Annotated in this window: 43 protein-coding genes and 5 tRNA genes; 11 read left to right on the forward strand and 37 right to left on the reverse strand. The window is 38.2% G+C overall.

From position 1 onward, the window contains the following. Nucleotides 1-812: 812 nt before the first annotated feature. Together H4J56_RS09670 and H4J56_RS09675 are read right to left on the reverse strand one after the other, a co-directional pair. On the reverse strand, nucleotides 813-2,030 hold the full coding sequence (locus tag H4J56_RS09670) for an IS110 family transposase (protein WP_182214256.1): 1,218 nt from the start codon (nucleotides 2,028-2,030) through the stop codon (nucleotides 813-815). Nucleotides 2,031-2,516: 486 nt separating this feature from the next. Continuing rightward, a complete protein-coding gene (locus H4J56_RS09675) occupies nucleotides 2,517-3,704 on the reverse strand; it encodes a YbfB/YjiJ family MFS transporter (RefSeq protein ID WP_182214254.1) in 1,188 nt (395 codons plus the stop codon). A 385-nt stretch (nucleotides 3,705-4,089) separates the two neighbouring features. On the opposite strand from H4J56_RS09675, the gene H4J56_RS09680 reads away from it, so the two are divergent. Further along, nucleotides 4,090-4,863: a sulfite exporter TauE/SafE family protein gene (locus tag H4J56_RS09680; protein ID WP_182259251.1), complete on the forward strand. Its 774-nt coding sequence runs from the start codon at nucleotides 4,090-4,092 to the stop codon at nucleotides 4,861-4,863. 202 nt (nucleotides 4,864-5,065) lie between these two features. Here H4J56_RS09680 and H4J56_RS09685 read toward each other — a convergent pair whose 3' ends face one another. From H4J56_RS09685 to H4J56_RS09695, 3 genes are all read right to left on the reverse strand, one after another. Beyond that, nucleotides 5,066-5,713 carry a DsbA family oxidoreductase gene (locus H4J56_RS09685; protein WP_182214251.1) on the reverse strand — a complete coding sequence of 216 codons (648 nt, stop codon included), beginning with the start codon at nucleotides 5,711-5,713 and terminating at the stop codon, nucleotides 5,066-5,068. A 133-nt stretch (nucleotides 5,714-5,846) separates the two neighbouring features. Beyond that, nucleotides 5,847-6,353: a DUF6436 domain-containing protein gene (locus H4J56_RS09690; RefSeq protein WP_182214249.1), complete on the reverse strand. Its 507-nt coding sequence runs from the start codon at nucleotides 6,351-6,353 to the stop codon at nucleotides 5,847-5,849. A 4-nt stretch (nucleotides 6,354-6,357) separates the two neighbouring features. Next, nucleotides 6,358-7,824 carry a methyl-accepting chemotaxis protein gene (locus H4J56_RS09695; protein WP_182214247.1) on the reverse strand — a complete coding sequence of 489 codons (1,467 nt, stop codon included), beginning with the start codon at nucleotides 7,822-7,824 and terminating at the stop codon, nucleotides 6,358-6,360. Nucleotides 7,825-8,213: 389 nt separating this feature from the next. On the opposite strand from H4J56_RS09695, the gene H4J56_RS09700 reads away from it, so the two are divergent. Continuing rightward, nucleotides 8,214-8,687, forward strand: a complete 474-nt coding sequence (locus tag H4J56_RS09700; protein ID WP_182259252.1) for a DUF2947 domain-containing protein — start codon at nucleotides 8,214-8,216, stop codon at nucleotides 8,685-8,687. Nucleotides 8,688-8,715: 28 nt separating this feature from the next. Here H4J56_RS09700 and H4J56_RS09705 read toward each other — a convergent pair whose 3' ends face one another. The 3 genes from H4J56_RS09705 to H4J56_RS09715 form a co-directional block, all read right to left on the reverse strand. Then, a complete protein-coding gene (locus H4J56_RS09705) occupies nucleotides 8,716-9,765 on the reverse strand; it encodes an AI-2E family transporter (RefSeq protein ID WP_070377248.1) in 1,050 nt (349 codons plus the stop codon). A gap of 105 nt (nucleotides 9,766-9,870) precedes the next feature. Further along, a complete protein-coding gene (locus H4J56_RS09710; protein WP_182221723.1) occupies nucleotides 9,871-12,444 on the reverse strand; it encodes an ABC transporter permease in 2,574 nt (857 codons plus the stop codon). Between the two features lie 2 nt (nucleotides 12,445-12,446). Then, nucleotides 12,447-13,181 (reverse strand): ABC transporter ATP-binding protein, encoded by a 735-nt coding sequence (locus H4J56_RS09715; RefSeq protein WP_182214243.1) that lies wholly within the window; start codon nucleotides 13,179-13,181, stop codon nucleotides 12,447-12,449. On the opposite strand from H4J56_RS09715, the gene H4J56_RS09720 reads away from it, so the two are divergent. Together H4J56_RS09720 and H4J56_RS09725 are read left to right on the forward strand one after the other, a co-directional pair. After that, nucleotides 13,180-13,818, forward strand: coding sequence for an arylesterase (locus tag H4J56_RS09720; RefSeq protein WP_182259253.1), 639 nt, complete (start codon nucleotides 13,180-13,182; stop codon nucleotides 13,816-13,818). The two genes, H4J56_RS09715 and H4J56_RS09720, sit on opposite strands and share 2 nt — an antisense overlap. Nucleotide 13,819: 1 nt before the next feature. Beyond that, nucleotides 13,820-15,394 carry a cation:proton antiporter family protein gene (locus H4J56_RS09725; protein ID WP_182214239.1) on the forward strand — a complete coding sequence of 525 codons (1,575 nt, stop codon included), beginning with the start codon at nucleotides 13,820-13,822 and terminating at the stop codon, nucleotides 15,392-15,394. A gap of 423 nt (nucleotides 15,395-15,817) precedes the next feature. Here H4J56_RS09725 and H4J56_RS09730 read toward each other — a convergent pair. The 5 genes from H4J56_RS09730 to H4J56_RS09750 form a co-directional block, all read right to left on the reverse strand. Continuing rightward, nucleotides 15,818-15,893 (reverse strand) — tRNA-Glu (locus H4J56_RS09730). A gap of 185 nt (nucleotides 15,894-16,078) precedes the next feature. Next, nucleotides 16,079-16,154: transfer RNA gene (locus H4J56_RS09735), tRNA-Glu, on the reverse strand. 185 nt (nucleotides 16,155-16,339) lie between these two features. Continuing rightward, nucleotides 16,340-16,415 (reverse strand) — tRNA-Glu (locus H4J56_RS09740). A 186-nt stretch (nucleotides 16,416-16,601) separates the two neighbouring features. After that, nucleotides 16,602-16,677: transfer RNA gene (locus H4J56_RS09745), tRNA-Glu, on the reverse strand. A gap of 105 nt (nucleotides 16,678-16,782) precedes the next feature. Further along, nucleotides 16,783-16,858, reverse strand: a tRNA-Ala gene (locus H4J56_RS09750). Nucleotides 16,859-17,270: 412 nt separating this feature from the next. Between H4J56_RS09750 and yvcK the strand changes: the two genes are divergently transcribed. Continuing rightward, nucleotides 17,271-18,179 carry a uridine diphosphate-N-acetylglucosamine-binding protein YvcK gene (gene yvcK, locus H4J56_RS09755; protein WP_182214237.1) on the forward strand — a complete coding sequence of 303 codons (909 nt, stop codon included), beginning with the start codon at nucleotides 17,271-17,273 and terminating at the stop codon, nucleotides 18,177-18,179. Between the two features lie 73 nt (nucleotides 18,180-18,252). Here yvcK and dcd read toward each other — a convergent pair whose 3' ends face one another. Both dcd and apbC read right to left on the reverse strand, forming a co-directional pair. Then, complete coding sequence (dcd, locus tag H4J56_RS09760; protein WP_070376602.1) at nucleotides 18,253-18,849, reverse strand: dCTP deaminase; 597 nt, start codon at nucleotides 18,847-18,849, stop codon at nucleotides 18,253-18,255. Nucleotides 18,850-18,900: 51 nt separating this feature from the next. Continuing rightward, nucleotides 18,901-19,998, reverse strand: a complete 1,098-nt coding sequence (gene apbC, locus H4J56_RS09765; RefSeq protein WP_182214235.1) for an iron-sulfur cluster carrier protein ApbC — start codon at nucleotides 19,996-19,998, stop codon at nucleotides 18,901-18,903. A 105-nt stretch (nucleotides 19,999-20,103) separates the two neighbouring features. Between apbC and metG the strand changes: the two genes are divergently transcribed. The 4 genes from metG to tsaA all read left to right on the forward strand — a co-directional run bounded on the left by metG (nucleotide 20,104) and on the right by tsaA (nucleotide 25,633). Next, nucleotides 20,104-22,221, forward strand: a complete 2,118-nt coding sequence (gene metG / locus H4J56_RS09770) for a methionine--tRNA ligase (RefSeq protein ID WP_182214233.1) — start codon at nucleotides 20,104-20,106, stop codon at nucleotides 22,219-22,221. A gap of 127 nt (nucleotides 22,222-22,348) precedes the next feature. Next, nucleotides 22,349-24,475, forward strand: coding sequence for a cation:dicarboxylate symporter family transporter (locus H4J56_RS09775; protein ID WP_182259254.1), 2,127 nt, complete (start codon nucleotides 22,349-22,351; stop codon nucleotides 24,473-24,475). A gap of 13 nt (nucleotides 24,476-24,488) precedes the next feature. Continuing rightward, a complete protein-coding gene (gene rcsF, locus H4J56_RS09780) occupies nucleotides 24,489-24,905 on the forward strand; it encodes an Rcs stress response system protein RcsF (protein WP_182259255.1) in 417 nt (138 codons plus the stop codon). Continuing rightward, complete coding sequence (tsaA, locus tag H4J56_RS09785; RefSeq protein ID WP_182214228.1) at nucleotides 24,905-25,633, forward strand: tRNA (N6-threonylcarbamoyladenosine(37)-N6)-methyltransferase TrmO; 729 nt, start codon at nucleotides 24,905-24,907, stop codon at nucleotides 25,631-25,633. Before rcsF ends, tsaA begins: the two co-directional genes overlap by 1 nt. A gap of 91 nt (nucleotides 25,634-25,724) precedes the next feature. Here tsaA and H4J56_RS09790 read toward each other — a convergent pair whose 3' ends face one another. Next, entirely contained in the window at nucleotides 25,725-26,216 is a 492-nt protein-coding gene (locus H4J56_RS09790) for a peptidylprolyl isomerase (RefSeq protein WP_182170177.1), read from the reverse strand. A 66-nt stretch (nucleotides 26,217-26,282) separates the two neighbouring features. Beyond that, entirely contained in the window at nucleotides 26,283-27,191 is a 909-nt protein-coding gene (locus H4J56_RS09795; protein ID WP_259364617.1) for a DMT family transporter, read from the reverse strand. 130 nt (nucleotides 27,192-27,321) lie between these two features. On the opposite strand from H4J56_RS09795, the gene H4J56_RS09800 reads away from it, so the two are divergent. Then, nucleotides 27,322-27,735: a hypothetical protein gene (locus H4J56_RS09800; protein ID WP_182221721.1), complete on the forward strand. Its 414-nt coding sequence runs from the start codon at nucleotides 27,322-27,324 to the stop codon at nucleotides 27,733-27,735. A gap of 40 nt (nucleotides 27,736-27,775) precedes the next feature. On the opposite strand, the gene pyrD is transcribed toward H4J56_RS09800, so the two are convergent. The 20 genes from pyrD to H4J56_RS09900 form a co-directional block, all read right to left on the reverse strand. Next, nucleotides 27,776-28,786, reverse strand: a complete 1,011-nt coding sequence (pyrD, locus tag H4J56_RS09805; protein ID WP_182230380.1) for a quinone-dependent dihydroorotate dehydrogenase — start codon at nucleotides 28,784-28,786, stop codon at nucleotides 27,776-27,778. 135 nt (nucleotides 28,787-28,921) lie between these two features. Then, nucleotides 28,922-33,772: an NAD-glutamate dehydrogenase gene (locus H4J56_RS09810; RefSeq protein ID WP_182221719.1), complete on the reverse strand. Its 4,851-nt coding sequence runs from the start codon at nucleotides 33,770-33,772 to the stop codon at nucleotides 28,922-28,924. Nucleotides 33,773-34,082: 310 nt separating this feature from the next. Further along, complete coding sequence (locus H4J56_RS09815) at nucleotides 34,083-36,392, reverse strand: RND family transporter (protein ID WP_182214221.1); 2,310 nt, start codon at nucleotides 36,390-36,392, stop codon at nucleotides 34,083-34,085. Between the two features lie 58 nt (nucleotides 36,393-36,450). Further along, a complete protein-coding gene (locus H4J56_RS09820) occupies nucleotides 36,451-37,461 on the reverse strand; it encodes a YCF48-related protein (protein ID WP_182214219.1) in 1,011 nt (336 codons plus the stop codon). A gap of 134 nt (nucleotides 37,462-37,595) precedes the next feature. Next, nucleotides 37,596-38,972: a DUF1329 domain-containing protein gene (locus tag H4J56_RS09825; protein WP_182214217.1), complete on the reverse strand. Its 1,377-nt coding sequence runs from the start codon at nucleotides 38,970-38,972 to the stop codon at nucleotides 37,596-37,598. 23 nt (nucleotides 38,973-38,995) lie between these two features. Then, complete coding sequence (locus H4J56_RS09830) at nucleotides 38,996-41,044, reverse strand: DUF1302 domain-containing protein (RefSeq protein ID WP_182214216.1); 2,049 nt, start codon at nucleotides 41,042-41,044, stop codon at nucleotides 38,996-38,998. 323 nt (nucleotides 41,045-41,367) lie between these two features. Then, a complete protein-coding gene (locus tag H4J56_RS09835; protein ID WP_182170154.1) occupies nucleotides 41,368-41,583 on the reverse strand; it encodes a DUF2835 family protein in 216 nt (71 codons plus the stop codon). A gap of 7 nt (nucleotides 41,584-41,590) precedes the next feature. Beyond that, a complete protein-coding gene (gene pepN / locus H4J56_RS09840; RefSeq protein WP_182214214.1) occupies nucleotides 41,591-44,155 on the reverse strand; it encodes an aminopeptidase N in 2,565 nt (854 codons plus the stop codon). 112 nt (nucleotides 44,156-44,267) lie between these two features. Beyond that, nucleotides 44,268-45,770, reverse strand: a complete 1,503-nt coding sequence (gene nhaC / locus H4J56_RS09845) for a Na+/H+ antiporter NhaC (protein ID WP_182214212.1) — start codon at nucleotides 45,768-45,770, stop codon at nucleotides 44,268-44,270. 237 nt (nucleotides 45,771-46,007) lie between these two features. Then, on the reverse strand, nucleotides 46,008-48,044 hold the full coding sequence (gene prc / locus H4J56_RS09850) for a carboxy terminal-processing peptidase (protein WP_182214210.1): 2,037 nt from the start codon (nucleotides 48,042-48,044) through the stop codon (nucleotides 46,008-46,010). A gap of 17 nt (nucleotides 48,045-48,061) precedes the next feature. Continuing rightward, entirely contained in the window at nucleotides 48,062-48,865 is an 804-nt protein-coding gene (proQ, locus tag H4J56_RS09855) for an RNA chaperone ProQ (protein ID WP_259366774.1), read from the reverse strand. A 28-nt stretch (nucleotides 48,866-48,893) separates the two neighbouring features. After that, nucleotides 48,894-49,184, reverse strand: a complete 291-nt coding sequence (locus H4J56_RS09860; RefSeq protein ID WP_070376584.1) for a hypothetical protein — start codon at nucleotides 49,182-49,184, stop codon at nucleotides 48,894-48,896. Next, complete coding sequence (locus tag H4J56_RS09865; protein ID WP_070376583.1) at nucleotides 49,184-49,660, reverse strand: GAF domain-containing protein; 477 nt, start codon at nucleotides 49,658-49,660, stop codon at nucleotides 49,184-49,186. Before H4J56_RS09865 ends, H4J56_RS09860 begins: the two co-directional genes overlap by 1 nt. Before the next feature lie 145 nt (nucleotides 49,661-49,805). Beyond that, a complete protein-coding gene (locus H4J56_RS09870; RefSeq protein WP_182230375.1) occupies nucleotides 49,806-50,594 on the reverse strand; it encodes an SIMPL domain-containing protein in 789 nt (262 codons plus the stop codon). 46 nt (nucleotides 50,595-50,640) lie between these two features. Continuing rightward, complete coding sequence (locus H4J56_RS09875; protein WP_182259256.1) at nucleotides 50,641-51,270, reverse strand: DUF2057 family protein; 630 nt, start codon at nucleotides 51,268-51,270, stop codon at nucleotides 50,641-50,643. Nucleotides 51,271-51,381: 111 nt separating this feature from the next. Beyond that, on the reverse strand, nucleotides 51,382-52,278 hold the full coding sequence (locus tag H4J56_RS09880) for an FAD:protein FMN transferase (RefSeq protein WP_259366382.1): 897 nt from the start codon (nucleotides 52,276-52,278) through the stop codon (nucleotides 51,382-51,384). A 79-nt stretch (nucleotides 52,279-52,357) separates the two neighbouring features. Next, nucleotides 52,358-53,683: a DUF3570 domain-containing protein gene (locus tag H4J56_RS09885; RefSeq protein ID WP_182221713.1), complete on the reverse strand. Its 1,326-nt coding sequence runs from the start codon at nucleotides 53,681-53,683 to the stop codon at nucleotides 52,358-52,360. After that, nucleotides 53,674-53,898: a DUF4266 domain-containing protein gene (locus H4J56_RS09890; protein ID WP_070376578.1), complete on the reverse strand. Its 225-nt coding sequence runs from the start codon at nucleotides 53,896-53,898 to the stop codon at nucleotides 53,674-53,676. Before H4J56_RS09890 ends, H4J56_RS09885 begins: the two co-directional genes overlap by 10 nt. Nucleotides 53,899-53,930: 32 nt before the next feature. Next, the gene (locus tag H4J56_RS09895) at nucleotides 53,931-54,458 is read right to left on the reverse strand and encodes a TlpA disulfide reductase family protein (RefSeq protein ID WP_310733836.1); all 528 of its coding nucleotides are present in this window, start codon (nucleotides 54,456-54,458) and stop codon (nucleotides 53,931-53,933) included. Between the two features lie 93 nt (nucleotides 54,459-54,551). Further along, entirely contained in the window at nucleotides 54,552-55,232 is a 681-nt protein-coding gene (locus H4J56_RS09900; RefSeq protein ID WP_182221712.1) for a glutathione S-transferase, read from the reverse strand. A gap of 111 nt (nucleotides 55,233-55,343) precedes the next feature. On the opposite strand from H4J56_RS09900, the gene H4J56_RS09905 reads away from it, so the two are divergent. Beyond that, nucleotides 55,344-57,656: a peptidase U32 family protein gene (locus H4J56_RS09905; RefSeq protein ID WP_182259257.1), complete on the forward strand. Its 2,313-nt coding sequence runs from the start codon at nucleotides 55,344-55,346 to the stop codon at nucleotides 57,654-57,656. Nucleotides 57,657-57,671 lie beyond the last annotated feature (15 nt).

Genomic DNA, 57,671 nt, shown 5'->3' on the forward strand with positions numbered 1-57,671 from the left:
TCGATAAAATAGTACCCTATGAGAATGTATAAGGTGACTTGTACGTTCTCATAGCAGTTTGTTAATTGTGATCTTGTGATAGTTATCCCTCTTTGAAATATAAATTCACCATCGGATCTATAATCCCCTCATCCCCCCCAGCAAATTAAATTTTCCATTTCATTTAAATATAACTTTGTCCTTATCTTTTTAACCTGCACTAAAACTCAATTACCCATGCGCTTGGTTGTTACAGTTTAGTAATTATGTTTTGCAAATAATGCTATTTATCCCCTTTGGGTAATTGTGTATTATGCTACCAACAAATAAACTTCTGAGTAAAAACAACATATATATGCTAGTGACTACCCAGCAGTATGACCTTTTATGGTAATCGACATTAAAAATATTGAGGTATAAAACATGATGGAAGCTACTTTACTTAGCATGGGAGTAATAGGAAAAGATGATCTTATGACAATAGAGACAACACAGAAACTCCTCAAAAGAATGTTAGTTTGGTCAGCTTCACTTATGAATAAGAAATGCAGAACAAGTAGCTGTCAATTTGATTAAAAATGAAGGAACAAGAAAGGCCGTTGTCTCAGTTATTGTAATAGCTAATAGTTTGGCCACTCTTTTGTGTTTTTCTATGACGTAATAGAGGCCAAAGCGTCATAGAATCAATATTATATTTCATCTGAATCTTCAAAATATCAGTGACCGCTTAGGTTGCTTAGTTATCTGTCAAGATAAGATAGTTCTACGCTTTTAACACTACAAATAGCTCAAAAATCTATCGATGCTAATGTCAGCTCTACGCCCTGAGACCTTTAACAAGCTTTTTCTTTAAAAAGTAATGGCGAATTTCTGTCGCTCAACGCTTTTAAATACTTGGCTTCATTGTATGGCTCTTTAGTTTTCCAGCATCGAAATACGATCCGTATCCACTTAAATGCTAATGAACGCACAGCTGCCTGGTGGGTATTACCTTTTTCCCTTTGTTGCTGATAATAAATTTCCGCCCAATAAGATTGCCTTATGCTTTTAGTAGCCCATTCTATAAATGATTGGCGAGTAAATTTAGAACACTGATATCGCCAATGAATCCAGCTCTTTTGACCACTACGCACTGTTACGGGTGCTATCCCTGCATACATTTGAATTTCCGATGCGCTATTGAATCGACTACGGTTTTCCCCAATAGCCACTAGTAACCTAGGAGCTAAACACGGGCCAGTACCCGGTAATGAGTTGTAAAGCTCTGCATCGGGCAAGGCATTAAACAACTCACTAATTTCTCTATCAAAGACCTTAATAACCTTCACAGCAACAAGCAGTTGGTGTGACTCGATAACTGCGTTATCGAGAGTGAGCGGCTCTGCTTCACTAATAGATTGAATTCGCTTAACGCTATATGCCGCAGTACGTCCAGGGTATGAGCAAAAAAACTTTTTCAACGTATCCGGTCTGGCTCTTTTAAGTTTTTGTAGGTTGGGCCAACGTGTAATGAAATCACAAAATATCCCCGATCCTCGGTGTGAAAACCAATCGAGTAAGTGAGGGTAATATTCTTTAAGAGTAATGATTAGTCGGTTGCTAAACCGCCTTTTATCATCGACTAACTTACGACGCTTTTCGACTAGATACGTCAATTTCCTAACCGATTCACTTTCCATTTTTAATGCTTTAATTTTATTCGGATATCTCAGCATTAAATCTAAAGCAAGCTCTGCGTCCGTTGGGTCGTCTTTTGCACCGCTGGGTGAAAAAGCTTTACGGTATTGAGCTAACATTGAAGTGTTAACTGGGTGAATAGTGACAAAATCAAACTTTTGAAGTGCGTAAACTATAGGCCCTTTGGATAGTTCAATAGCAACAGCTATTTGTCCTTTGTATTGCTTATGAAGACTGCTTATCCATTCGTTGATCGACTTAGGTGAGTGCTTAATTACTTCAAACTTTCGTGTACTTGAATTAGCCACTTGAACGCAGACATCGTGTTTATCATTTGCCCAATCAATACCAATATAAACTGAAAACTTAGTCATAATTACCTCCAATTGTCATTGTCAGCATGTATGCCAAAGCTTTTCGAAAGCGATATAGATAGCGTTTATGCGCAAGCCCTGAGTATTCGTTTTTAAGCTAAGGCGTACCTATGACATCGAAAGTAAAGCGGTAACCATCGAAATGATATCGTATCAATATTCGTATGAAATAGGCACATGGTCTGAACACCCTAATTATAGGTTTATTCAGACTGAAAGGACTATATCGTATCTAAGAAGACCTTAAGTTTTTCAACTCGTTATGTAAAGCGCACAAAGTGATCCTAAATATTCCGGTTGAATCTCAAGTATTATGATTGAAAAGTCGTTTTTCAAAAAAGCCACCTTAACTGCATCCCTTTAAAAAACCACCAACCGTAAATGAGACTAATATCAATCGTTATGCGCAGTAACACTTGATAATAAACTTACCGTTAACCTACAGTGCGCTTTATCTGTGCCTGCAGATAAAGCATAAACTAAAATCTACAGCATGGTTTGATTGGCTTCTTTGAAGTTTAGCTTGGCATAAGTCAATAACAAAATACCACCCGCAACGATAATAGCCGTTAAATATAAGGCATAGTTATAAGTAGTAAATTGTTCAATAAGTGCCACACAATACAAGGGGGCAATAATTTGGCCAAGGCCGTAAGCTGATGTGATTGCGCCCATGATAAAAACTGGGTTTTTATTGGACAGTTGGCCAGCAAAATTCATAAACAAAGCAACTAAACCTATAAATGTTGCGCCAAAAAACAAACCACTAATAAGGTTCATAATAATATTATTCGAAAAAGTAGGAATTAAAATACCAACAATCTGCAACAACATAGCGGCCATCATAATATTAATACTGCCAAAGCGATGTGCTAAACGCATCCATATAATGCAAGAAGGGATGCCAGCAACACCAACGGCTAACCATACATAGCCGCCATATCCTGCTAATCCGTCTAATGAATTGACGATATCAGGCAGAAATGTTGCTTGTACCACCATACCGATACCTTCGGTAAAGTAAGCCAAAATTAAGACAATAACCATAGGTGAAAAAAGCGTTTTATCAAACTTGTGTTTCACCACTTCACTGCTTGGTTGCCTATCAAACCTTAAGATATAAGCCGAATAGCAAGATAAAAAAGCGCCAAGGATAGCGAGTACTAGCCATGCATCTTTCCAATCGCCACCAAAATAAAATACCGCTCTCATAACTAAATCAGTAATGACAATTGAAAAACCTAAACCGCTAAAGTGGATACCCATCGCCTTAGTCTTATTGGTGTCTTTTAGCTTTAACATAACAACAGCAGAGCCAACAACGAGCGCCATTGCCGCACCAAATCCCGCCAATAATCGCGCAATAATCCATAGAGTATTATTTTCGGTAATGCCTAAAACAAAAGAAGAAAGCACACAAAGGCACAAACCAAATCTAAAATACCTAACCTTGGCATGTATATCTTTAATAAAAATAGAAAAAACAGAGCCCATCAAATAGCCAAGATAATTGATTGAGGCAAGTACACCAGCGAAGGCGATGCTGATTGACTCCTCTAGCATAGTCGGTAACAGCGACGTAAAAACAAAACGAGCGACACCTACCCCAACCACAAGGGCTAAGATACCTGCTAATAAAATTGAGTAGTTACTGTCTCGGTGAAATTGTGGCATATTTGTCCAAAAAACATTTCTTCGCTATATCTTACACTGTATAACTAAAGGGGTAGATAGGTAAATCACCAATAATGATAAATGCTATACAAGATAGTCATATAAATAATAATGACCAGAGACTTTATCTTTATAGATTATTTGGCACAAAAAAAATGAGTGCCAAGGCAATGATAATATTTAGTGCAATGAACAATTTTTCACGTAGGTAAATATTATCTCAATGTGCAACGTAATAGCCCCTTTTTATATAGCTTTACAGCGCTCCCGCCCCTTTATAACCCCCTTTAACTTTTAGATTATCAGTAAACTATATGTTGCTATTGGACTCAATTTAAATATGTTATCGTCTAGCTAATTTAATCGCTCAGGTTTATTATTTTTAATGTCATTTGAATTGATTTTTCTGTTCTTTGCCGGTTTTTTTGGTGGTGTGCTTAACTCAGTTGCTGGTGGCGGGAGCTTTATTACCTTCCCCGCACTTATTTTTGTTGGCCTTCCTCCCATTATCGCAAATGCGACCAACACTTTTGCCTCATGTGCCGGCTATATGAGCGGTACTTATGCTTTTCGAAAAGAGATTGCTGCTAATAAAGCTCAACTGCCACTTATTATAACAATCAGCGTGATCGGCGGTATTATCGGTGCATGGTTATTACTAAAAACACCTGAAGTGTTGTTTCGTGAGGCTATCCCTTGGTTACTGTTATTTGCGAGTGTATTGTTTGTTTTTGGCGGCAAGATTAATGCTGGACTTAAAAAATTGGCAGTCAATCACCAACATGCCTCATCAATAGGTAGTTTATTACTGGTCATTGTTCTGTTAGGTATCGCTATTTATGGTGGTTTTTTTAATGCCGGTTTAGGCATAATTACCCTTATCTATCTGGCATTAGCTGGTCACACTAATATCAATACAATGAATGGCTTAAAGCTATTGATATCCTCAGCAGTATCAATAATTGCTATCACAGTGTTTATTTACAATGATGTGATTGCCTGGTATCAAGGAACTATTGTGCTATGTGGCACATTAGCTGGAGGTTATATTGCTGCAAATGTTTCACGCAAATTGCCACAAGCTAAGGTCAGGTATTTTGTTATTTTCGCGAGTATTATAACCACTCTGTATTTCTTTTATGATAGTTATGCGAGCTAACGTTTAGATAAGCTTTCGCCCCGCAACAGCCGGTGATATCAATGAGATGGTAAGTTAAGTGGCAGCGTTTATTGGTTAAAAATGTAACCAAAGCGCATTCGAATAAGAACCTTGTAAAACTAATAGCAGTTTATGTAAGGCCGATTAAATCCACTTAAATACCATTTGAACGTTTATTTATAAAGGGTTGTTAGGCCGTTTCTTAACTTTCTTTAGCTATTTCACGTAATGCTTGTTCAAAAACATCCGCTGGCTGACCACCACTAATCAAATGCTTATCATTGACTATCACGGCAGGCACTGAGCTTATGCCCATTGATTGATAATGGCGTTGCAAAGTACGCACCTCTTCTTCGTATTCATCAGACGCTAATATTTGTTGAGCCTTTTCTTTATCTAAACCAACACTTTGCGCTACATCGAGTAGCTTTTGATGATCACTGGGATCGCCACTCTCTTTAAAATACAGATCAAACAAGGCGAGTTTAAGTTCAGTCTGCTTATTATATTCTTTTGCCCAATGAAGCAGCCGATGTGCGTCAAATGTATTATATATTCGACCACCACCACGGTTACCAAATTCATAACCAAGCGCTAAACCTCGTTGCTTGATCATCAGTCTATTTTGCTCACTTTGTTCAACACTAATGCCGTATTTTTCGGTAATGTGTTCGGTAATATCCTGACCTTCTTTTGGCATATCAGGATTGAGCTCAAACGGTTGCCAGGTGATATCAACTGAAATATCATCCGCAAGTTTGGTTAATGCTTGATTTAAAGACTGGTAACCAATAATACACCAAGGGCAGGAAACGTCGGAGACAATGTCTAATTTAAGGTGTTTACTCATATTTTTTCACTTGAAATTTGTTGGTAAAATAACTTAAATTATTTGCAGCGTTTAAGCCGAGTAAAAAATAAGCTAAGTAAAGAAAACTAACCATGACAGTAAATGGTTAGCGATAGATTAACATAAAGTAGTTTTATACATTGCAATAACAACCTTTCGCTTCTTTAACAACAAGATTAGCGGCATAACCTTTTAAGTAGTTATTTAACATAGTCTGGGCATAGCCTGACGTTTGCGAGCAAGCTAAACCTTGCCCATAAGGACCAAAATAGACAACCTCTCCTGATTCATCTATTAGTGCTACAGAGGGCGTGGAGGGAATAACATTGTGCTCATTAATGACAACATTCTTTATTAAAAAATCATTAGCACCCGCCAGTTTATTGAGATCTTTAATATGTTTTTCACTGTACTGTTGGCATTTACAACTCGGTGTAGAGAAATGGAGTAGTGTTTTTTGACCCGTCATATTGGCCGGCTTGGCATAAGGTAACAAATAACCAGATAGCTCCTGATTTCCTACACCCGCTAACTTATTACTCTCATCAAACTCGACAAGCCTATCTTTTATCAGGTAACCAAATGCAGATAGCGTAAAAGCTATCCACACGGTAAGTACTCCCCACTGAAGTTTCGACATTAGTTTATTTAAAACGAGCAATATTAAGTGCCATTGCATTCGAGGTAACACTAACACTATCGGCCTCTGAAGCTAATGCTTGGACTCTTTCTCTGTCGACTAAAGCTGTATCTCTTAACGTTTCGGCACTTTTTGCTATATCTGCAGTGGTTACTGATTGTTGCTCAACCGCTGCGGCGACATTAATCGATATAGCACTGGCATGCTCCACGAGTGCTGACGCTTGAGCTATTTGTTTTTGAGCTTTATCAGCACTTTCAATGACCGATTGAACAATCCCAATACTATGGGTCATTGAATCTGTTGTTAACTTAGAGTAACTTTTTAACAGGGAAAGCGTTTGACCTATTTTGTCAGTACTTTCTTTAGTGCGAGTTGCTAACGCACGGACTTCATCGGCAACAACAGCAAACCCTCGACCTTGCTCTCCTGCTCTCGCTGCTTCTATTGCCGCGTTTAACGCTAATAAATTTGTTTGCTCAGCAATACCACTTATTTCAGATAATACCTTCGAAATAGCTTCTGTAGAGTTAGCGAGATCGTTCACTTGTTCGCTGGTCTTTTCAAGTGCAGATGTTAAGTTTTTGTTTTGATTATTAATGCTAATAATTTCTTCATTGGATGCCTTCGTAAAGTCAGTAGCTTCTTTCATCTGATCACTTAACTGAGTCGTTTCTTGCGCGATAGATGCTACTGTTACTGCCATTTCTTCTGCCGATGTCGCAATCACTTCAGTTTCTTGTTGACGCTGTGCTGTCGAGCTTTCAAGTTCTTCTTTGGTTCTATTTAAATTTTGTGAGTTAGCATTTAATTCGACAACTTGCTCTTTTACCCCTTGAATAACCTTTGATAATAAGTCTAATAATTCATTAAAAGACAATAAGGTTGTATTATTATTTGCTCTTGCCTTGATGCTCAAGTCAATCGCATTGACATCAACCGTTAATGAAGTCGCCACTAACGATAATTCTTTACCTGCTTCACTTTCTACTTTCATGGAATGTGCTATGTAGCCAGCAATAATAGACTCAGTAATAGCATAAACAGCATGTATTATAACGGTTGAGAAGAGCAATCTATCTTCGTCAAAGATATAAACACCCGTATCATTTACCTGCAAGTAGTAAAAAGAAAAATGGTGTACGGCAACAACAAGAATAGCCGTAATGAATACCCGCCAATCTTGAAAAATAATTAAAAACGCTAAAAGGATAAAAATTTCGAAATGAACTTCAATTAAGCCCTGTGCTTGATGAATATGCAAGGCTGCAAATATCATGACTGCGAGCGCTGAAACATGACCTGAAATAGCACCATCTCCGGCTGTTTTGTAGAAGTATATCGGCACAAGTAATGCAGGTAGGCCAATAATAAGTGCTGATAGGTATGAATCATAGATGAAAGCCAAGAGCAAACTTTCAGCAAATAAAATACATAAAAGGTATGTAAATAGTGTGTTATTTTTATTCATTTTTATCCCGTTATACAGACATAATTAACATCAATTTCACTATGGTTAAAGTTCGACATATTAGGGTTCAATTGCTACCATCGCAAATAAAACCTAGCCCTGTAAATCTCTGAAATCCCTGTAAATCGCGCTTTAAATCAAGATACCATAACTTTAGTTCAATAAAATTGACAAATCAATATCATAAGTATTTAAGTCAGTTAATTTAATAGCTATTGGCTTAGTTAGATAATACCTAAGCGGTTAAATATTTATAAAAATATGTTTTATTTAGCTTGGCTATACAGGCGATATAAAAAATAACCCAGGTTCAAGATAAAAAACTCAATCATAATGGTGTATCATCTGCCTACTTCTGCTTATAACATTAAACCAATACTAGTGAATTCATGAATTATATTCCTTTAGATGACCTTAAAAATGCTTGGATTTTTAGACATAAAAGCCTGCCGATCAATGATAAAGATAAAACAAAAATAAAACCTATGGTTCAAGCACGAGCACAAGTTGTTTGGGATACCTTTATTAGTCGACAAGTCGACCATCCTGATTTTTTCAAAAAGGGTGATTGGCCATTTGAAGAAACAACTTGGCAGAAAACATTGGCATGGGAAAGTATTTGGGATAGTGAACAAGCAGAATTGCCTGCAGAAGTTGTTGCTCATTTAGCGTGGGACAATAATACCGTGGTTTATTTTTGTAGTGCAAAAAACAATGTTATTGAAACAACTTGGGCTGTTTTCCAGCGTTATTGGAAGAACTTTCTTTTTATGGATGATGGACCACTTCTTATCGGCAAAAAGCGTAAAGAAGCGGTGCAATTTTTATCTAATGGTCAATGTAAGCTTGGTTTAAAAAAGTAAAGACAGATACAGCCAATTAAATTTAGGCTTAGCGCTTAACATGTTCAAGTTCGTTAATATCGTCTTCACCTGACAATAGCACAGCAAACCAACGACCTTCTTCTGCGTTCTCTAAGCCTATTTTAATGATCATGGTTAATGGCACCGAAAGTAACATCCCTACTGAGCCGAGTAACCATCCCCAAAAGATTAATGACAGAAAAATCACTAAGGTTGACAACCCTAAGCCTTTTCCTAAATAACGAGGTTCAACAATATTTCCCATCACCATATTAATAGTGATATAGCCTAAACCGATAAGACCGGCCTCAGGCAAACTCAATTGTAATACGGCCAGTGACATCGCCGGAACCGCTGCGATAATAGAGCCAATATTAGGAATATAATTAAGCAGAAAAGCAAGCACACCCCAAAGCAAGTAAAAGTCTAAACCAAACGCCCAGAGCATTATTGACACTATAATACCGGTAGCAATACTCACTAAGGTTTTAATCGCTAAATAGTTATTTACCGAGGTAAGAAAACGGTCTATTTGCTTTAAGCGCATTTCGGGATCCGCTAAAGCAAAATGTAACTTTTTAGGTAAAGACGAGGCTTCAAAAAGCATAAATATAACCGTGATGATAATAAGAAATAAATTGGCCATCACACTGCCTAATCCGCTAAGCATATCGGCTGCTAAGCCCATGGCTGCAGCGGGGTCAAAATATTCCATTAATAACGCTGACGATATAATAATATTTTTATCGGCTAACTGCTCAGTTATCCAAATAAACTGTACTCTTAATTGCTCGCGATATTCAGGTAATTTAAGGGATAGTTCGGTGAGTGATTTTCCAACTAACCCCGCAAGAGATAAAGCAACAATAACGAACAAGGCTATGACTAAAAGTACCGCTATTACTTTTGGTATTTTATAACGGCTAGCGCGGGCAATAAGCGGGTTACAAATAATAGCGATGAAAACAGAAAGTAAAAAAGGTACTAAAATATTAGCAGCCGTTTTTATCCCTGCAAAAACAATAAACAGTGCTGCGGTTACTACTAGCATTTTTACTGCACCGCCTGATTTTTCCATTAATCCCATAGTGTTAACTTTATCATTTAAAAAACCTTACTATACCCGAAACTTAAATCTAGTGTTAATAAACTTAAGTTTCGATTGTTAACAAGCAAGCGCGGTTTACATTGTTCGACGGATCAAGGTCAAACTTGACATATTCAATAATCGCCAACAACTTAGCATGCCCATGATACCAACAAATCCAGCGCCAGCAGCGATACCCACTAACCAGTAATTGAAATGAAAGCTCGCCGACATTTCAAAGACTTGCGTTTGCAAGAAAAACACCGCTATTTCCATCGCAATACTCGCCATTAACCCCGCAACAGCGCCAAGTGCAACAAACTCAAACAATACGCTATTTCGCAGTAGTGAACCTTTCGCGCCTAAGGTACGCAATATCGCTAACTCTCGCTCACGCTCTTCCATACTTGCTTGCACTTGTGCAACCAACACTAAACTACCCGCTAAAATAACTAACACTAAAATAAGTTCAATCGCGATTGAAACTTGCTCTATCATGCTGGTCAGTTGTTTCATAATTGCACCAAAATCCATAATTGAGATGGTAGGATATTGGCTTAAAAAGCGATAAACTTCATTTTTTTGTTGATCTGATATCATCCACGCCGAAATAGAAGTGGACTCTATATCGATAACGGCAGCTTCATTGAAAATCATAATAAAATTTAACTGTCGACTCTTCCAGTTAACGTCGCGAATACTAGTAACCGGCACAGTGAATTCGTCAGTACCAATAGTAAAAGTGAGCTCATCGCCAAGTTTAACATCTAAACGTTCAGCCATACCTTTTTCCATAGAGACTTGTGGTAAAGTATCCTCTATTTGCCACCATTGCCCTTCGATAACTTCATTGGTCAAAGGTAATTGCTCTTGCCATGTTAAGCTTAATTCACGGCCAGCACCTTTTCGCTCTTTTGGCTTTTCTTTATCCTCTACCTTGGGTTTGTCTGTGTCGGTCGTTGCTGAATCTTTATTCTCATCCTCGTCAATTTTGACTGTTTTTTCACCATTAATCGCTGATAAACGTCCTCGAAAAATAGGATAAAACCCCTGATTATCGAGATTGAGCTGCTCGGTAAAAGCTTGCAGTGGTGCAACTTCTTCATTGGCAATATTAAGTAAATAATGATTAGGCGTGTTTTCCGGGAACTGTGCTTGCCACTCATCAATAATTGAACTTTTCATTACCGTTATTAGTAGTAATAACTGAATAGCGATAGTAAAACTGACTAATTGCACACTATTTTCATTGGCGCGGCGCTTTAAGTTTGCTAAAGCCAGATGCCAAGCTTTACCGGCTTTAGCACCAGCACTTCGCCCTGCCCCCATGATTAATCGCCCTAAAAGCAATAAAACACCAGAAACTAATATACCACCTAACAACAATGACAAACTCATAACGAGATCGCGACTAAATAACATCAGTAGCGCAAAGAGTGCCAGTAGTGGGATCACTTGATGCCAACCAAACCTTGGTAATTCATTTTTGCTAAAACCGCGAATAACATCGAGTGGTTTCGTTGAAATTAATTCAGTAATAGGATGAATGGCAAAGGCAACCGCACAAAGCACTCCCGTTATCACAGCAGTGATAAATGGTTTAAACGTTAGTTGGCTTTCATCTAATGACAAGTAGCTTTCTATAGCACTCACACCGGCGAGCATCAGCATATAACCAACAACAAGCCCTACTATGATACTTATTAAGCTAAGTAAGCCCCAGTGCAGCATATACAATTTTTTTACATGAGACGTTGAAGCGCCTAACGCTTTAAATACTGCAACCATAGGTTGATGACGTTGCCCATACCGTCGACTGGCAACCGCAACAGCAACAGCAGCAAGCACAATACCTAACATACTGGCTAACGATAAAAACTTCTCTGAGCTGTCTAAGACCTTTGATAGACGGTTTTTTGCTGATTTAGCATCGTACCAATTTTGAGTTTCATTGAGTTGTGGCTTTATCCAGGTTTCAAATGTTTCAATATCGTCACGCTCCCCCGCAAACATATATTGATAATAAACGCGACTGCCGGGCTTTATCAACTGGGTTTTCTCAATATCTTTAATATTAAGAAATATAGTGGGTCCGGCAACAAACATACGGTATGAACGGTCAGGAATTTCTACAATAACACCGGCAACAGTCAGCGGGAGAACCCCGACCTCTATTGTGCCACCGATTTTAACATCAAGACGGCTAAGAATACTTTCTTCTACATAAGCCGTTCCTTGTTGTGGCGCGCCAACCGAGCTGGGTATTTCTTGATCTAGCGACGTTTTAACAAGAAGCTCGCCGCGCAAAGGATATTTTTCTGAAACAACATCAAGTTCAGATAACAGCATGTTATCACCTGAAAAAACCATAGAATCGAGTAATATTTTCGAGGCGACATTGAGCGATAAACTATCACTTTTATCAAGGTATTCGGTCGGTATTACTCGGTTAGAGCCCAGCACCCGATCGGCTGCTATGGTGTTAGCGCTGTTGGTGATGATAGCTTGCTTAATTTGCTCTGAAAAACCCGTTAATGAAAATACTGTGCCGACTGCGAGAACAATCGCTAAAAATATAATGGTTAAGTCACCGCGGCGAAACTCATGATGTAACAGTCGTAATGATTGTTTAACCCAAGTCTTTGATGGTTTTACCCTTAATTCAGTCATCGTTAACCTACTTTCATATGAGCAGGAAGTTCATCTTGATTGGCGTTGTTGAGATTAACCTCTTGTAAAACGCCGCTGTCCATTTCAACTTGACGTTGACAGCGCTGGGCTAATTTTGGATCGTGAGTAACCAATATTAAGGTGGTGCCATGTTTTTCATTTAATTGAAAAAGTAAATCGGCGATATGAACGCCTGTTTTGGTATCTAAATTGCCCGTAGGTTCATCGGCGAATAATACGTCGGGCTTGGTAATAAAAGCGCGAGCAATAGCGACCCGTTGTTGTTCACCACCCGATAATTGTGACGGATAGTGTTCAGCACGTTCACCAAGGCCTACAGCATCAAGTAACGCCAGTCCTTGTTGTTTTGCATCAGGTAAATTTGCTAATTCAGCCGGCAACATAACATTTTCAAGTGCAGTTAAACTGCTAATTAATAAAAATTGCTGGAAGATAAATCCAACGTGATCTGCTCGTACTTGACTACGTTGCTCTTCATTAAACTGGTGCAATGGGTGGTTTTTAAGATAAACTTCACCTGACGTAGGTAAATCTAAGCCCGCTAAAATAGCTAACAAGGTTGTTTTTCCTGAGCCTGATGAACCTACTATTGCTAATGTTTCACCTGTATTGACCGTTAGGTGAACAGGTTGAAGTAGATCAAGAGTTTTCTCTTCTAACTGCACAGACTTAGTTAACGCACTTACTTTTAATATGGCTTCGGAATTTGACTTCATGAATAAACATCCCATTTATATTTTGTTTTTAAGCTTAATAGCTTTAATTTCTATATCTTTTTCGACATTGGCTAACCCTTTAGCCAAGCATTCTATTTTACTACTAGGTGATAGTGTTAGTGCAAGCTATGGAATGAAAGAAAACCAAGGCTGGGTTCACCTGCTAAATACACAATTAACTACGCAAAAAAGTCCTTATAAGATCACTAATGCTAGCATTAGTGGTGAGACTACAACAGGCGGTTTATCAAGGTTACCTGGGATATTAGCCAAAGAAAAAGTTGACCATTTAGTGATAGAACTTGGTGGCAATGATGGTCTTAGAGGCTACTCACCAAAGAAAATTAAAAATAATTTGTTACAAATGATAAAGCTCGCTCAAGATAAAAACATTCCAGTGTCACTCTATCAAATCAAAATCACCCCAAATTATGGGCCTCGTTATAATAAAATGTTTGAACAAGTATTTATTGATGTTGCCGCTGAAACTAACATTAACTTGTTACCTTTTTTTGTTGAGCCATTAGTCACCGACGCCAGTTTAATGCAAAAAGATGGCATTCATCCCAATGTTAAAGCTCAGCCAATTATTGCTGAATTTGTTGCTAGTCAGTTTACAGAAATCATGGAAGAATAATATGGATTTTATTTGGATTCTATTTGCCTTTGGTTGTGGGATGGCAGCAAAGTCATTTTCATTACCACCATCAATTGGTTATCTCTTTGCAGGGTTTTTACTAAATTTTCTCGGTTTTCAAGCCGACGACAGTATCAATACATTAGCAAACCTAGGCATCACCTTAATGTTATTTACTATTGGTTTAAAACTCAATGTTAAAGACTTATTAAAAAAAGAAGTCTGGTTAGGTAGTTTGTCTCATAGTGTCACTTGGGTGTTAATCGGTGCTTTGCTGCTAAAATTACTTGCCCTTGCTGCTATTAGTTACTTTGCTGACTTGTCTTTTTACACCTTAGGGTTAATTATTTTTGCCTTGAGCTTTAGTAGTACGGTTTGTGTCGTTAAGCTGATGGAAGATCACGGCGAAATGCGCACGCGCCACGGTAAATTAGCCGTGGGAATTTTAGTGATACAAGATATTGTCGCGGTAATATTTTTAGTGGTGGCGACCGGTAAGTCTCCAACATTATGGGCTTTACTGTTGTTGAGTGCCTTTTTTATAAAGCCGTTAATCAATAAACTTATTGACCAAGTAGGTCACGGTGAACTTATTCCGCTAACCGGATTTTTCTTAGCCTTTGGTGCCTATGAACTTTTCGAGTTAGTGAGCATTAAAGGTGATTTGGGCGCCCTGCTCGTCGGGATGTATTTGGCTTCGCACAGTAAAGCCAGTGAAATTAATAAATCATTGATGGGCTTTAAAGATCTCTTTTTAATTGGTTTTTTCTTATCTATTGGCTTTACTGCATTACCCACAGTAGAAATGCTTGCGATGGCAGGCCTACTAACTTTACTTATCCCTGTAAAATTTTTCTTATTCTTTTTCTTATTCACACAATTTAAATTACGTGGCAGAACCTCTTATTTAACGGCACTAGCATTAAGCAATTTTAGTGAGTTTGGTTTGATCATCGCTTCGCTATCAACAAAAAATGGCTGGTTAACAAATGATTGGTTGGTCATTTTGTCCTTGGCCGTTTCCTTATCGTTTATTATTACTAATATCACTTATAACTTTGCTCATCGGATTTTCACCCGACATAAATTGTTTATTTGTAAATACGAAAGAAAAAGTAAACTCAGTGAAGATAACTTTATACAACCTTGTGATGCACCGATTGTTGTAATTGGTATGGGTCGCGTTGGTATGGGCGCTTATAAAGCTTTAGACAGCCAGGCTACGGGTCAAGTATGGGGATTAGATGCCGACCAAGGTAAGATCGCTTGGTTGAATGATAATGACGTGCAAGCATTTTGTGGTGACGCGGAAAATATTGATTTTTGGGAAAATATAGAAATAGAGAAACTAGAGTTAATCTTGCTCGCCCTGCCAAAAATTCAAGATATTAAAAATATAACCTTACAATTAAGACATGCAAATTATCAAGGTCAAATAGCGGCTATTGCTCGGTTTGATGATGAGCGCCAAGAAATTGAAACCTTTGGCGTAGATAAAGTGTTTAACTTCTATACTGAGGCTGGCGTTGGTTTTGCTGAGGAAAGCTTAGCGATGATCAAACCGAATAAGCAGTAATATAACGACTTGAACCAGTACTCTGGCCACTAAAGATTGATTGCTAATAAGTAACAGATCATCCTGTTACTTTGCTTTTACTATCGCCTTTAGGCTGATCAGTAAACTCATAAGACTGTCAGATGGTGAACCCAGCGACTAAAGATCACTGGGTTTGATCGACGATGTTCGATAAAATAGTGATACCACGACGTAAAAGCTAAAGCATCTTAGCAGACAAACTCGAAAAAGGTGATCCTAAGTCACTTTGTATGATACAAGCTTAGCAATGTAACACAGGATTGCTTAAATGCTTAAAATAGACTTAAGGTAATATTCTTATTGAAACATCAAATTTCAGGCATAAAAAAACCGACAATAAGTCGGTTTTTTTATATCACTTATAGCACTGACTCTTTAGTAACTCGTTACATAAAAAATAAGTGGCATCCCTAAGGGGATTCGAACCCCTGTTACCGCCGTGAAAGGGCGGTGTCCTAGGCCTCTAGACGATAGGGACACTAAAACTATTGAGTAAGTAAACATTGAATAAACAAGGTTTAGCTACTTAGAAAAGCATCAAACAAGATTTTCATCTCGCTTTTATGATTGAAACGTTCTTCAATCAAAGGAAACAACAAGACCTAGTTTGTTATACCCTTTTTACCTATTTATTAACTTCCAATAAAGGAAATAAAAAATAAGTGGCATCCCTAAGGGGATTCGAACCCCTGTTACCGCCGTGAAAGGGCGGTGTCCTAGGCCTCTAGACGATAGGGACACTAAAACTATTGAGTAAGTGAACATTGAATAAACAAGGTTCAACTACTTAGAAAAGCATCAAACAAGATTTTCATCTCGCTTTTATGATTGAAACGTTCTTCAATCAAAGGAAACAACAAGACCTAGTTTGTTATACCCTTTTTACCTATTTATTAACTTCCGATAAAGGAAACAAAAAATAAGTGGCATCCCTAAGGGGATTCGAACCCCTGTTACCGCCGTGAAAGGGCGGTGTCCTAGGCCTCTAGACGATAGGGACACTAAAACTATTGAGTAACTGAATATTGAATAAACAATTTTCAATTACTTAGAAAAGCATCGGACAAGATTTACATCTTGTTTTTATCATTGAAAACATTCTTCAATCAAAGGAAATAACAAGACCTAGTTTGTTATACCCTGTTTACTTATTTAATTACGGCCAATATGGCGATAAAAAAATAAGTGGCATCCCTAAGGGGATTCGAACCCCTGTTACCGCCGTGAAAGGGCGGTGTCCTAGGCCTCTAGACGATAGGGACACAAATACTATCGTGAAAAGTAAACTTTTCTATTTTAAGTGATAAAAAACACTTAAAACCAATATTATTTAAATAAAGATTAACTTAATTAAATAACTTAAAACTTGGTGGAGCTATGCGGGATCGAACCGCAGACCTCTTCGCTGCCAGCGAAGCGCTCTCCCAGCTGAGCTATAGCCCCGCTACAAATTAATAACATGGCCTAATATGCTATAAATTCATTGCCTAACAAATGATTAATCACTCGTTGAAAGCGAGGCGCATTCTAAGCACCCGTCCTAAAACTGTCAACTATTATTTTAGATAAAAAGGTGTTTTTTGCAAAGTTTTTAGTTAAGTGTTTACTTAAACATCAACTTGACTATTTTTTGTTTAATCAGTGATTTATCAATATCAACTTTTCGAAAGCGCTTTTATTTATCTGCAATTAAGCGATGTCACTAATGTTAAACGATTATTTATCTACAAGGTGCTATTTTTTCCCTAATTTCAAAAAATACATCTAGGCAAGCTCAATGAAATAAGGGTTTATAGTTTCTTTATGACAAAATTGGGGTTAAAGTTGTACTAAGATATAATAATAAGAATTTTTCATGCAGCTAGAAAAGCTAAATGTTGTCGCTATTGGTGGCGGACACGGTTTAGGTCGTGTGTTATCTACTCTCTCTTTTTTAAAAAAGCAGTTAACGGGTATAGTAACCACAACCGATAATGGAGGCTCTACTGGCCGTTTACGCAGGCGCAGTAGTTCTATTGCTTGGGGTGATTTACGTAATTGCTTAACATTGCTTGTTGATGAGGACTCTGTTGGCAGCCAGTTATTTGACTTTAGATTTGATGGGCAAGATGAACTCGGTGGTCACAATCTAGGTAATCTTATTTTATATGCCTTGGGGAAATTGCAATCTCGGCCACTTGATTCGATAAAGCTTGTAAGACGTTTATTAGGGGTTAGAACGCCTTTATATCCGATGTCAGAGACACCAACCGATCTAATGGCCTTCTACCCTAAGGGACGTTGTAAAATAGGTGAACTCTCGGTTGATAAAATGCCGATAATGCCAGAAAAATTATTATTGGCCCCGTTGGTTAAAACCTTGCCTTTGTGCATTGAGTCAATAAGGTCTGCTGATTTGATTATTTTAGGCCCTGGGAGCTTTCTTACCAGCGTTATTCCACCTTTGTTAGTGCGAGATATTACTAAAGCGATTCAGGCAAGCTCAGCTCATTGTGTGTTTATTGAGAACTTAGCTCCAGAAGACAGTCCTGCCGCAGCATTATCATTAGATGAGAAACTTAATTGGATCAAAGAAAATATTGGCTGCTTACCTATTGATAGTGTTATTTGTCAAAATGAAACGGTTACATCTACTATTTTGCCCGTTATTCATTGCGACCTTTCTAATGGTTCAGACAGTCATAACCATGATAAAGAGAAACTGTTACAGGCATTAAAACTTTGCATAAGTGGTATTGATAAACAAAATAGTATTTCTGCCTAGTTTCTAGACTGCTGATAAAAAGCCGTAAAATGATCGTTCATTTTACGGCTTTTTAGTTTTTAGTTTTTAGTTTTTAGTTTTTAGAAGCTTCGTCTTGACTAATACGGCTAGCAACAGCACCTGTTTGATTTTTATATTTTGCATCTTCACGTTTATTATAAGGACGTGCAGCGCTTGAAGACATAGTTTCAAAGTTTAGTGCCGCTATCTTCATTTTAGGGCGAAGTGCCAAGGGAAGCTTACCACTATTATAAAACTCTAAAACAATCTGCCCAGACCAACCAGGATCGATGCGATGTGCGGTAACATGGACCATTAAGCCCAAGCGCGCTAATGATGAACGACCATCCAACCAACCAACGATATTATCAGGTAGAGTGACCGACTCATAGGTAACCGCTAGCGCTAATTCACCTGGATGTAAAAAGAAAGCCTCACCATCAGCGATAACAATTTCATCACTCATCACTGAGTCCATCGCTTTTTGCATTTCAGCTTTGGGACCACTTAAGTCGATATAAGGTGCGGTATGATCTTGAAAAACGCGAAATTCGTTACCTAAACGAATATCAACACTTACCCCTGAAATCATACTGCTATCGGGTGCAGGGGTAATAATAATTTCACCTCTTTCAAGCGATGTTTCTATGTCTTTGTCGGACAATCTCATGTTAGTTCTTCTTACGTTATTACTTTAAGGTTAGGGAATTAGCTATAAAGGCTAATCTTCAATCAATAGTTTTGCGGTATTTGGACTGCGTGAATCCAACTGCAGATATAACTGTGCAGCGATAGTTCGCGCTATCTTACGGTATTGCTCACTGATGTTACTAGTGTTATCTGTTAATAATGGCGAAACCCCTTGGTCTGCATCGCGACGAATACTGACATCAAGCGGCAGTTGTCCTAAAAGTTGCGTATCATATTTATTGGCAACCCGTTGGCCTCCACCTTCACCAAACAAGTGTGATTGATGACCACAATTTTCGCATTGGTGATAACTCATATTTTCAATAATACCGAGCACAGGTACTTTTACTTGTTCAAACATCGCAATACCCTTTATCGCATCAGCCAGTGCTATATCTTGTGGTGTGGTAATAACCACAGAAGCTGCCACGGGTACTTGTTGTGATAACGTTAATTGAATATCACCGGTGCCTGGGGGCATATCAACAATTAAATAATCTATACCTTGCCAATCAGTTTCGTTAAGTAATTGACTAAAAGCTCTGCTTGCCATTGGACCTCGCCAAACAGTTGCATCATCTTCATCGACTAAAAAACCCAGCGACATTGCGCTTAAACCATTAGCATTTATTGGCGTGAGTAACTTACCATCATCAGAGCTAGGCTTTGCTCCTTTTAAACCCAGTAATGTAGGAACTGATGGGCCATAAATGTCAGCGTCTAAAATGCCAACCGAGGCTCCTTCTGCGATTAACGCATAAGCAAGATTAACTGCTGTCGTCGACTTCCCTACTCCACCTTTTCCTGAGGCAATAGCAATAATATTCTTTATACCTAAGAGTTCATGGCGGCGAACCGGCTTAACATTGTACTTAACATCAAAACGAACGGTCTGCTTAACTTCTTTAGTAAGCATTTCAGTTAATAATTGTATTTCACTATTGCAAGGGAAAGGTAAAGACAATTTAATGACAATATCATTACCTTTTTCTAAGGTAATTTCAGGGTCAATATCAGGATATAGAATTCCTTGAGGAAAATTTTCACTTCGATAACGATTTAAGCTATCAACAAGCGTTTGTTTAGCGTCACTGGGGAGTGTTTTTGACGAAAATATCTTTGAGAACATTTTAAAAGGCACTTTATCGCGTTTAAGCAATAATTATTAATGAAAAGTAATTACAAATTCTGTACCATTCCCCTCATAATTACCACCAATAAATGTAAACTTTATATGTCGTTATCAGAGTCATCATCAACTGCTAAAAATAAACGTAAAATTCTTGTAACTTGTGCGCTGCCTTATGCCAATGGCTCTATTCATTTAGGTCATTTACTCGAACATATTCAGACCGATATTTGGGTGCGTTTTCAACGTATGCGCGGCCATGAAACTTATTTTGTTTGTGCTGATGATGCCCATGGCACGCCTATTATGCTTAAAGCGCATGAGTTAGGGGTAACACCTGAAGAAATGATCAATGGTGTCCGTGAAGAGCATATGAGCGACTTTGCAGACTTCCATATTAGTTTCGATAACTATCATTCAACGCATAGTCCAGAGAATGAAGCGTTTGCTCACGAAATTTATAATCGTTTGCATGCTAAAGGTCATATTAAAACCAGAGTCATCTCTCAACTATACGATCCAGAAAAAGGGATGTTTTTACCTGACCGCTTTGTAAAGGGCACTTGTCCTAAGTGTCAGGCAGCCGATCAAAACGGCGATAGCTGTGACGAGTGTGGCGCGACGTATTCGCCCACTGAAGTGCTAAACCCGCGTTCAGTTGTTTCTGGCGCAACACCAGTATTAAAAGATTCAGAGCACTACTTCTTTGACTTGCCTGCTTTTAGTGAGATGTTGCAAGATTGGACACGAAGTGGCGCATTGCAAGATGAAATGGCTAATAAGTTAGCTGAATGGTTTGAGTCTGGTTTACAACAATGGGATATTAGCCGCGACGCTCCTTATTTTGGCTTTGAAATACCCAATGCTCCGGGCAAATACTTTTATGTCTGGCTAGACGCTCCTATTGGTTACATGGGCAGTTTCAAAAACTTATGTGATAAAACCGGTATCGATTTTGATGCATTTTGGGCGCTTGACTCAGAAGCTGAGCTCTACCATTTCATTGGCAAAGACATTATATATTTTCATAGTTTATTCTGGCCAGCTATGCTCGAAGGTGCAGGCTTTAGAAAACCAACGGCAGTGCATGCTCATGGTTTTGTTACGGTTAATGGCGCCAAAATGTCTAAGTCTAAAGGTACCTTTATTAAAGGTCGTACTTATTTAGATCATTTAAACCCTGAATATTTACGTTATTACTATGCCGCTAAATTAACCCATAAAATTGATGATTTAGATTTAAATCTTGAAGATTTTGCGCAACGAGTCAATTCAGACTTAGTGGGTAAAGTGGTTAATATTGCCTCACGTTGTGCCAGTTTTATCACTAAACGCTTTGATGGTATGTTGTCAGAAAACATTGACAACCCAGCTCTCGCTGAAGAGGTCATGGCGGCAGGTGACTCTATTGCCGCTCACTATGAAGCGCGTGATTTTGCCCGTGGTATGCGTGAAATAATGGCATTGGCCGACAAAGTTAACGAATATATAGCCGTAAAAGAACCATGGCAGTTAGTGAAAGATGAAACTAAGCAGCAAGAAGTGCAAGACATCTGTTCGCTAGGTATCAATATGTTTCGTACCTTAATGATTTATTTAAAGCCGGTATTACCCGTATTAGCCGATAGCACAGCGACGTTTTTAAATGATGAATTAACCTGGGAAGGACATAAGAAATTATTGACGAGCCACAAGATCAATAAATTTAAAGCCTTACTACAGCGTGTCGACATGGATAAAGTTAACGCAATGACAGATGCATCGAAAGACAATTTACTTGTTAAAGATGACGCTGAAAAACCGGTAAAAAAAGCTAAAAAAGAAAAAATCGTCGATAATAGTGCGGCTCTTAATGATCCATTAGGGTGTGATCCTATTAGCGAAGAAATTCAATTTGACGATTTTGCTAAAATTGATTTGCGTATAGTAAAAATCATTAATGCCGAGCATGTAGAAAAAGCTGATAAACTGTTACGTTTGACCCTTGCTCTTGATTCAAAAGAAGAAGGTGGTGAAACACGCCAAGTGTTTGCCGGTATTAAATCAGCGTATCAACCAGAAGATTTAATTGGTAAACATACCGTGATGGTTGCTAATTTGGCGCCAAGAAAAATGCGTTTTGGTATGTCTGAAGGCATGGTGCTTGCGGCAGGTCCTGGTGGTAAAGATTTATGGATATTAAATCCTGACGACGGTGCACAACCGGGTATGCGGGTGAAATAACCCCCCTCAGTCAGCTGTTAATACCAAAGAAATAAAAGCAGTGAACGTTCACTGCTTTTTTGTATTATAATTTTCAAATAGTTCGTTACTATCATTATGGCAAAATACTTATGAGTACAATATTTTAATGTTGTTTGTTAAACCACCGTTATTAGTACAAATTATCTTAGCGATGTTTCTTGGGTTGTTGATGGGGTATTACTTTTCAACCGAATATTCAGTGATTGATAACACCGCCAATGCTTTTGTTACTGCCCTGCAAATGACCGTACTGCCTTATATTGTGCTGTCACTGGTTGTTGGTATAGGTGGGCTTACCCCGAGTAAAGCCAAAAAGGTCTCTAAACAAAGTTTATTGATTATCTTAATGATGATAGCGGTCGTACTATTTTTTATTTTTAGCACCCCTTTGTCCTTTCCTCAATGGCAACATGCCGAGTTTTATTCTAATAACACCATACAATCTGTGCCAGAATTTAGCTTGGTTGACTTATTTATCTCGGCAAATCCTTTTAATGCCTTAGCAAATACTTTAATCCCTGCGGTAGTTTTTTTTAGTATCTGCATGGGGCTTGGTTTAATGAAGATTAAATCTAAAAGACAAACCTTGTTAATGCTTTCAAACTTACAACAAGCAACCGCAAACATTAATGGTTTTATTATGAAATTTGCCCCCTTGGGTATATTTTGTATCGGTTGGCGTGCCGCTGTTACTCTTGATGCAAGCCAACTCGATGGTTTAGTTGTTTACATGCTTAGTGCAATAGTTTTGGTAACTCTGCTTTGTTTTGTGGTATTCCCCGCCATTGTTGCAACCGTCACCCCTTTTGGTTATCGAGAAATAGTTAGTGTCTCTCGCGAGCCAATGATCACTGCTTTCGCTACGGGCAGCTTCTTTTCAGTATTACCCGTGATTGTTGAAAACACTAAAAAATTACTTAAACAAAAATACCCTCAAGATAGCGATCTTGAAAAAATATCAGAGATTATTGTGCCAATATCTTTTAGTTTACCCGTCGGTGGTAAGCTACTTGCTTTACTTTTTGTGCTCTTTGCCGCTTGGTTTTCTGGTGCCCATATTTCTTTTACTGATCATATCAATCTAGTCGTTGCTGGCTTGCCACAGTTATTTGGTAGCACAACATTAGCGATGCAAAATTTACTAGAATTGTTTAATGTTTCTGGTGCTATGTTCGACTTTTATTTAGTGGCAGAGAACCTTATTGGCGCTCGGTTAAGTGCTATTTTTTCAGTGGTATTTTCTAGCTGTTTACCGCTATTAATTGCCACGGCAATGTTAAAGCGCTTTACTATAAAATGGCGTGTACTGCTGCGTAACTTAGCGATAATCCCGCTTGTTTCGGTATTGGCATTTATCTCCTTACGTTTCAGTTTTGACACTATAAGTCACCAGTATCAAGGCTATAGCAAATTTATAGAGCGAGACTTTTTGTTCACTGGTGTTGAAAGCAATTACCTCGAAAACAGCCCTGCGAATGCTGTTACCAAACCTACATTTTCTCCTGTGCTAAAACGAATTCAACAACGTGGTTTTATTAGGGTTGGCTATTTCAGAGATGACTTACCTTACGCCTTTCATAACAATAACGGTAAGTTGGTCGGTTTTGATATTGAAATAATGAATCAGCTCGCCATTGACCTCAACGTAAATGTTGAATTTGTAAAAATATTTCATCATCAAGCGGAAGCACTCTTACAATCAGGCTATTTGGATATCACGACAGGTATTCCAGTTATCCCAGATAATATGACTAAATTCACCCTTACGGTGCCTTATTCTCAGCAATCACTAGCCTTTATTGTAAAAGATGAAAGACGTGTAGAGTTTAAGCAATGGTCTAAAATTATTGAGAATAAAGCGCTGATTATCGGTATACCTGAAACTTTCTTTTACCAAACAGCTGTTGAACGCAACTTTATTCATAATAAGGCCTGGAAAATATCAACACCCAGATTATTCTTTAAAGAAAAGCACCAACATTTTGATGGTATGCTATTTGGTGCTGCAGCAGCTTCTGCCTGGACATTATTATATCCTGAGTACACAGTTATTGTGCCTAAACCTGTCTTAGCACCTATATCTATGGCATTCCCTATTAATCATAACGATCAAGCTTTTGAACTGTTTATGCGTAATTGGATAAATATGAAACAACAAAGTAACGTTATTGATAAATTATTTAATTATTGGATCAGTAATAAAGCCCCTGTTAAAGCAAATATAAGTAAGTAACCTAGTGATAAAAATGAAGACTATAAGTAAAACCAACAATAAATTAATACTAATGCTGACGTTAATCGGATTATCAGCATGCTCATCTCAATATACTGTTTCAACAAATTTGGACAAAGAAAATTTTCAAACATACTTTAGCCATGCACAGGTAAAAGTTTTTCAAGATGAAAGTGAATTTCCTGGCCGCTACAAACTTATTGGCTTAGTTGAGGGTGAAGATTGCCAGGCAAAAAGTCATCATGCCTTACCAGATAAAATAGCGGCAAGAACTGAAGCACGTAGACAAGCAGCTCAACAACAAGCGAATGCGATAATTTTTAGTGGTTGTGCGTTGATTGATGGCGACCAAGCAAATAAGCAATGTATTGCAACGCTTGTCTGCTATGGTATGTCTTATCAAGTTGAACCGCTTAAAAAGATTAACTAATGACTGTATCACCTGAAAACCAGGTAACCTTCAACTATATTGGTCGCGTTAATTCTCCCTACAAAGAAAAATTCGCTATTCCTCGTCAACCGGGTCTAGTGAGTGCAGCACAAGGCTCAATTTTATTACTTGATGATGCCAATAACCAAGAGTTGCTTCGTGGCATTGAGCAATTTAGTCATCTGTGGGTATTGTTTATATTTCATGGGACGCAGCGCCAAGGTTGGAAACCGCTCGTGAGACCACCTCGCTTGGGAGGAAATAAAAAACTGGGGGTATTAGCCACTCGCTCTACATTCAGACCTAATCCAATTGGTATGTCGGTAGTAAAGTTAGAGGGTATTACGCAAAACAACAAACAAACTGTTATTAATATTTCTGGACTAGACCTGCTTGATCAAACGCCCGTTGTTGATATTAAACCTTATATTCCCTACTCTGATAGTATTGATGGTGCACAGGCCGGCTTTGCACAACAACCCTTGCACGCGGTAACCACCAAATTTTCTCAGCAAGCACAAGATGATATGCAAAAGTATCAACGAGAGTATCCAGAGCTAGCACTTTTTATTGAACAAGTCTTAGCGCAGGACCCTAGGCCCGCTTATAAAAAGCGACAAGGCGATGATAAAATCTATGGCATGAAACTCTACAATTTAAATATATGCTGGCAAGCAAATTTAAATAATGAGATGTATGTGCTTTCAATAAATAAAGTTGATGATTAACTTTAAAACACACTCAGCAACTCAATATAAAAAAGGTCAGCAGAGCTGACCTTTAACATTCAAAATAAATGACCACTTTAACTAAGAAAATTTAGTGGTGATGGCCGCCAGCGCCATGTGCGTGACCATGTTCAATTTCTTCATCTGTAGCAGCACGTACATCAATGACGTCTAAGTCAAAGGTTAATACCATACCAGCAAGGGGTGGGTTAATATCAACAGTGACCATAAACTTACCCGCTTTAACAATAGTCACTTGACGTTGACCTTGCTCGGTTTCAACAGAAGCTGTCATGCCAGCTTGCCATTTAGTGGTCCCTTGACCGTCTTGTAGATGTTTTGCTGGAACACGTTGGATCATATCTTCTTTACGCTCACCGTAAGTATCTTCTGGTTGTAGCGTGACTGAAAATTTGTTGCCTACTTCTTTACCCACTAAGGCATTTTCGACACCGACTAACATATTTTTATAGCCATGAAGATAGGCTAAAGGATCACCCGCGTATGATGATTCAATTTCATTGCCAGCTTCATCTTTTAAGGTGTAGTGAAATTGAACAACGGTTTTATCTGCAATTTTCATTTTAAATCCAATTTAATTAATACAATAATAATTTTCTGCGAGTGTAGCAAAAACAGACGCTAGCCACTATGCCCAAAGTAATAAAATAACCACACTAACAATAATTAATAACATACCTAGGTATTCAATTCGACTAATACGTTCCTTAAAAATTCGGTAAGTTAATAATAAAGTAATAAAAAACTCTACTTGTCCTAGTGCCTTCACATGGGCTGCATTTTGAAAACTAGCGGCAGTAAACCAACCAATTGAACCAATAACGCTGGTTATGCCAACAAATAAACACATACGCCAATGTTTAGCCATTAAGGTAAGTTGCTTTCTATCTTTTAAACTAAGATAAATAATTGATATGACGGACTGTACGCCAACCATAAACAACAAAGTAACAGCGGCACTAACCATTAAATCTGTGTTTAGGGCCAAGCTTGATTCTCTAATTAATAAGGTCGTAATAGCTAAGGCTAAGCCTGAAGATAAGCCAAAACCAGCGCCTGGGTTTTTAAAAATATCAGTAACCGTAAATTTTACTTTTGAGACAATTAACACGCCTATCACACCAATAAAAACAGATAACCACGCTAGCAATGATAAAGAAACTGAAAAGAACAAGGCTCCCACGACAGCAACTTGAATAGCTTCAGTTTTAGCTAAACTTGTCGCTACCGCAAAATTACGATATTTAAAGGCCGCAACCAAACAAAAAGTCCCAATAATCTGCATCAGACAAGCGATAAGCGCGTACATAAGAAAATGACTGTTAAGCACAGGTAAAGTCACTGCTCGCTGTTCGGTAATAAAGAGCAAATATATAAAAGCAAAAGGCAGCGCATAGATATAGCGCACACCTGTCGTCGCCATCGCACTTAAATGTCCCGATAGCTTCTTTTGTCCAGCGGTGCGAATAGCCTGCATAACAGCAGCAAGTAAAGTGAAATAAACCCAGAGGTCTAAAGAGAAGAAAGAAAAGTCCAAAATCAATCCTAATGATGAAAACGACCAGCAAAATAATGTTAGGCAAAGGCAATAAAAAGCCTTTTATGCTTTATGTTACTAATTAATATTGATAATGTTTAAATTTGAAATTCAAAGTAACCTTAAAACTATGACAGAACAGCTACCGATCGCTATTATGCCGGGTAACGATTTAATAGAACAGTTTACTCAGATAAAGTCAGTGTGTAATAAGCTTGAAGCACAATTTAATTTTCAAACACTGACCGCAAATTGGTATGGTGATGAAAAAAATATTTTATTAATCAATCTCTATCTAGAAACTCAGCAATTTGTTGATGAAGAGATAACTAAAGATCATCAGGGAGAGATTAGCTATTTTGCTGATGATGTTTTCAGTGTTTACCAAAAAGAACATCAGCAGGTAAAATGTTTTATTGCGATAACGCCAGCTGAGTTAACTCTGTTAGCGCAAGAGAAAAAATTATTACCTCGCTATATTCAAGTAAAACTGCACAAGGTACTGAATTTAATTGCCAGTGAGTTAACGCTACCCCATATATAGACAAGTGTAAGAAATAGCGTTAAACCATTGAAGTCGTCAGTTAAAGGCTATTCACTATGTCTTTAACCAATTCAGGACCTTGGTATATAAAGCCAGTATAAACTTGTACTAATTTAGCACCCGCCGCTATTTTCTCTTGTGCATCACGGCCACTCGAAATACCGCCAACACCGATTATAGGTAATTTATTATCTAGGGCTATTGCCAATAAACGAATAACCTCGGTACTTTTGTCTTTTACTGGCTCACCACTGAGACCACCCTGCTCTTCTCCATGCTCTAAGCCAACCACACCTTCACGTGAAAGTGTGGTGTTAGTGGCAATAACGCCATCAATATTATTGCTGATCAAACATTGGGCAATCGATTCAATCTCTTCTTTGCTTAAATCTGGTGCTATTTTTACGGCTAACGGTACATATTTACTATGCAGTTCGGTCAGTACTTTTTGTTCCGCTTTAAGCGCGGCTAATAGCTCATTTAATGCATCACCATATTGTAATGAACGTAAACCTGGCGTATTTGGTGATGAGATATTTATGGTGATGTAGGTTGCGTAGTTATAAACTTTACGCATACAAATAAGATAATCGTCTTTAGCTTGATCATCTGGGGTATCTTTATTTTTACCAATATTAATACCCAGCACGCCTTTAAAATTTGCTTTACGTACTTGATCAATTAAGTAATCAACGCCTTTGTTATTAAAGCCCATGCGGTTTATAACTGCATTTGCTATCGGTAAACGGAAAATACGCGGTTTTGGGTTACCCGGTTGTGGCTTAGGTGTCACAGTTCCTATCTCAACAAAGCCAAATCCCATGGCATCAAACGCGTTAATGCATTCGCCATTTTTGTCTAATCCAGCCGCTAACCCAACCGGATTAGGAAAGGTAATACCCATGGCTTCGACTGGTTTATCAGTAATGTTTTGTTTATAAAGTAAATTTAATGGTGTTGAACCCGAGGCTTTAAAGCCTTTTATTGTCAGCTCATGAATAGCTTCAGGATCAAACTTGAATAATACTTTACGAATTGCGGAATAAAACATATTGCCTCTGGACGGATAAGTTAACGCGAAAAAACTTTAATCAAAATCGACAACGACCTAAAAAAAATCCCCACTTAGTAGTGAGGATTTTATCAGTTAAATCAATCTCGTTAAAGCTTGATTAATGGCTTTGGCTTATTTTGCTGGATCGCAATTTAAACTCAGTAACATTAACTCTCTTAGCGCAACAGAGAACTTTGCAAACTCATGCGTGCGACCAATTCTAAAGTCAGCTAAGATTTGGTTCCAACGTTCAAGTGGTTGAGCATTCGTCTCAATCCAGTTATTAAGTAAGGCTTCGACCTCAGGTTGTTCAACACCACAATCGCAGCGTAAAACGACTTGTGCTAATGAACGTTGCTGCCAATCAAGTTCCTCTCTAAATGAAGCTCTAGCAAGCGCTTGCCAGTGATTAGATACCGGTTGGCTAGTGATTTGATCTAAGAACCAATGTAAGTCTAAACGAACACCTAGCTTGAAGTATAAGTCAGCAACTAATTCAATTGGACGATTATCCGCTATTGAAATATCAGCAATATCCATTACTGGAAATAATGAACTTAACTGTGAAATACGTTTTGCGATTTTCACTGGAACGCCTGTTCCAACTAGATCTGTTTCAACACGTTGTAGTTGTTCAACTTCTGCGGTTACCAATAACTTATCTAAATTGTTGGCTAAATTTTCAAACGTTGGGCGATACATAGCGATTGTTTCAGCAATACCTAACGCTTTATTACGATGGCGTAAGAACCAACGTGTTGCTCGTCGTACCGTACGGCGCATTTGAAATAACATTTCAGTTTGAATAGAAGTCGAAATTTTATTATCTAATTCGGTAATTTCGTTCCAAATGGTTGATAACTCGAAAACTTCACTGGCCATAACATAACAATTGGCGATTTCAGCAACCGTTGCACCTGTTTCTTCATGCATGCGATTAACAAAATTGAAACCCATATCGTTACCAATATCATTGGCTAATTTTGTCGCTATAATTTCAGCACGCAGTGGATGCAGTTGCATTTGTTCTTGATACTTAACCTGTAATTGTGGAGGGAAAGCTTCAAGTAATAAACGATTGTGATAAGGGTTGTCCGTTATACCTGGACAAACCAAATCTTCTTTTAAGACCATTTTACCATAGGCAAGTAGCACTGAAAGTTCTGGGCGAGTTAAGCCTTGACCTTTAGATAAACGCTCAGAGATTTCATCATCCGTTGGAATAAATTCTAAAGCACGATCTAATTTACCCGCTTTTTCTAAGCCATGGATAAAACGCTCTTGCTCTTTTAATTGTTTAACGCCACGCATTGCCGTAATAGACAATGAATGGGTTTGGCGATAACAATCTTCTATAACAATTTTACCGACATCATCAGTCATATCATAAAGTAACTGATTACGTTGTTTAACAGTTAAGTCACCATTTTGTACTAAACTGTTTAATAATATTTTAATGTTGACTTCATTATCAGAACAATCAACACCGCCGGCATTATCAACAGCATCAGTATTAATTCGTCCACCACGTAAACCAAACTCAACACGACCCAGTTGGGTGAAACCTAAGTTACCACCCTCGCCAACAACTTTGGCTTGTAATTCTTTGCCATTGATACGCAATGAGTCGTTCGCTCTGTCGCCAACGTCAAGATGGCTTTCTTTTGAACTTTTAACATACGTGCCAATACCGCCATTCCACAATAAATCCACTTTCATTTTCAAAATGGCTTGCATTAGATCAATCGGTGACATGGTTTGTTTTTGCGTACCGAGCATTCTCTTAATTTGTGGTGTTAACTTGATAGATTTCACATGACGGCTGAAAATCGCACCACCTTCAGAAATTAATTCTTTGTTGTAATCTTCCCAAGTACAGCCCGGCATATTAAATAAACGTTCACGCTCTACATAAGAGCTTGCTGCGTCGGGATTAGGGTCAATAAAAATATGCATATGGTTAAATGCTGCTTGTAAACGGATGTGCTTTGACAACAACATACCATTACCAAATACATCACCCGCCATATCACCAATAGCAATACAGGTGAAATCAGTTGTTTGACAATCAATATCCATTTCGCGGAAATGACGTTTAACAGATTCCCAAGCGCCTTTAGCCGTAATTCCCATCGCTTTATGGTCATAGCCAACACTACCACCAGAAGCGAACGCATCGCCCATCCAGAAGTTATATTCGTCGGAAATCGCATTAGCAGTATCTGAGAAGGTTGCCGTGCCTTTATCGGCAGCAACAACCAAATAAGCGTCATCGTCATCAAGACGAACAACATTCAGTGGTGGCACAATTACGCCATCAATAATGTTGTCGGTAAGATCTAACAAACCACGAATGAAGGTACGGTAACATTCTTTACCTGCTTCAAATATTTCTTGTCTAGTACCGCCTACTGGGAGTTGTTTACAAACAAACCCCCCTTTAGCGCCAACAGGAACAATAACCGTATTTTTAACTTGTTGAGCTTTAACTAAGCCTAAAACCTCAGTGCGGAAATCTTCTTGTCTATCTGACCAACGTAAACCACCACGGGCGACTTTGCCACCGCGTAAATGAACACCTTCAAGTTGTGGTGAATAAACAAATATTTCAAATTCAGGAAGCGGTAGTGGTACGTCACTTATCTGGCGAGGTAAAATCTTAAATGAAATGTAAGATTTTTGACCTGTTATCGGATGAGGTTGAAAATAGTTAGTACGAATGGTGGCACTGATCATTTCAACAAAACGGCGGATAATACGGTCATCATCTAAGTTAGCGACATTATCGAGAGATTTTTCAATATCAGCACTGACTTTATTCAACGCTTTTTCTGAAATTTTCGTCGTTGGATCAAAGCGGAAAATAAAGAATTTAATCAATAACTCAGCAATATTAGGGTAACGAGCAAAAGTATCTTCGATATAACTTTGGCTAAAGGTACCACCGATTTGACGCTCATATCGTGCATAAGCACGGATAATAGAAACTTCGCGACCACCAAGCTCGGCACCTAAAATTAAACGGTTAAAACCATCATCTTCTAAATCACCCGCCCAAACTTTTGCAAAGGCGTCTTGGAACAAGTTTTGTACTATTTCAAGGGTGAACTTACCTTGTCCGGTCAGTAACATCGAAAAGTCTAAGATCCAACAATGTTCACCCGTTAATGTTTTAACTAAATAAGGGCTTTCACCAATAACACGTAAACCGAAGTTTTCAAGGATAGGTAAAATATCTGACAAGTGGATGGGGTCGCCCGTATGGAACAATTTTAATTTTACGTGACGGCTGTTAGCACTTTCTTCTTGTGGTTGATAAAACAACATTTCCAGTGGGTTTTCTGCTGATAACGACTCAAGTTTTTCAATATCAACGATTGCCGTACCCGGTAACACTTCATCTTTGTAAGATTGTGGAAAACTACAGTATTTACGACTTAATGTTTTACCTTTAGCTTCACCTTTGTGAGAGTTCAGAGATGCTGCGAGTTTATCATCCCAGCTTCTTGCTGCTTCATTTAAGTTCTTTTCAATTTGTTTCACGTTGATATCTGCTTTAGTTGATTTAACACGAACAATATAGTGGGTACGCGCTTGTGCTGATTCAGAAAAGTAAGTGGTAAACTCGACTTCTTGACCGCTACCAAATGCTTCTTTGAGTAACTTTTGAGTATTAACACGTAATTCAGTGTTATAACGTTCTCTGGGTACATAGACCATACAAGAGTAGAAACGATCAAAGGCATCACGGCGAACAAAAAGTCCAGAGTAATCACGCTCTTGCATTTGGAAAATGCCTAAAACATTTTTTAATAATTCATCTGTGCTACTTTGTAATATTTCGTCACGTGGGTAGGTTTCTAAAATATTAATCATCGCTTTATAAGCGTGAGTACCACGAGCAAAACCAGAGCTTTCACAAACGGTGGTAACTCTAGACTTTATTAACGGTAAATCTAAGGCACTATTGGTATAATAAGCAGAGCCAAATAAACCAACAAAGCGTTCCTCACCAATAACATTACCTTTAGCATCGAAACGTTTTACGCCAATATAATCTAGGTGGGCAGGACGATGTACGCGTGACCGAGAATTGGTTTTGGTCAAAATTAACGGGTTAACCCCTAAAGCAAGCTCTCGAGCAGAACTAGATAATGTTGAAATTAAGCGTTCTACTGTGCCATCAGAGCGCTTCATTAATCCTAAACTTGATTCAACATTGGCCGAGAGTGCCATATCACCTGTTAATGTTTTAACATTGTATGAACGATAGCCTAATAAAGTGAAATTATCGTTTAACATCCACTTTAAGAACTCTAATGCGTCATCATGATCATTGATTGAACAAGGTAATTTTGCTTCGGCTGTTTCGGTGATCACTTCACCAAGACGTGCACGCATTGCTTGCCAATCGTCAACCGTTATCGCAATGTCATTAACCACTGAATGAAGCTCTTTGGTTATTTTATCAAGGACTTTTTGATCGGTTTGACGGTCAACTTCAATAAAGAAAACAGCGACAGCCGTTGCCGATTTTAACGATTTATTAGCGGCTGCTGATAAACGTGTAATTTGATTTTTGTCATCACGAATAATATTAATAGGACTATTTAACATTAAATGCGGTGATAAGCCTAAACGGTTAAGGGCAATTCGCAATGAATCAACAAGAAATGGCATATCGGCGATAATGACTTCGATAATAGTATGACTTGATTTCCAGCCATGCTTAGAAACTTGAGGATTAAAAACTTTAATCACCGGTGCATTATTTTGGTGACCATTTAACGAATTCCACAGACTTAACGTCGCACCGTACATATCACTATCGTTACGATGCTCTAAATCAAGCGTAGAAATATTGCTATAAAGGAGCTCTGCAAACTGCTCAACGAGCGGAGCTGTCTTAGCGGGAACTTTTTGCTGAATTAACTGTGCTACATTCGAGAGTATCACTGAGGGTAAACCGTCTACTAACGCCATGCCGTTTTCCTTTTTGGATAAAACGCTGTTGTACTGAATCATTTCAAAATTGATTATTTAAAACAATTAACAGGGTAATTTGTATAATTTTTTATATAAATATTTATTATTGTCTAAAAGAATAGACTATATATGCGATTTTATTAAGAATTTTAGGCTATTGCGAGGAATATTTTACTATTTATGGTGATTAATTATTTACAGCGGCTTGTCAAAATTACTGAGAGTAATTGTTTATTCACTTGTTATAAATAGAAAATGACCTTTCGGTCATTTTCTTGTTTATTTATGCAGGTTTAACGTATTAACCTTATTTTTTATTAGGCCATAAAAAAGCAGCAATAGCAGGTAGGACCAGTACTGCAGCGATCATATTCACCAAGAACATGAAGGTTAAGAGTATTCCCATATCGACTTGAAATTTCAAATCTGACCAAAACCAGGTTGAAACGCCAATAGCTAAAGTAACACCCGTTATTAAGACTGCACTGCCTCGCTCTTTCAAAGCGAGTAAATAAGCTTCTTGAACTTGGTAACCCTCACGTAATTTTATACTCATCGTTGATAAGATATAAATACCGTAATCGACACCAATACCAACACCTAAAGCAATAACCGGAAGTGTAGAAACCGTTAGGCCAATATCAAGTGCGGTCATTAACCATTGCGCTAACGTTGACACGACATAAAGCGGCACGATAACGACAATCGTGGCACGCACACTTCTAAAGCTAATGAAACACAATAAAGTTACCGCGCCGTAAACGTAAAGCATCATCGGCGTTTGCGCTTCAGCAACCGCTTCATTAGTCGCTGCCATAACACCAACAGGGCCAGAGGCAAGTTTAAACTTAACCTCGTCTGTTTCTAATGCCTGAGTAACAACTTTTACTTTATCAACAACTCGATTAATGGTTTCAGCTTTGTGATCTTCTAAGAAAAGAATCACGGGCATAACGCTACAATCACTGTTCAATAGGCCACTTGTTGAAGGTATTCGGGCAATTGATTGCACTAATGTTTGTTGGTTGCGTGATAGAACACGCCATCTAGCATTACCTTCGTTATAACCAGCATTAACAATTTTAGCAACTGACGCTAAACTGATTGCTGATTGCACACCAACCGTATTTTCCATCTGCCATTGAAAGGTATCTATTAAGTCCATTGTCTCGTAAAAAGTACATGAATCAGCAGGGCTTTCAACGATCACTGACATATAATCAACACTGATGGCATAACGGTCAGTAATTAAAAAAGTGTCTTGATTATAACGTGATGTCTCATGCAAAGATGGAGCGCCCGCATGAAGCTCTCCTATTTTCATGTCTTGTGAGTAATAGTATCCAGCAGCATATAAAACAGCGGTTATAACAAGTATAACTGTTGCAATTCGCTTGGTAGCAAACGAAGACATTACATCCCAAACAGTGACTTTGTTCTTATCTGCTATTTCAGGCTCAACTTTAGGGACATGAATAAAAGAAACCAATAAAGGGAGTAAAATTAAATTGGTTAAAATAATCATAGCAACACCCAGAGATGCAGTAATAGCCAATTCACGAATAATACCGATATCAATAGAAAGTAACGTTAAGAAACCGACCGTATCAGACAGCAAGGCGATACCGCCTGGTATCAACAACAAGCGAAAGCTCATTTGTGCGGCTTCTTTGGATGTTGCTCCCTTACTAACCAGTTTGGAGACCGAGTTAATCATTTGTACACCATGGCTGACACCAATGGCAAACACTAAAAACGGCACTAGAATCGACATCGGATCGAGTCCAAACCCTAAGGTAGATAACATACCTAACTGCCAAACAACGGCAACCAGCGAACATGCTATCGGTAAAAGGGTTAGAGAAATAGAACGACAAAACCAAAAAACCATCAGCGTGGTAATAACAATCGCAATGGCAAAGAAAGCAACAACGCCTTTCGCGCCCTCAGCAACATCGCCAACCATCTTACTAAAACCAATAATATGGATGCTGATATTATCTTTTTCGAATTTTCCTCTAATTTGTTGCTCAAGTTGCTCAGCAATAACAAGTGTATCTAAGCGTGCCCCTGTTTGTGGGTCTGTATCCATTAAGGACGCTTTAACCATGGCACAACTGTAATCGTCGGCAACAATACTACCAACGATACCTGCTTTCTCAATATTGGCTTTAACAACAGCTAAACCTTGTGAATCAGGCTGAAAATTTGCCGGGATAACCGGACCACCAGCAAAACCGTCTTCAACAATTTCAACAAAACGGGTGCTCGGTGAATATAATGATTTAACTTGAATACGGTCAACACCAGGAATGAAAAATAACTGATCATGAACACCTTTTAGCGCGCCAAAGAAAGATTCATTAAAAATATCTCCTTCTGTGTCACAAACTGAGATAAGCACGTTATTAGCGCCACCAAAGTTTTCTCGATATTCAAGATAGGTTTTCATGTAGGTATGATTAAGGGGAATGTGCTTTTCAAAAGCCGCATCAAGCTTTATTTGGCTCGCTTGAAAAACAAGAAAAATACTGGCTAGTACGAAAGCAACAAGCACCATGACTCTTTTACGGAACATAGTGGCTTCGATAACATTAATAAGGGATTCTATTTTCATTTAATTTACTTCATCTGCTTCAGTGGAATTGGCGGTAAGCGTATTTATCGATTTACTTTTATTTTAACTTAGTCAGTGCAATGACTTTAAGACCAACTTCAGAAACGATGACTAACTGGTTATTAAACCAAACACCGCTAATTAACGCTTTGCCGTCAGCTTGAATATTCAAAGAGAAGCTAGCGCCATCATCGTCACTTTTTAAAATAACACCATTATTTCCTAAGACAAAAATACTACCGTTATCACCGAGCACTATCGAATTTAATAAGGCTTGGGTATTGGAATTAATATGTTGCCAAGGCGTGCCACTTTTTAAACTGCGAAAAATATTACCGCGCAAACCAACAACTAATAAATTTCCTTGTTGAGTGCGAGCAATATCATTAAATGAACCTTGATATATTTTGTCAAACGGCAACCATTTTTCGGCAAAATCATTGCTTTTAGCAATTAAACCTACTTCACCCACCATATAAAGCGTACGACCGTCTTTAAAGATGCTATTGAAGTGAGCAAGTATACTGCCTTGTTCATCTAAATAAGCCTCTTCATCTTGTTCTTTTAATTCTTCTAAGTAAGCGAGGTCTTCAGGGAATAGAAACTCACCATGAAATTCAAATGTCCAATTTTCACCGCCATCACTGGTGCGGTATTGCTGACCGTATGCGCCTATCGCTATGCCTTCATTTTTATCTTTGAAAATAATATCGAGTAAAGGTTTTTGCTTAACGGGTAAGTATTGTTGTACTTGCCAATTTTCGCCGCCATCACTAGAAAACAATATAGTGGCGTCATGTCCAACAGCCCAACCATGAGTAGCATCAATAAAATATACTGCCGTTAGGGTTGAACGAACGGGAACGTTAGCTTGACGCCATGTAATTGCGTCGTTTGAAAGTAAAATATGACCACGTTCACCTACAGCGACAAGCTGCTTATCGTTGATTTTAAAAATATCAAGCATAAGTGATTTACTGGCTAAAGGTGCTTGCATAGCAGGAAGTTGCTGTGAAAAAGCATTAAGGAAGAATAAAGTGCTAAAAAGGAAAGCCAACAGACGTTGCATAAAGAAGAATTCTCATTCGTTAATAATTAAAGTGTTACTTTTATCATATCATCCATGACATTGTTAAAGTTTCTTATCTTTTAAAGTATAACGGCTGACAGTTGTCAGCCGTTATAAATGTTTAAACCTAGCGGTTATCTGCGCCCTTCACGTCTTAATGCAGAAGAAGTAAATGATATATCATCTAACTCAGCTGAAAAGTCATACATTTTAGCTTCATTATCTAAGCCCATTGCTATGTAGCGACGAGACTGTAAATCATGGAACACTTCAAGTGTAGACCATTGTGTAGGAACTTCGTAATAATTCAAACCATGGGCAACACCAACACGATATAACTCGTCACGGTTATCGTAAATATCGGTTACCGCAATTTGCCAGCTATCTTCATCAATAAAGAAAACACGTTTTTTGTAAGTATGGCGTGTATCTGATTTTAAGTTAGCTTCGACAACCCATACACGATGTTTTTCATAACGAACATGTTCTGGGTTAATGTGGCCTGGCATTAAAATATCCGCATATTTTAATGAGTCGCTGTGTAAACGATAATCATTGTAAGGGATCAATAATTCCTGTTTCCCTTTTAATGTCCAGTTGTAACGGTTTGGTGCGCCGTTAAACATGTCGAAATCATCTGTGGTACGTAATCCATCAGACGCTGTACCTGGCGTGTCATAAGCAACATTTGGTGCACGGCGAACACGACGTTGTCCGGTGTTGTATGTCCAAGCTTGGCGTGGTGTTTGTATTTGGTTCATTGTTTCATGAACTAATAATGCGGTACCCGCTAAACGTGCTGGTTCAGTTACTTTTTGCTTAAACTTAAACAAAATATTTGTTTCTTTAAGTTTATCTGCTGAAGCACCTTTAACCCCATATGGGATCATAAGCTGATCGTCAAAACCTAAATAAGTATAATCACCAGAAGCGGTCGGAGCTGCTTGACCCCCTTCTCGTGTTAAAGATTCACCACGATAACGTAAAATGTGATTCCAAATAGCTTCTAAGCCATCTTTTGGTACCGGAAATGGGATACCAACAGCCGCGTTAACAATACCATTACCGCCTTCAACTAATTCTGTACGTCCGGCATTATCAATACTTGCTTGATAAACATGCTCAGGGTAAGAAGCTGAACGTCTTGATTGGTAAACATTCATTTTATAAGTATCAGGATATGTTTCAAATAACTTGACCTGACCCGGCGTTAACATGGCTTTATATTCACCCACGTTAGCCGCAGTGATCGTGTATTTTACTTTGTCGGTAGAAAATGGGTCTATATGGTGATCACCAACGGTATAGCCAGCAGGAACAGAAGTAATACCACCGTTCCATGCAGGAATAGAACCGTCTTTATTGGCCGCACGCACTGCGCCAATCGGTGTTAGTTCTTTACTTAACTTTGCGACCTCAGTCGATGAAACTTTAGCTAAAGTTGCTGTTGACACAATAGCCAAACTTACTGCAACTGAGGCTAATGTTAATTTTTTTAGTGAATTTTTCATAATATTGCTCATTAACTTAGCCCTTATATAGAATATTTAATGCTGAATGAAATGTAATCGCGGTCTGCTATTTGATTGGTTGTACCTACGCCATCCCAAAAACCGTTATAGTTAATGTCTGCTGACCAGCGACTTTGGTAATTAAAGTTAATACCTAAAGCGACAGACTTACGTTTTTCAACAAATAAGAATAATGGATCTGGTGTGGTACCTTTAACATCATGAGAGAAAACCACACGTGGTGAAATGTTAATACCAGCGATAACGTTATTAAAGTCTAACTTAGCAATTGCACGGTAACCCCAAGCAAATGCGTCTGGGAACGGGTTAGTTTCAACACCGTCCTGAACTGCCATTTCTAAACCTTCTTTACCGGCAATGCCACCGTTACGTGCAGTACCTGGACCATTTAATCGTAATACGTCTTGGTCAGGCATGTCTTGCAGGTTAATACCACCCACTTCAACTAATGTTGTTAACTGGCTGGCGCCAAATGAAGGACCCCAAAGATGCGTTAGCGTTGTTTGTGCTTGTAAAGTATCTGATAGAACAAAACCATCAGCATGTTCGCCGCCCTGGAATATTGGCATTTGAGAAATACCATCAAGCTCAGTGCGACCTTGATCATTCGCTAGTTGCTGTGGCATCGCCGCAAACAATAACTCAACATCATCAATTTGCAACGGTTCATCTTGGCGGTAAGTAATTTCACCGGCAACAGAAGTTGTGCCTAAAACGGTGTTAAAGCTCATTGCATAAACTTTAATGTCTTCTACGTAATCAAGTTCTACACGAGAGAAGGCTTTCAAATTTGTATAATTTTCTTCAGTAATAGCGCCTGAAAGTAACATACCAATATCATGACCAATAGCTTCATTACTAAAATCAGCAGTAACACCAGCAAATATTGGGCGACGGCTATGGTAATTCATGTGGTAAAGACTGATTTCGGTGTCGTTGAATTCAGGTAAAAACCATGATAAACGAAGACCATACTGGCCACCATCTTCAGGTTCATTTTCTGCATCAGCTTGACGAAGTGTAACCTTCGTTGGAAAAGCGCCTAAATAAGCTGCGCCGATACTTTCAGCAGGAACAGCGCCAGCAGCAATAGCACCACTAAGGGTATTTAGACCTTCAATAAGATAATCTAAGTCCATATCAGGGTTACTACCAAAGCCTAACTGAACATTATTAAACTGACCACCGTCACCAGCAAAGTCATTAGTTGAGAAGTAGCTACCCGGTGCTGGTAACACTGTTTTTTCCCAGTTGTACTGGTAGAAGGCTTCAATATTGAAATTCTCAGAAACACCAAGTGAACCCCAAATTGCACCGAAAGGAATAAAGGCTTCTTTCAATTCTGAACCAGGAGCACGAAGACGAGCGATATCAACAGGGTTTAACTCACTAATACCGTGAGAGATTAAAGTACTTTCACCCCAGCTGATCACTTGTTGGCCGACACGAACAGAAAGCGGCATGTCACCTACAACGAAATCACCATAAACGAAAGCATCAAGTAATCTTACGTCATTACATATTTGATCACTTGCTTCACCGTCACGACAAGGATCGTTTCTAACCTCTGATAAAGGATTAGTCCACGCTCGGTCGCCGTCACTCATTTCAAAATCATAGAAATACATGCCACGAACGAACAAACCAAAGTTTTCATAACGAACTTCTAGTTCGTGTGAACCTTTGATTATCTGAGAAAAGCTATCACCGGCGTTATAGTTAAGGTTAGCGTTATCACCATTGGTTGAATAACCGCCTTTTCCATTCCATACCGTTGCAGGATCAGGATTTGGATTTAATGATGGATGATAATTACTAAAATCAAAACCATTATTTAAATTGTTTGACTTACCAACATTATCATTCCAGTTGCGATCTTCTACACGCCAACTTTGACCGTAACTAAACGTTGAATCAAAAGTAACGTCGAAGTTGCCTAATGTAAAATTCTCTGCTTGTGCTTGGCTTACTGTCGCTAAACAAACAAGCGCAGCGGTTATACTGGCAGCTAAAGGTTTTTTATAAAACCGATTGCGAGGGCTATATTTCATTTATTCTCTCCCCAGAGCGTGTAGATTATATTTTATTTTTATCATCGCTACTTACTATTTGAAATAAGTGGTCTAAAACAATAATTGCATCATTTTATCAATGGTGCAAGAGGTAAAAACAATTGATAATACCCTGTGTTTTAATGACTTCTAATCAATAAAAAGCGAATCAGACACTAGCGTTTTAAACAAGCGTTTAAAACAAAAAATTCTTCATATAGATTTTAACAAGTAGTTACTTGTATTAAGTGTTACAGCGAAACAGGCCAATAGCCTTCAAACACATCAAATGGTCCGACCACTGTTTAAAGCTAATACTCTAATCATGCCATTTTTGTCACAGATAAAAATTTATTATTTTCAGTTTCTAGACAAAAAAGCCCCTTAATACCTGTAGATAATAAATATTTTCGCATATGCATTGCCGGAAATTGTACCCGCACTCCTTGAGTTGTAGTAACAACCATCTGCTGAGCTTTACCTTCATAATAAGGGAAAAACTCAGCAGTGGTCATATTTATTGAAAAGAAATATTTCATAAAAGAGTTAGCTCGCTAAGGCCGCATCAAGTTTTTCTTTTAAGTCTTTTGATAAGTTTTTAAGTGTAGTCAACTTCTCTAATTCTGCGCGCATCAATTCCTGTCTAGATAAATCAAAAGATCTAAATTGAATTAAAGGCGTAATGAGCCTTGAAGCCACCTGTGGGTTTATTTCATTCAACAAAGCGATTTGCTCTGCGAGAAACTGATAACCCTGGCCTGACTGACAGTGAAAATAACGCGGATTATTAACGCTGAAGCTACCCACTAATGAACGTGCCCGATTTGGATTCTTTAAGCTAAATAACGGGTGAGTTAATAAGTTACCCAATGAAGTAAAAATATCTTCGCTACATTGTTGAGCCGCAAGACTAAACCACTTATCCATGACTAATGCTGTACTCTGCCATTTTTTTTCAAAATGCTGTAACTGCCCTGCTAAGTCAGCTGAGTTGTTTTCAGCTGAGCAGACTAATGCTGCCAAAGTATCAGTCATGTTATCTGACGATTGATATTGTTCTACTACCTTGCTCTTTTGATGCTCAAGTAAAGAGAGGTAAGACAAACAAACATTTTTTAGTGCGCGTTGGCCAACTTCTTCACCGTCATATTTATAGGCAAAAGATTTATTGGCAGTAAAGGCTTTCTCAAAACTAGCGGTTAAGCCGGTCACTAAAAATAACTTCACTGCGGCAATAGCATTAACTACTTTGATGGGATCAACCTGTGCTATTTCTGCGACAACTTCGTCAAAACTAGGCAGTGATAATTGTTCGGCTTTAAAGGAATTATCGGTATTTGCGTCAAAAATAGCTTGATAAGTCGTTAATAAACTCTGTGGCAGAACAAAGCTACTGTCATCGACTAACGCTTTAATATAATTCAACATCAATTGCTGACCAGCGTCCCAACGACAAAACTCATCATCGGCAAAAGCCATAATGGTTGCCAGCTCTTTATCTGTTTGCTTAATCGTAAGCTTCACCGGCGCTGAAAAATCTGCCAATATCGCTAGCACAGGTTTAACAGCAAGATTGTCAAAGGTCCATGTTTGCTGCTCAGTGGTTAACTCAAGTAACTCACGTCCGATCACCTTATTGTTTTCGATAAGCTCAATAGCAACAGGGATATGTAATGCTTTACCCTCGCTACCGTCTTTTTGATTTGGATTTTTCTGGGTCAAGGTTAATTGATACTGTCCCTTTGAAAAAATCTCATTTACAGATAATGTCGGCGTACCCGACTGATAGTACCAGCCTTTAAATAAATCAAGGTCAACACCCGAGGCATCTGACATCGCATTAATAAAGTCATCACAGGTCACGGCCATACCATCGAAGCGAGCAAAATATAAGTCCATGCCTTTTCTAAACTTAACTTCTCCTAACAAGGTGTTAATCATGCGGATGACTTCAGCACCTTTTTCATAAACGGTTAAGGTGTAAAAATTATTCATCTCTAGTACTTTTTCAGGACGAATAGGATGAGCCATAGGTCCGGCATCTTCAGCGAACTGTTTTGAACGCAGCAATCTCACATTTTTAATACGGTTTACTGCAGCACTGTGCATATCAGCGCTAAACTGCTGATCGCGAAATACTGTTAAACCTTCTTTTAGACTTAACTGGAACCAATCGCGGCAAGTTACCCGATTACCCGTCCAGTTGTGAAAGTATTCATGACCGATCACAGCTTCAATATTAAAGAAATCAGTATCGGTGGCACTCTCATTATCTGCTAAAACAAATTTCGAATTAAAAACATTTAAGCCTTTATTTTCCATCGCTCCCATATTGAAGAAGTCGACGGCTACAATCATGTAGATATCGAGGTCATAAACTAAACCAAAGGTTTCTTCATCCCAAAGCATCGATTTTTTTAGTGATGCCATCGCATGGTGAGCTTTAGGTAAGTTACCTTTATCAACAAATATTTCTATTGCCACATCGCGTTTATCTTGGGTGGTAAAGGTATCAACAAGTAAGTCAAAATCACCAGCAACCAGAGCAAATAAATAACAAGGTTTTGGATGAGGGTCATGCCAACAAGTAAAATGTTTCCCTTGCGGTAAATCACCCGCTGCAGTTTTATTGCCATTTGATAACAAATAAGGGTAACGCTTTTTATCAGCAATGACTTTGGTTGAAAAGGTCGACATCACATCAGGACGATCTAGGTAATAGGTTATACGTCTAAAACCCTCGGCCTCACATTGTGTACAAAAAGCGCCGCCCGACTTAAATAAGCCTTCGAGTGAGGTGTTATTAAGTGGGTCAATTTCAGTCACTATAGTTAGTGTAAATTCATCAGCACTAATATCTAGGGTTAACTGTGTGTCACTGACCTGATAATAACTTTCAGGCAAGTCTTGATGATCAATTTGCAATGAAATAAGTTTCAATTGCTCGCCATCAAGCACTAATTGCTTAGCCTCTTTATTTTCACGTTTAATCGCCATAGTGCTGGTTACTATGGTTGCCGTGTCAGCAAGTTCAAAGGTCAGATCGACGGTGGTAATAGAAAAATTTGAAACTTGGTAATCAGATAAATAGCGCGCTGTAAAGTCAGTCATGAGCGTTTCCTTTTTGAAAATATAAAGCCTGTAAAAACAGGCTTTATATTAAGTCGATATGAAGCGTAAATAAAGGATGAATATCCTCTTTTTATCGCAATGTTCTTTGATGTTAGCTCTTTATCGCTTCGTCACTGTTTGTTGCTAACATTTTAATTTTAAAACCGGTGTAACCATAAACGATGGCAAGCACCGGGTTAATTAAATTAAAAAAGCAATAAAAAATATAATCGTATGATGTTAATGCCAACGCGCCAAACATAAAGGCACCACAAGTGTTCCATGGAATTAACGGTGAAGTAATAGTGCCTGAATCTTCTAACGTACGACTTAATAGTGTTGGATGAAAACCTCGGCGTTTAAATTCAGCTTTAAACATACGACCAGGCATAACTATCGCCATATATTGATCGGCTGTTATTAAGTTAGTGCCAATACAAGTTGCAACAGTGCTGGCGATTAAGCTTCCCGTTGATTTAGCTGTTGAGAGAATGGCTTTAACAAATTTATTTAGCATACCTAAATGCTCTAACACGGCACCAAAACTTAAGGCACACATTACCAACCAAATCGTGTTTAGCATACTCGACATACCGCCACGACTAAGCAATTCATCAATTTGTTTGTTGCCAGTGTTAACCACTACGCCATCAAAAAATGCTGTCCAAACCACGGTTATATAAGCTTTAACGCCACTAACGCCTTCTGCAGCCATGTTTAAAATAAGCTCTTGCTGAAAAACTAACGCCCAAACAGCGCCAATTAAAGCACCAATCGCCACAGCAGGAAATGCTGGTACTTTTTTAAAGGCTAAATAAAGTAAGATAAAAAGTGGGATAAGATTAAGTATAGAAATATTATAAGTTGCATCTAGTGTGGTCAGCAAGGCATCAATACTTGTGGTGTCTCCAGTTACATTTGAAGAGTGATCAAAGCCAATAATAAGAAACAGCACCAAGGCGATGCTAATAGAAGGTATGGTGGTCCATAACATATATCGAATATGTTCAAATAATTCACTGCCTGCTACTGCAGGAGCAAGGTTAGTCGTTTCAGATAACGGCGATAATTTATCACCAAAATAAGCACCTGAAATAACAGCTCCCGCCGTAACCGCAGTCGACATTTCAAAACCGTTCGCAATGCCAATAAAGGCAACACCGACCGTTGCCGCTGTAGTCCAAGAACTGCCAATACTCATTGCGACAATACCACAAACTAAACAGGCAGCGGCGTAGAACCAACTAGGGTCAATAATTTGTAAGCCATAATAAACCATCGTAGGCACAGTACCAGACAGTAGCCAAGTTCCTATTAATGAGCCAACTGCTAACAGTATTAAAATTGCCCCCAAAGAAATAGAAATACCACCGACAATTGACTTCTCAATCGACTGCCACGTATAACCATTCTTGATACCAATAACAATCGCTATACCCATAGCGAGTAATAAAGCAATTTGATTTGGACCATAAGAGGAGTTGTCAGCAAAATACCAAACGGCTGTTGTTAACATAACAACTAATGCAAAAATAGGAATTAACGCATCTAGCATGCTCGGTTCTTTGTGGGTGTTGATTACTACGGGTTGATTGTCTTTTTCTGGCTCTGTCATGTGCGATGCCGACCTTAAGTTTTTTATAGTTATAATTTTTAATGTTTATATCGTTTTTATTAACGAGTTATCTTATTTTTCATTAGGAAAAATAGTACAACGCTAATCAAATTGATATTAATCACAAACCCCTAAAAGTCAGGGTAACGCATATAGGCTAATCTATAGAAGAAATTGAGTTTAGCTTTTTTCTTACATAAAAGCCGCAATTAAGCGGCTTTTTTGGGTGGGTAATCATTATTTTTTAGCGACTTTACCCAGCGAGATTAAATCAAAAGTTATCTTAGCCGTTTCATCTAAAAATGGATCCAATTCTTCTAACTCATCAGGTAAGTCTTCAAGTGATTTCACTTTTTCTTTACCCATAACAACTAATCGTTCATTAACACGAATAAGTTGCTTCGCTTTTCGTTCTTCGCGTTTTGCTTTACGTTCATCTAACTTAAGGGAAATAGTTTTATCGTCTTTCTCTTTTTGATAAACCGCAATATCATCAAGTAAGTAGTTAAACTCACGATTGCCTTTAACACGCTCACTATGCAGTGAAGTGAGGTACGTTAAGTCAGCCGATAAGTTACCTAAAGCTTGATATTTTGCCTTAGGGATTTGATCCCAAGGTAGTGCATTTTTCTCTCGACTTTCTCCCCAGTCTTCTGGGTCAACAGCCGTTGGAAAAGAAATATCGGGTAAAACACCTCTATGCTGAGTACTACCACCATTGATACGGTAAAACTTAGCGATGGTAAATTGAATACTACCTAATGGATTATCATAAAGGTCATAAACTCGCCCTAGTCCACGATGTTGCTGAACAGTACCTTTACCAAAGGTATGTTCGCCTACGATTACCCCACGACCATAATCTTGAATCGCTGCGGCAAAAATTTCAGAAGCAGAAGCACTGTATCTGTCAACCATCACGGTTAATGAGCCATCATAAGAACTGACTCCATCATCATCACTATTAACTTGTACTCGGTTTGCACCATCACGTATCTGGACAACGGGGCCTTTATCAATAAATAAACCCGTTAATAATGTTGCTTCACGTAATGAACCACCGCCATTACCACGTAAATCAATAATAATACCAGCGACTTGTTCGGCTTTAAGTTTATCGAGTTCTTTGTTCACATCGCGCGATAAATTATTATAAAAACTAGGTATAGTGATAATGCCTAATTTTTTAGACTTTTCATCACCTTTAGTTTCAAAATACACTTCAGACTTTGCCGCTCTGTCTTCAAGGACTATTTTATCACGAACAATCGTAACAACTTTAATAACGGCATCATCTTCCGCTTCCGCTGGCAAAATTTGCAAACGAACTTTGGTGCCCTTAGGTCCTTTAATGAGATCTACAACATCATCTAAACGCCAACCGATAACATCTTCAAATTTATCATCGTCTTGCGCAACACCGACGATTCGGTCTTTAGGTTTTACTTCGTTTGATTTGTCTGCCGGTCCACCGGGAACAACGCTATTGATAACCGTATAGTCTTCTTCAGCTCTAAGTACCGCACCAATCCCTTCAAGAGACAGATTCATGTCCATTTGAAATTTTTCAGCATTTCTTGGTGATAAATAAGAGGTGTGAGGTTCAACAACGCGAGCAAAGCTATTCATGACGACTTGAAAAACATCTTCACTTTCACTTTGTTTTAATCTTTTAATCGCATAACGATAGCGTTTGCCTAAAACTTCTTGCACTTTAGGCCATTCTTTACCCGCTAAGGTTAAATTTAGGGCGTCGTACTTAACTTTTAAGCGCCATAACTCATTTAATTCTGCACTATCTTTTGGCCAATCAGCTTCTTCACGGTCGAAGTTATAAACTTCGTTTACAGTAAAGTCGAAAGGTTCTTTTTCTAAAAGGCTTAATGCATATTCATAACGCTCGGCACGTCTTTGAAGGTTTAAGTTAAATATGTCATAGGCTATATCTAACTTACCACGAGCGATTATTTGATCAAATTCAAGACGATGCTTTTGAAAGTCTTCTATATCGGTCGCTAAAAAAACATTTCGAGCATAATCAAGTTGTTTTATATAACGGTCAAATATTTTTTCAGAGAGCGCATCATCCATGTCAACTTTCGAGTAATGGGCTCGAGTAAACTGCGCAGTAACGCGTTTACTCGATGCAGCATGCTGGCTTTCAGGAGCCAATATGGGTAGCGATTCTACCTTATCAAGATTTTCGACAGCAAAGATGTTCATTGCTGATAGCGACAAAGAAACGGCAATTGCGATACGACAAATTTTTAGCATGCCCAAAACACTCCAATTTATTCAGTAAATATATTTTTAATTTGTGTCTTAACAACCATTCCTGAATTTAATTGTACACTCACATCTTTACCAGCAACTTCAGTGATAACAGCGTTCATAGGCGAGTTGCCTAATTTAACTTTAACGCTTTTACCAACAACGACTGCGCTGTCTTCAACAGGAACAAGTTTAACTTCTGCTTTAGTATGCGTCGATTTAGTTGATTTTACCGACTTAAACTTAGCTTGTTTTTCTTGCTTTGCTTCTAGGTTGTGAGCAGACGGTTTTGCTTCAGTAGGATTGTCTGACTTATTAAGCTTAGATCCTTTATAAGGCTTTTTGCTTGCTTTGTCGTGTTTGTTTTTGTTACCAAATTTGTCTTGGCTTTCTTTTAGTGTCTTACTGGCATAGTCAGCTTGCTCTTGATCTATCTCAGCAGAGTCATTGCCATCGATATCAACACGAAAGTTACCCAACTTAACCGCTTTCAAATAACGCCAGCTGCTAGTGTAATGTCTTAATGCTTGACGTAAGCGAGTTTTACTTACAGTGCCATCTTCCGCTAAATTTACAGACAAATCTTGAAAGATGCCGATTTTAAGCGCTTTAGCTGGACCATCAACCGAGAAACACTTTGGAAATTTATCCGCTAAATAAGCAATAATTTCTTTTGTGCTTAACCGTTTAACTTCAGTTTCTTGCTCTGCTGCTACTGGTGTTTGTTGTGCAACGTCAGTATCAACTGCAACGTCAGTAGTTACTTCAGTTTCAGTATTACTCATTTCTGTTTTGCTCACTTCGTTTACTATTTTAGTGTCCATAAATACAACTTTTTAAAAATTCTTAAATCTAAGAGGTTAAATCTTGAAGGTACTGTTCACGGTTATCCAACAAATGTTGGCACCAGTCATAAATATCTTCACTATCTATGTCAGGTAGTGATTCTTGGCAAATCCAAGTGTCCCAAACCAAAGATAATAATTGCGCTAATATCTCTGGTTCAATATCTTCTTCGGCTAAATCATAAATCAGATGATAAATTTCATTTATTCGTTCGGCAACGAATTCTTCTTGGCCATCCCAGTCACCGACAATACTTTCGCTAACGAGATAATCATGAATAACGATAATTTCTTTCATTAGTTTAACACGCCATGCTTGATGATCATATTTTCAAATAAATTAATTATTGCTTCCAAACCTTGTTGATCAATTTCATCAAAATGATCATAGGCTGTGCTATCTATATCAAGGACAGCAATAATATTGTCACCGACTTTTACCGGAATAACAATTTCTGAATTACTACTTGCATCGCAAGCAATGTGACCATCAAAAGAATGAACATCGGCAATACGCTGTGTGGTGCTTTGGCTAACTGCTGTGCCACAGACCCCTGTGCCAACAGGAATACGAATACAAGCCACTTTACCCTGAAAAGGCCCTAAAACTAGTTCATTATCAATTAAACGATAAAATCCAACCCAGTTTACTTGTGACAAGTGCTCAAAAAGTAAGGCGCTGATATTTGCCATGTTAGCAATAATATCAGGTTCATCGCTGATTAAGGCATCAACTTGTTGGTAAAGTTCTTGATATAAATCATTTTTATTCATAAATACCGGTATTCTTATGTTTATCAAAGATAAGTGATGGTCAAAAAACGCATAACATAACCCGATAACCCGCGAAGTTAAAGCAATTATTACAGATTTTATGCACTTTTAACTTATATTGCTGCAAATTAGCTTAACTGCCGCTTTATTTCTCGGTTTTTATAGCAAAAGTAACATTCACTTGAGCAACAACATTACTTTCTGCTACTTGTGAATTAAAACCGCCGTTACTTCTACCTGCCACACCATAAGTGTTTGGTGTGTGATAAGCAGACTCAGTCAAATTTGAAATCTTACCTAAGGTAACGCCCATTTGCTTGGCAATAGTGATGGCTTTTTGGTGCGCATTTTTTAAGGCATTGATCAGCGCTTGTTGATACAAAGCTTCATCGTTTATTATTGAAGTTTGCAAAGCAGAAATGCGATTAACACCGATTTTTACAACATTATCGAGTAATTGGTCATAGCGCGAAAAATCGCTAAAAGTCACTTTTATGGTACGAGAGACTTCAAAGTAAACTTTTTCTTGCTGAGCCGCTGAGTTATCTGCTAATTGATGACTATTAATAACCGCTTTCGTGTTGCTTTTTTCGAACTCTCCTTGATTAGGCAACTTCTGATGAACGATTATCGCTGGCACATCAGCCGGTATTTCATAGCGGGGAATTAATTCTAATCGAGCGGATTCAATAGCAGACTCAGCAATGCCAATTGATAAATACATCTGGGTCACTAACTGGCTTTTGTGGTCAACCAAGGCTTTAGCTTTGCTGGCAACATTGCCGCGTTGGCTAACCGTCACCGTAAAAGTAAACTTGTCAGGCGTTGCACTAACCGACCCTTTACCAATGACTTCAATACCCTGAGTCGTGTATTGCTCTGCTGTGATAGATAATGAAAATAAACTGATCATAATAACGAGTAGGTATTTCATCTTATCCCCAATAGTGAGTTGTTTGTAAAAAGGTACATTAACTATTTTACTTCTGTTGAATAGATTCAACAAATCGTTTTTGTTGTTCTTTATTTGCTTTATGCCACCAAAACTTTAATTTATTTAAAGCATCGTCTGATTTTTTAATATCGCTACTTTGTTTATTATTTTCAGGCGTTTTAGCCAGCTGTTTTTGATGTTCAGCTATTTTTTTAAAGGCTAAGCCCGCTTCAAATTCAGTTAAACTTTGATTATGCACAAATATAGCGTCTTGTTGAACTGAGTTTTCATTAAAAGACTTTATTTCAATGGTCGGGGATTGGGCAAATTCACGTGCGTTAAAGCTGTCAGATATAACGGGGGTGACCATAATGTACTTCTGGTGGACGGTTTCTTTTAAAGTAAATAAAATAACTTGGGGAGCAGACTTTATCGTTACGTGGTCGTCGTCATCATAATTTTCAAAAAGATCGCTATATTGCACGATTAAAATATTTTCACCGCGCTTTATATCAACGACAGTATTTCGGCTAAAAAAATCACTACTTGCCTTTTCACCATTAACTTTTATCAATTTATAAACATCAGGCACCACCAATTGTGCAGCAACAGCATCGTTAACATTTATAAAACAAAAAAATAAACAAGCTAATAAATTAAAAGACCAAGGTGTCATCAGTAAAACCTACACAAAAAGAATTAACGAAAGCTTAGCTTATCGTTAATTCGTACTATTTGCGATTTAACTTATGATAAATTCTGTTATTAATAAGCGTATTTGAAGTAACTAACGAATAGCCCAGTGCTTGATGTCTTGTTCGGTTAAAAACTGTTCTGCATTTTCGCCCTGCATTTGAGCTAACGTCGCCAATATACCCGCTTGAATGCATTGTGGTGCTGAAACAGTCATTGACCGCGGTGCATGCTCAATTGGCCAACCCGTTTTAGCATTTAGAATATGGCTGTAACGTTGACCGTTTTTCTCTAAAAAGCGCTTTGCATCGCCACTCGTTGCCAGTGCACCTTTAAATAATGAGACGACTATGGTTTTTTTGTCGACAAAACCAGGGTGCTCTACTCCAACTTGCCACGGTTGACCATTTTTTCTTGATGAATTTGTCGCTAAATCGCCACCTAAATTCACCAATACGGGTTGTTGTGTTAATAAATTTATTAAGACTATGGCGCGATCAACTGCATACTCTTTACCAATACCACCGAAATCAATTTCCATATTTATCGGTAAAGTCACTTGGCGATTATCGTATTTTATTTTATGCCAACCCACATTCTCCATGGCCTTTTTAACCGCCAGCGAAGTAGGAATATTGTCAGAGCAATCAAAACACCAGACTTTTCTTAGCACGCCTGAGGTTATATCAAATATCCCATCGCTAAGTTGATAACAAGTATCGGCAAAGTTTAATAAAGCAAAAGTCTCATCGTCAATAGCGATGGGCTTACCCTGACTTTGATTTATCTGGCTACAAAGGCTATCGGAGTTGTAACGGCTATACTTGTCTTCAATGCGCCAAACTTCTGTACTGACTTGTTCACCAAGCTGTTTGGCAAGCGCGGGGTCCGAGGTTTCAATAATCACCTCACACAGACTGGCCATAGCATCAAATTGAATACAGAATCCGTCTGAGCGTTTGGCCAGTTTTATTTCTCTAAGTTTATTCAATTGTCACCTTGATAAAAAGATAAAGCCCCTATTTATGTAATTAAATAAGGGCTTGTATTATTTAGATTATTACTACACTTTAGAACGAATAGCTAACCTGCGCAATTATTGCATCAATGCTTTCATATATATCTATGTTAGCTAAAGCACTAGGCACTTTATGTCCGGCACTTTTTGGGTCTTGGCGATAATATTCAAGTCTAAAAGACAAATCATTACCATCTGCTAACTTCATACCATATTTTAAACCAACCGTATAAGCGGTCATTTCACCAATACGGTAATCGGCACTGGCAAACTCAGGTGTTGCATCATCTTCCATTAAGAAAGGTTGATAAAATTGGGCTGCGCCTTGTTGATAAAAACGTAAATGAGGCTCTAAATAGCTACCGTTACCTAACGGAATATAAAAGCGAGTATCTACCGTATGAGACTTTATATCCCAGTCATCCCACATATACCGATATGACACATCTAAAATAGTTTCATCAAAATGATATTTTGTTTGTGCAAAAACACTTTGTTTGGTCCGTTCATTTGGGCGATTCTCATATAAATAGTCTTGTGCAAGACCTTCGTTATTTAACAAACTTAAGACTTTAAAGGGGTCCGTCAAATAGCCATCAACAACCGAATAGGAATAATTAAACTGTGTGACCATACGTCTATTAATGACTTGGGTAAAACCTACCATAATATCCGAGGTGGTTTTATCATCATCTCTGCCCATTCGAGTAGCATCATGAGCACTTTCGTCTTCGCTGTCATTATAAGCTGACGCCATAGAAGCAAAAGGTTTAGGTAAGCCCCCTTCTGGTGTAAAGGTGTCTTGAAAATGACTTAAACCAAAAGAAATAGTCGAGTTCTTCTTATTAAAGTCATAAGCAATATTGCCATTTACCCCTAAAGACAAGTAATCATATTCTTTTGATAGATGCCCACCGACACTGCCTGTAAAATTAGGTGCTAGTGCTTGCGTCCACTGAGCATTCAGCTGTACACGCGTATCATGAAAAGTGTCATCAAGGGGTGTTTCACCTGCTTTAACTTGATAATCTCCTTTACCAGAGGGTCTTGTAAACGTTTGAACATCGGGCTGAGCAACGGCGCCATTGGCTGAAGCCCCCGTTAATGCATCAACCGTTAACTTCAAATTTAAAATACTATCGTCGCTGTAAGTTTTTTTAGCATTAAAAACAGCTTCTGCTGCTGAAACACGATCAGCCTCACTGTAATATAAAAACGCGGAGTCAAAAGACCAAGTATCTTTATCTGCTGCTACTGATGTTGGGGCAGCACTAACTTGAACACTGCCTAACAAAGCGGTAGTTGCTAAAGTTAACGCAGCCTTGAGGTTCTTTTTATTGATGGTTTTTTTCGATTTACTCTCGTTAATTAATTGCATCCACAACCTCCGCCACCGAAGCTTTTACCGCCGCTTGACGCTTCTTTGCTGAAATAAATATGATCATCAAGTGCCGAATCAATTGGCGAAGATGTTAAGGCCATTTGCTCTTTTGCTAACAGATCACGTTCCCAAGGTTCGACACCTAAACTTGAGCAACCTGATGCCAAAGTTACCGCAGCAAAAACCAGTGAATATTTAAATTTATTGTTCATTGAAAACCTCATTATTCTCTTTATATTATTCGTTAGAGAGCAAGTAACTGTTGAATTTCTTGTTCGTATTGTGAAACTTTGTTGGTAAAAAAACCACTATGTGCGTATTTAATCTCACCTAACTTGTTGATGATCAAACTACTGGGCATCCCCTGAATTTTAAAAAAGCGCGCGAGCTCACCGTTAGGATCATAAATTACCGAAAAGTTTGCTGGGTTCTCTCGTAAAAATTCAGTGGCTAATCTTTGTTCCGTATCGAGGTTAATACTAATAACAGTAAAGCCTTGTGCTTGATGCTCATTCTGCATTTTATTCATCCACGGGAATGATTTACGACAAGGACCGCACCAAGATGACCAAAAATCTACATAAATAACATCACCATGGTGTTGAGCTATTAGGGTATCTAATTGCATTTTAGCTGAACTTTCAGATAGATTATTCGCTTGGGCATGACTCAGTAATGCTAAAGACGTTAGCATCAAAAAGAAAAAAAATTGCAATCTTTTAATAGCCACTCTTGCTGTTAGATAAGGATGTTGTGCGTTAAGTATGTTCACTGAAATACCATCAAGAAATATAATTGACGCTATCTTAGTTAAGTTTTCTTAAGGAAAGCTTAAGAAAAATTAAACAAACTTAATAATGACTTTTTAACGGTCGTCGCCAAAAGTTATCACCGCTTTATTTTCCAACCACAAGGGGTATTGGGTCATCACTTTACTGAACATCCGGCTTTGTAAATAGTTATTTAGCCATGCCCTAAGTTTCGGATACGGTGAATGTAAATACCATTGCCGCTCGACTTTTGAAAACTTACGAATAAAAGGCAATAAAGCGATATCGGCCAAACTGTTTTTGTCTGACATAAGAAATTCAGTGAGTTGTAGACGTTGCTCTAAATCGGCTATGTATTTTTCACACGCAGCTCTGTCACTGGCCAGTGAAGTTTCATGATAACGTTTTGCACACTGATATTTATCAAAACATTGTTTAAATTCATCATCAAATGTTGAAATTAACGATAACATTTCCGGTAATAAATCAGGTGTATCACTATGCAGAAGATTATCGGGATCGCTTTTATCTAATGCCCACAGCATAACCTCCAGACTTTCTTCAATAACCCGTGGCTCTCCCGTATCAAGTTCGGTGACTAAAACTGGGACCGTGCCTTTTGGTGATACCGCAATCATTTCATCGGGTTTATCGGTTAATACCAGGTCACGTAATGCAACTGTCTGTTTTGCATAATATATTGCGATTCTTGCGCGCATTGCATAAGGACAGTTTCTTAAGGAATAGAGTACAGGTAACGACGAGTTTGGCTTCATGGGCGTTTATTTATAGAAAATATAAAATAATAAGTTACTTTAACGGTATTCATTAAGGAAATATATCGGTAAAATCGCCACCTTTAAATTTAAGTGAAAATAAGTGACCCCATGGATCAAAAAATAGAGTTATTAGCACCCGGCGGTGATGTCGAAGCAATTAAAGCAGCGATTATTGCTGGAGCCGATGCCGTTTACTGTGGCCTAGATACTTTTAACGCCCGTAATCGTGCGACTAATATCTCCTTTGATCAACTTGTTGGCGTTATTCGTTTAGCTCATCAGTATCAATGTGAAATATTTTTAACCTTGAATGTGGTGATCTTAGAGCGTGAATTTGCTTCACTGGCTAAATTATTAACTAAACTTGCCAACACCACACTTGATGGTGTTATCGTGCAAGATATTGGCATGTTCTATCTGCTTACCCAGCATTTTCCAACCTTAGATATTCACGCATCAACGCAATTAACCACCCATAACGTTGGTCAAATACCTTTTTTGAAAAAACTCGGTGCATCACGAGTGAATTTATCAAGAGAGCTAGATTTACGTGAAATTACCGCAATGGCAGCAGCAGGCAAAGCACACGATACCTTAACAGAAGTTTTTGTGCATGGTTCACTCTGTGTGGCTTTCTCTGGTCTTTGTTATTCAACCTCAGCAAGTGTTGGCAATTCAGGAAATCGTGGTCGTTGTAGCCAAGCTTGTCGTGAAGAATATGAACCAACAGCAACCGGTAATAAATTCCCGTTAAATATAAAAGATAACTCGGCCTTTTTTGATTTACCTGCGCTTATCGAAGCGGGTGTGCATTCCTTTAAAATTGAAGGACGTATAAAAGGTGCAAGCTACGTTCATACTGTTGTTGATAGCTTTCGCAAACAAATTGATGGTTTCCTTAAAACGGGTGAATTACTCGAAGATGGTGAACGCCTTTATAAAGTTTTTAACCGCGACTTCTCCAACGCCTTTTTACGTGGTGATTTAAATCAGTCAATGTTTATTGAAAACCCACGGGATAATTCCAAATACCATGCTGTTGATAAAAGCAATGCGATATCAGTTGTACAAATTCAAGAAGTTGAACAAAAACTTAATGATGAAAAACAGCTAATCAATGCCTCTGTTGACGATAAAATAAAACATTTAACCATTGGCAAGATACCGCTAACACTGGCTATTTCAGGTACATTAGATCAACCACTTACCTTGACCGTAACCACAAAAGAACTTTCTCAACAGCAAGCTTTTGTTGATGCTAAAGACAGCGAGAAAGGGCTTGAGGTTAAAAATTACGCGCTTAAGTCACAAAGCAACTTAGTAAAAAGTGGCAAACTGAGTATTGACAGAGAAACCCTTGAAAAGCGTTTTAAAAGCTTTAACAATGCCCATTTCGATTTGATTGAAATAATAACTGATGACTTAGAATATGGCTTAAGCATTCCTTTTAAAGAGTTAACGGTATTAAAAAATGAAGCCGCCTTTTTGTTGAATAACTCTAAAGCTGTATTACCTGAGGTTCAATTACCTAAGTTAGTCAATCATCCTAAACATACCCCGACTGGTGATGCAAAAGCCGAGCTATCAATTCTTATTTGTGATGAAAGTGATGTTGAATTAGCAAAATTAACTTCGGCAGATATTTACTTTAAATTACCCGATGCATATAAACGCGGTTGTACTAAGTATGTCGGTTTTCTTAAAGAAAACCCTCGCTTGATCCCTTGGTTTCCTTCAGTATTAATTGGCAAAGATTACGACGTCGCGGTCAATATTTTACAACAAGTAAAACCACAACTGATTGTAACCAATAACACGGGTATCGCTTATGAAGCGAACCGTTTGGGGATTCAGTGGATAGCAGGGCCTTTCTTAAATACGACTAACTCTTACGCTTTACTTGCAATGCAAGAAGGTTTTGATTGTAAAGGTGCATTTATTTCTAACGAAATAAACCGTCAACAAATTAGAAATATTGCTCGTCCGGAAAACTTCAAACTTTTCTACAGTATTTACCACCCTATTTTATTGATGGCCAGCCGACAATGTTTCTTCCAACAAAGTGTTGGCTGTGAAAAACCACGCATTGATAACGGCTGTATGCTGTCGTGTGATAAATCTACCAGTATCACTAACTTGAAAGGTGTTTCGTTTGCTATCGATAAACAAAAAGCCGGCTATCCAAGTATTTATAATCAAGACCAGTTTTTAAATACTGAAATTATTGAAGACCTAAGTGATTTATTTGATGGCTTTATGATTGATCTGACTAACATTGGCTCAGGTGATAAAGAAACACCAGACAAAGCGTTATTGATTAGTCAATTTGAAGCATTACTTAACGGTAATATTAACGTACCTGAGACACTTAATATCATGGTACCTGAATCAACAAACAGCCAATATCATAACGGCTTATAAGATAATCGCGAGCAA

Origin of the sequence: Colwellia sp. BRX8-4, assembly GCF_014077345.1 — a bacterium.
Classification (GTDB): Bacteria; Pseudomonadota; Gammaproteobacteria; order Enterobacterales; family Alteromonadaceae; genus Colwellia_A.

Coding starts and splice junctions, on each gene's coding strand:
- H4J56_RS09670 (WP_182214256.1), bottom strand. CDS start 2,030: ATGACTAAGTTTTCAGTTTATATTGGTATTGATTGGGCAAATGATAAA.
- H4J56_RS09675 (WP_182214254.1), bottom strand. CDS start 3,704: ATGCCACAATTTCACCGAGACAGTAACTACTCAATTTTATTAGCAGGT.
- H4J56_RS09680 (WP_182259251.1), top strand. CDS start 4,090: ATGTCATTTGAATTGATTTTTCTGTTCTTTGCCGGTTTTTTTGGTGGT.
- H4J56_RS09685 (WP_182214251.1), bottom strand. CDS start 5,713: ATGAGTAAACACCTTAAATTAGACATTGTCTCCGACGTTTCCTGCCCT.
- H4J56_RS09690 (WP_182214249.1), bottom strand. CDS start 6,353: ATGTCGAAACTTCAGTGGGGAGTACTTACCGTGTGGATAGCTTTTACG.
- H4J56_RS09695 (WP_182214247.1), bottom strand. CDS start 7,824: ATGAATAAAAATAACACACTATTTACATACCTTTTATGTATTTTATTT.
- H4J56_RS09700 (WP_182259252.1), top strand. CDS start 8,214: ATGAATTATATTCCTTTAGATGACCTTAAAAATGCTTGGATTTTTAGA.
- H4J56_RS09705 (WP_070377248.1), bottom strand. CDS start 9,765: ATGGAAAAATCAGGCGGTGCAGTAAAAATGCTAGTAGTAACCGCAGCA.
- H4J56_RS09710 (WP_182221723.1), bottom strand. CDS start 12,444: ATGACTGAATTAAGGGTAAAACCATCAAAGACTTGGGTTAAACAATCA.
- H4J56_RS09720 (WP_182259253.1), top strand. CDS start 13,180: ATGAATAAACATCCCATTTATATTTTGTTTTTAAGCTTAATAGCTTTA.
- H4J56_RS09715 (WP_182214243.1), bottom strand. CDS start 13,181: ATGAAGTCAAATTCCGAAGCCATATTAAAAGTAAGTGCGTTAACTAAG.
- H4J56_RS09725 (WP_182214239.1), top strand. CDS start 13,820: ATGGATTTTATTTGGATTCTATTTGCCTTTGGTTGTGGGATGGCAGCA.
- yvcK (WP_182214237.1), top strand. CDS start 17,271: ATGCAGCTAGAAAAGCTAAATGTTGTCGCTATTGGTGGCGGACACGGT.
- dcd (WP_070376602.1), bottom strand. CDS start 18,849: ATGAGATTGTCCGACAAAGACATAGAAACATCGCTTGAAAGAGGTGAA.
- apbC (WP_182214235.1), bottom strand. CDS start 19,998: ATGTTCTCAAAGATATTTTCGTCAAAAACACTCCCCAGTGACGCTAAA.
- metG (WP_182214233.1), top strand. CDS start 20,104: ATGTCGTTATCAGAGTCATCATCAACTGCTAAAAATAAACGTAAAATT.
- H4J56_RS09775 (WP_182259254.1), top strand. CDS start 22,349: ATGTTGTTTGTTAAACCACCGTTATTAGTACAAATTATCTTAGCGATG.
- rcsF (WP_182259255.1), top strand. CDS start 24,489: ATGAAGACTATAAGTAAAACCAACAATAAATTAATACTAATGCTGACG.
- tsaA (WP_182214228.1), top strand. CDS start 24,905: ATGACTGTATCACCTGAAAACCAGGTAACCTTCAACTATATTGGTCGC.
- H4J56_RS09790 (WP_182170177.1), bottom strand. CDS start 26,216: ATGAAAATTGCAGATAAAACCGTTGTTCAATTTCACTACACCTTAAAA.
- H4J56_RS09800 (WP_182221721.1), top strand. CDS start 27,322: ATGACAGAACAGCTACCGATCGCTATTATGCCGGGTAACGATTTAATA.
- pyrD (WP_182230380.1), bottom strand. CDS start 28,786: ATGTTTTATTCCGCAATTCGTAAAGTATTATTCAAGTTTGATCCTGAA.
- H4J56_RS09810 (WP_182221719.1), bottom strand. CDS start 33,772: ATGGCGTTAGTAGACGGTTTACCCTCAGTGATACTCTCGAATGTAGCA.
- H4J56_RS09815 (WP_182214221.1), bottom strand. CDS start 36,392: ATGAAAATAGAATCCCTTATTAATGTTATCGAAGCCACTATGTTCCGT.
- H4J56_RS09820 (WP_182214219.1), bottom strand. CDS start 37,461: ATGCAACGTCTGTTGGCTTTCCTTTTTAGCACTTTATTCTTCCTTAAT.
- H4J56_RS09825 (WP_182214217.1), bottom strand. CDS start 38,972: ATGAAAAATTCACTAAAAAAATTAACATTAGCCTCAGTTGCAGTAAGT.
- H4J56_RS09830 (WP_182214216.1), bottom strand. CDS start 41,044: ATGAAATATAGCCCTCGCAATCGGTTTTATAAAAAACCTTTAGCTGCC.
- H4J56_RS09835 (WP_182170154.1), bottom strand. CDS start 41,583: ATGAAATATTTCTTTTCAATAAATATGACCACTGCTGAGTTTTTCCCT.
- pepN (WP_182214214.1), bottom strand. CDS start 44,155: ATGACTGACTTTACAGCGCGCTATTTATCTGATTACCAAGTTTCAAAT.
- nhaC (WP_182214212.1), bottom strand. CDS start 45,770: ATGACAGAGCCAGAAAAAGACAATCAACCCGTAGTAATCAACACCCAC.
- prc (WP_182214210.1), bottom strand. CDS start 48,044: ATGCTAAAAATTTGTCGTATCGCAATTGCCGTTTCTTTGTCGCTATCA.
- proQ (WP_259366774.1), bottom strand. CDS start 48,865: ATGGACACTAAAATAGTAAACGAAGTGAGCAAAACAGAAATGAGTAAT.
- H4J56_RS09860 (WP_070376584.1), bottom strand. CDS start 49,184: ATGAAAGAAATTATCGTTATTCATGATTATCTCGTTAGCGAAAGTATT.
- H4J56_RS09865 (WP_070376583.1), bottom strand. CDS start 49,660: ATGAATAAAAATGATTTATATCAAGAACTTTACCAACAAGTTGATGCC.
- H4J56_RS09870 (WP_182230375.1), bottom strand. CDS start 50,594: ATGAAATACCTACTCGTTATTATGATCAGTTTATTTTCATTATCTATC.
- H4J56_RS09875 (WP_182259256.1), bottom strand. CDS start 51,270: ATGACACCTTGGTCTTTTAATTTATTAGCTTGTTTATTTTTTTGTTTT.
- H4J56_RS09885 (WP_182221713.1), bottom strand. CDS start 53,683: ATGCAATTAATTAACGAGAGTAAATCGAAAAAAACCATCAATAAAAAG.
- H4J56_RS09890 (WP_070376578.1), bottom strand. CDS start 53,898: ATGAACAATAAATTTAAATATTCACTGGTTTTTGCTGCGGTAACTTTG.
- H4J56_RS09900 (WP_182221712.1), bottom strand. CDS start 55,232: ATGAAGCCAAACTCGTCGTTACCTGTACTCTATTCCTTAAGAAACTGT.
- H4J56_RS09905 (WP_182259257.1), top strand. CDS start 55,344: ATGGATCAAAAAATAGAGTTATTAGCACCCGGCGGTGATGTCGAAGCA.